We start from the raw sequence: 57,671 nt of genomic DNA, 5'->3' as shown, positions 1-57,671 counted from the left end.
GATCCTGATTTTGATCAACACCGATTTCAAGAGAATCACTTGGGTACTCGTGATGGCTGGAACCGTCATCTTGTGCGGACACTACGTTGATTTCTTCAACATGATTATGCCGGCAACGGTAGGTGACCAGTGGTTCATCGGAATCCCTGAGATTGCTTCGGTATGTTTCTTCCTCGGATTGTTCATTTTTGTAGTGTTCACCGCATTGACCAAAGTGCCGCTGATGCCTAAGCGCAATCCGTTCATCGAAGAAAGTAAACATTTTCATTATTAATATTTAAAAGCAGAAAACAGATGACAAGTTTGTTGGTAATTATAGTTTTAGTTTTATTGGCTGTTGCCTTGTGGCAGTTGACTAAAATATTTGATTTGACACAAGTTGGCGCCAATTCAAATAACTCGCAGGTAGCCAATGACAAGGATAATAATATCCAAGGATATTTGATGTTTGCCATGCTGGGTTTCATCTACGTCCTCACTATATACAGTTTGCTCAAATGGGGCCATTTGGTACTCCATACGCCAGCTTCTGCCCACGGTGGATTGGTAGACAACCTGATGAATATTACTTGGGTTTTGATTTTCATCGTTCAGACGATTACCCAAGCTTTGTTGCACTACTTTGCTTTCAAATACAGAGGAAAACAAGACCAAAAGGCATTGTATTTTGCCGATAACGACAAACTCGAATTCATCTGGTCGGTAATCCCGGCAGTTGTTCTCGCAGGACTCATCCTCTACGGATTGTACGCTTGGACCAACATCATGTTCGTCAACGAAAAAGAAGAAAAGGTGATGGTCGTAGAATTGTACGCCCAACAGTTCAAATGGACGGCGCGTTACTCAGGCGAAGACGACGTTTTGGGTAAAGCCAACGTTCGTTACATCGAAGGCGTAAACACTTTGGGTGTGGACCTTGCCGATCCAAACGCACAGGACGACAAAGTGGTTTCTGAATTGCACCTCCCGAAAGGCGTGAAAGTTTTGTTCAAGATGCGTTCGCAGGACGTATTGCACTCGGCTTATTTCCCGCACTTCCGCGCACAGATGAACTGTGTACCGGGGATGGTAACCCAATTCGCTTTCGAACCGATCTACACGACCGAAGAAATGCGCAACATGGATTTCATGCAGGAAAAAGTAGCCCACATCAACGAAATCCGCGCCAAGAAAAGCCAGGATTTGATTGCCAAAGGCGAATCTCCATTGGATCCTTACACTTTTGATTATTTATTGCTTTGTAATAAAATCTGTGGTTCTTCGCACTACAACATGCAAATGAAAGTGGTGGTCGATACCCCAGAAGATTTCAAGAAATGGCTGGCCGAGAAACCAACCCTCATCGAAGAAGTAAAAGCGGCCAACGCGGCTCCGGCTCCGGCTGAAGGTGCACCTGCCGCCGCCGATACGACTGCCAAAGCAAAAGATACCACTGCAGTTGCCAAAACGGCAGTTGCAGCCAAATAATTAATTCAAGAAATTTAAAGTAAACATATATGTCAGCAGTAGCTCACGACCACGGACACGATCACGATCATTCACATGACCATGCACACGATCACGGCCACGAACACCACCATAAGGATACTTTTATAACGAAATACATCTTCAGTATCGATCACAAGATGATCGCCAAGCAATACTTGATTACAGGTATTATCATGGGGGTTATCGGTGTGGGTATGTCAATGCTTTTCAGAATGCAGTTGGCTTGGCCCGAAGAATCTTTCAAAGTATTCAGCTTCTTCCTGGGCGACCACGCACCAAACGGCGTGATGACCAACGACATGTACCTCGCACTCGTTACCATCCACGGAACCATCATGGTTTTCTTCGTATTGACGGCCGGTTTGAGCGGTACTTTTAGTAACTTATTGATTCCGCTGCAGATTGGTGCCCGAGACATGGCATCCGGATTCCTGAACATGATTTCGTACTGGTTGTTCTTTACATCATCGGTCATCATGGTTTGCTCCTTGTTCGTTGAATCAGGGCCGGCATCGGCAGGTTGGACGATTTATCCACCGCTTTCTGCCTTGCCTCAAGCCATTGGCGGTTCAGGTGCAGGGATGACATTGTGGTTGGTCTCTATGGCGGTTTTCATCGCTTCGTCTTTGATGGGATCGTTGAACTATGTCGTAACGGTTTTGAACTTGCGTACCAAAGGCATGTCCATGACACGTTTGCCACTGACGGTTTGGGCGTTCTTCATCACAGCCATCATCGGTATCATCTCGTTCCCGGTTCTTTTGTCGGCAGCTTTGTTGCTGATCATGGACAGAAGTTTCGGAACCTCATTCTTCCTTTCTGACATCTACATCGCCGGAGAAGTTTTGCACTACCAAGGCGGTTCACCGGTATTGTTCGAGCACCTGTTCTGGTTCCTCGGTCACCCGGAAGTATACATCGTTATCTTGCCTGCGATGGGTCTCGTTTCTGAGATCATGGCCACCAACTCGCGCAAACCGATTTTCGGTTACCGTGCGATGATCATGTCAATCCTCGCGATTGCGTTCTTGTCGACCATCGTTTGGGGCCACCACATGTTTATGTCGGGTATGAACCCGTTCCTCGGATCGGTGTTTACGTTTACCACTTTGCTCATTGCGATTCCGTCTGCGGTAAAAGCCTTCAACTGGATCACGACTTTGTGGAAAGGAAACTTGCAGATGAACCCTGCGATGTTGTACTCAATGGGATTCGTTTCAACGTTCATCACTGGTGGTTTGACGGGTATCATCCTCGGGGATTCAACTTTGGACATCAACGTTCACGATACGTATTTCGTTGTCGCGCACTTCCACCTCGTAATGGGTATTTCTGCCCTCTACGGAATGTTCGCGGGTATCTACCACTGGTATCCAAAAATGTTCGGAAGAATGCTCAACAAAAACCTCGGATATGTTCACTTCTGGGTAACGACTGTTTGTGCCTATGGCGTATTCTTCCCGATGCACTTCATTGGTTTGGCAGGTCTTCCAAGACGTTATTACACCAATACCAACTTCCCATTGTTCGACGATTTGCAGAACGTCAACGTATTGATTACGACTTTCGCTTTGGTCGGAGGCGCATTCCAATTGGTGTTCCTGTACAACTTCTTCAGCAGCATTTTCTACGGAAAGAGAACAGTTCAAAACCCATGGCGTTCGACTACATTGGAGTGGACGGCACCAATCGAACACATCCACGGCAACTGGCCTGGAGACATTCCAGAAGTACACCGTTGGCCATACGATTACAGCAAACCGGGTCATGATGAGGATTTCGTTCCGCAGCACATCCCGATGAAAGAAGGAGAAGAGGAATTGCACCACTAATCCTTTCCTGCAAATACAAAAGCCTTTCACGCGAAAGGCTTTTTTTATGGTTTGAATTTCGTATTTTTATAGGAAATAAATCAAACGCCATGACCAAAGAATATTCGAACGGAGAAGTAACGATTGTATGGAAGCCCGATTTGTGCATCCATTCTGCCATCTGCGCCAAGGGATTGCCCAAGGTTTTCCAACCCAGGGAAAAGCCATGGATCAAAGAACAGGCGGCGACTTCAAAAGAAATCATGGATCAGGTCAGCAAATGCCCCTCGGGTGCCTTAAGTTTTTACATCAACGCTCAAAAATCAAACAATGGATAACCAATTATTCCGCAACGAAGAAAAGAAGCGCTTCGAACTCGAAGTCGACGGCCATACCGCCTTTATCGAATACCTCATTGACAAGGACCATGTCATGTACCTGACCCATACCGAAGTGCCAGCCGCGCTTGGCGGAAAAGGCGTCGGCAAAAATATCGTAGAGCAAACCTTGAATTACCTCAAAGACAACAACTTTAAGTTGGCACCATTGTGTCCGTTTGTCGCGGCATATCTTAAGCGCAATCCCGGATGGGAATTCCTTCTGGCCAACGGTTATCATATCGGGTAATGCATCAATTGAGACATAACAAAACCGAACATCAGTTTGAATTCCAAATCGATGACCAGGTAGCTTTTGTCGAATATTTCACCGAAGGCCAAAAGATTTACCTGACGCACACAGAAGTGCCCCAATCGTTGCGCGGCAACGGCATCGCCTCCGAATTGATCCGACAAACATTGGGCTACATCAAAAAGCAACACTGGATACTGGTCCCGCAATGTTCGTTTGTTGTGGCCTATGTCAACGACCATCCCGAATGGCATTCCATTTTGTCCGAAGGCTACCAAATGTAAAACCGATTTGGCTATCTTTGCCCCATGAATGAAAATCTAGATCCAACCAGCAACCGTTACAATTCCGACGAACTCGACCTCGAAAAGAGGTTGCGGCCGTTGTCGTTCGATGATTTCTCTGGACAGGATCAAGTGCTCGACAATTTGCGCGTGTTTGTAGAGGCCGCGAATTTGCGTGCCGATGCGCTCGACCATACGTTGTTCCACGGTCCACCCGGACTCGGCAAGACGACCTTGGCGAACATTCTCGCGAATGAACTCGGTGTTGGCATCAAGATTACTTCAGGGCCGGTTTTGGACAAACCGGGCGATTTGGCCGGTTTGCTCACGAACCTCGATGAACGCGATGTTTTGTTCATCGACGAAATCCACCGGCTCAGCCCGATTGTAGAGGAATACCTGTACTCGGCCATGGAAGATTTCAAGATCGACATCATGATCGAATCGGGTCCGAATGCACGTACGGTACAAATCAACCTCAATCCCTTCACACTCGTCGGTGCGACCACACGTTCGGGACTTTTGACCGCCCCGATGCGTGCGCGTTTCGGGATCCAAAGCCGACTCCAATATTACACCACCGAACTCCTGACGACCATTGTCCAAAGAAGTTCGTCCATCCTCAAAATGCCCATCACCATGGAGGCCGCGATTGAAATTGCCGGCCGCAGCCGTGGTACGCCGCGTATCGCCAATGCCTTGTTGCGCCGTGTACGCGATTTTGCCCAAATCAAGGGCAATGGCAAGATCGATATCGAAATCGCCAAATACGCGCTCAAGGCACTCAACGTAGACGCACACGGACTCGACGAAATGGACAACAGAATACTCCATACCATCATCGACAAGTTCAAGGGCGGCCCGGTCGGTTTGTCTACTTTGGCGACCGCCGTTTCCGAGAGCGGTGAAACCATCGAGGAAGTCTACGAACCGTTCCTGATCCAGGAAGGTTTTATTATTCGCACGCCTCGTGGCCGTGAAGTGACTGAGAAGGCGTACCGTCACTTGGGTAAAATCAACACCAACATTCAAGGCGGATTGTTTTAGGGCGTTCGTCGGCTCACCAAAAGCTAACGCATTTGGCTACGCCGCCACCGGGCTATCGGCTGCACACGGTGCTTGCCTCTATCCCTAACGCAAACCCGCATCCAAACGAAGTCTTGGCGAACCATCACGCTTCTTCGTTATCTTTGCGTTTGAAATGATCGACAACAAATCCAAATACACGCAGTTCATCAAGTCCGAAGCCCAACGTTTGGGGTTTTTGTCGTGTGGGATTTCCAAGGCGGGTTTTCTCGAACAGGAAGCGCCGCGATTAGAAGCTTGGCTCAACAACCACATGCACGGCCAGATGGCCTACATGGAGAACCATTTCGACAAACGCCTCGACCCAACCAAACTCGTTGATGATTCCAAAAGCGTGATTTCATTATTGCTCAACTATTATCCGTCCGAAAGTCAAAACACCGAATCCTATAAAATCTCCAAATACGCCTACGGACAGGATTACCATTTCGTCATCAAAGAGAAATTAAAGGAATTGTTGTTTTCGATCCAAAATGAAATCGGGGAAGTTTCGGGTCGCGCCTTTGTCGATTCGGCCCCTGTACTTGATAAAGCCTGGGCAGCCAAAAGTGGGCTCGGTTGGATCGGCAAGAATTCGAACCTCATTACCAAATCGACGGGCTCGTTTTACTTCATCGCCGAACTCATCATCGATCTCGAACTCGATTACGACCACGCCACGACCGACCATTGCGGTTCGTGCACCGCCTGTCTCGATGCCTGCCCGACCCAAGCCATTGTCGCGCCTTATGTGGTAGACGGCAGCAAATGCATTTCCTATTTCACGATTGAACTCAAGGAGAACATCCCGATGGACATGAAAGGAAAGTTTGACGATTGGGCTTTCGGTTGCGATGTATGCCAGGATGTGTGTCCGTGGAACCGCTTTTCCAAGCCACATGCCGAACCGCTTTTCAACCCCAATCCCGAACTGCTTTCGATGTCCAAAAAAGATTGGGAAGAAATCACCGAGGAGACTTTTCGTGCCGTTTTCAAAAACTCGGCGGTCAAGCGAACCAAACTCGATGGGCTCCGGCGCAACATCGATTTTCTTAAGCAATAGTTGCGAAAACTTGGTGATTGGCCGCGAATTCACGAATTATAATTTTCTGCTATCAATCCAATTGCAGGGATTTTTTAGTAAATAGGGAAATTACCATAACTACCTTCCAGGTACATTTTTTTAATTTCATTTATAAGATTTAAGATCAAGACGCGAATTTCGATTTTCGCAACGTTAACTTCAAATGGATAACTGCAGAGGAAATAAACGAAGGTTTAATAAATGGCAAAAAAGAAATTCGTGAATTCGTGGCCAACAAAAACAACAATTAACCCATAAAAGTTTCCTTTTTACACCGAGACGGTTACCTTTGTAAGTCGGAATAAATCCAGCGCTATGAACAGAAACAGCAAAAGAAGAGAAGCTTTACTATACCACGCCAAACCGCAACCGGGAAAAATCAAGGTTGTCCCAACCAAGAAATACGCCACGCAAAGGGATTTGTCACTCGCTTATTCGCCGGGTGTGGCCGAGCCCTGTCTCGAAATTGCCAAAGACGTCAACAACGTCTACAAATACACCGCAAAAGGAAACCTTGTCGCGGTAATCACCAACGGAACCGCAGTGCTTGGTCTGGGCGACATCGGTCCCGAAGCCTCCAAGCCGGTCATGGAAGGAAAAGGGTTGCTGTTTAAGATTTTCGCCGACATCGACGTGTTCGACATCGAAATCGACGCGAAGAACATCGACCAATTCGTCGAAACCGTCAAGAACATCGCCCCGACATTCGGCGGCATCAACCTCGAGGACATCAAGGCGCCCGAGTCTTTTGAAATCGAAAGACGACTCGTCGAAGAACTCAATATTCCGGTCATGCACGATGACCAGCACGGCACGGCAATCATTTCCTCGGCGGCGCTCATCAACGCGCTTGAACTTGCCGGAAAGAAAGTCGAAGATGTCAAAATTGTCGTCTCCGGTGCGGGTTCGGCGGCCTTGGCTTGTGCCAACTTGTACATTCTGCTCGGCGTTAAGGTCGAAAACATCATCATGTTCGACAAAGACGGCGTGCTTACCAACGACCGTAGCGATTTGTCGTCGCTCCAAAAAAGATATGCCAAAAACATCAAGGACAATTATACACTGGCCGAAGCGATGGTCGGCGCTGATATTTTCCTCGGGCTTTCTGCCGGAAACATCCTGACCCCAGAAATGTTGCTTACCATGGCCGACAACCCGATCGTATTCGCGATGGCGAACCCGGTTCCCGAAATCGATTACGATTTGGCCGTAGCGACCAGAAAAGACATCATCATGGCCACGGGCCGTTCGGACCATCCGAACCAGGTCAACAACGTACTAGGTTTCCCATACATTTTCCGCGGAGCACTCGATGTGCGCGCGACCAAGATCAACGAAGAAATGAAAATGGCGGCCGTCAAATCGTTGGCGGCGTTGGCCAAGGAATCGGTGCCCGAGCAGGTCAACATCGCTTATGGCGAGACCAAGCTTATTTTCGGGCGCGAATACATCATCCCCAAACCGTTCGATCCGCGTTTGATCACGATGGTCGCCCCGGCGGTGGCCAAGGCGGCGATGGATTCGGGGGTGGCTCTGCATCCGATTACCGATTGGGAAAAATACGAAGAAGAATTGCTCGAACGGTTGGGCTCCGACAACAAGATGGTGCGTTTGCTGACCAACCGTGCGCGCACCGAACCCAAACGTGTAGTGTTCGCCGAAGCGGACCACCTCGATGTGCTCAAGGCTGCACAAATCGTACTCGAAGAAGGCATCGGTTACCCGATTTTGCTTGGGAACCGCGAAGTGATTCTCGAACTCAAGGAAGAACTCGGTTTCGATGCCGAAGTGCCCATCTATGATCCGAAAACCAAAGAAGAAGACCAGCGTCGACTGCGCTATGCCGAGATTTTCTGGAAAGCCAGGCAACGCCGTGGCATTTCGTTGCTCGATGCACAGAAATGGATGCGCGAACGCAATTATTTCGCCGCGATGATGGTCAATGAAGGTGAGGCCGATGCGCTGGTGACGGGTTATTCGCGCAGTTATCCGTCGGTCGTTAAACCGATGATGCAACTCATTGGCAAGGCGCCGGGGATTTCGATCATCGCGACGACCAATATGATGATGACCAACCGCGGGCCGATGTTCCTGTCGGATACGGCCATCAATCCTGATCCAAGCTCGGACGATTTGGCGAAGATTGCGCTCATGACGGCCAAGACCGTCCGCATGTTCGGGATGGAACCGGTCATTGCGATGGTGTCGTTTTCGAATTTTGGTTCGTCGGCCGATCCGAATGCGTCGAAAGTGCGCGAATCGGTCGCTTACCTGCACAAATACTATCCGGATTTGATCGTCGACGGGGAAATCCAAGCCGATTTCGCACTCAACGCCGATATGCTCAAGGCCAAATTCCCGTTTTCAAAACTCGCAGGCAAGAAAGTCAATACGCTCATTTTTCCGAATTTGGAAGCGGCCAACATCACCTACAAAATGCTCAAGGAATTGTACAAGGTAGACTCGGTAGGCCCGATTATGCTGGGCATGGAGAAGCCGGTGCACATTTTCCAGCTCGGTGCAAGTGTCGAGGAAATGGTCAATATGGCAGCCGTCGCCGTGGTCGATGCGCAGGAAAAACACAAACGCATCCGCAACCTTCAGGTAAAAATTTAGCAGATCTAACCGAAAATTACCCCAATTAAAGATTTTTGCTATATTTGGGATTACTTTAACAGAGCGATGATAGCACATTTACAAGGGAAATTAGTTGAAAAAACGCCGACCGAAGTCGTGATTGATTGTGGTGGCGTTGGCTACCACGTTAACATTTCACTTCATACGTATTCCTTACTTCCCAAGACCGAAAACATCAAGCTTTTTACGTATTTACAGATCAAGGAAGACGCGCATACGTTGTTCGGATTCGTCGAAAAATCGGAGCGCGAAATCTTCAAGATGTTGCTGTCGGTTTCCGGTATTGGTGCGGGAATCGCGCGAACGATGTTGTCTTCGCTCGAGCCCAAACAGATCATCCAGGCATTGGCCGTGGGCGATATCGGAACCATCCAATCGATCAAGGGAATCGGGAACAAGACCGCACAGCGCGCCATCCTCGACCTCAAGGACAAAGTGTTAAAAGTCTATGATTTGGACGAAGTTTCGATGACGGCAAACAATACAAACAAGGATGAGGCGTTATCTGCTTTGGAGGTTTTGGGCTTTAACAAAAAATTGGCAGAGAAAGTCGTAGACCGCATCGCAAAAGACAGTCCGGAGGCCACTGTCGAAATGATTATCAAACAGGCATTAAAAAATTTATAATTCTTGAAAACATTCTACATAAACAAAATCGAATCGCTATTGAAAATCACTGGTTTTGCCCTGGTTTTTCTATGCAGTTTTGGTTTGCACGCACAGGTTGACGAAGAAACGGACGAAGAAGTCCAGGATTCCGTAAAGACAGGTTACACGGTTGGTGCGCTGCAAATGCAGAATCCACCAAGTATTATTGAAGCTTATACCTATGACCCGGTCACGAACCGTTATATTTATACCCATTCGGTCGATGGATTCAACATCAATTATCCGATTATCTTAACACCGGCCGAATACGACGAACTCGTGTTGCGCGAGTCAATGCGCAAGTATTTCCAGAAAAAATCGGATGCGATCGATGGCAAAAAAGAAGGGACGGCCGATGCCAAGAAAGATTTGTTGCCCAGGTACTACATCAACTCTGGTTTCTTCGAGACGATTTTTGGTAGCAATACGATAGATGTCAAACCGACAGGTTCGGTAGAAATTGACTTAGGCGTTCGTTACACCAAACAGGACAATCCGGCTTTTTCACCGCGAAACCGTTCGACGACCACCTTCGATTTTGACCAAAGGATCAGCATGAGTTTGATGGGGAAAGTCGGGACCCGATTGGGCGTGACGGCGAACTACGACACTGAATCGACTTTTGCGTTCCAAAACCTGATCAAGCTCGAATACACGCCTACCGAGGACGACATCATCCAGAAAATCGAGGTCGGTAACGTGAGTTTGCCGCTCAACAGTTCATTGATCCGTGGCGCGCAGAGCTTGTTTGGGGTCAAGGCGCAATTGCAGTTCGGAAGGACGACCATTACCGGGGTGTTTTCGGAACAGAAATCGCAAACCAAAACCGTGACGGCCCAAGGCGGATCGACGGTACAGGACTTTGATTTCTTTGCCTTGGAATACGACAATGACCGACATTTCTTCCTCTCGCAATATTTCAGAAACAAATACGACCAGTCGCTCAAGAACTATCCGTTCATCGACAGCCGTGTGCAGATCACGCGTATCGAGGTTTGGATCACCAACAAGCAGAACCGGATCAATACGACCAACAACAACCTGAGGAACATCATCGCGCTCCAGGATTTGGGGGAATCGCGACTTACCGATCCGACATCGAATACCTTGATTCCGGACAACCAACTCGTGATCGTGAATTCGCCGGCCGCACCGCCATCGAACTTCTTCGTGGCAGCACCTGATTCGCCGGTCGACAACAAGAACAACAAATACAACCCGGGATTGATTACCAGCGGTAATGGTATCCTGAATCCGGCCATCCGTGAAATCGCGACGGCTGATGCTGGTTTTACCGGTGTGGTTCCGGTGCAGGGACAGGATTATTCGAAGCTCGAAAATGCGCGAAAGTTGACCGCGAACGAGTATACGTTCCATCCGCAGCTCGGTTACATCTCGTTGCAGCAGCGTTTGAACAACGACGAAATTTTGGCCGTGGCCTACCAGTACACCATCGGTTCAACCGTGTACCAAGTCGGTGAATTCGGGAACGATGGCGTCGATGCCACACAAGTCGGACCGACCAATCCCGATACCGGACAGCCCGAAACCGTGACTTCGCAAACGCTGGTCCTCAAATTGCTCAAGAGCAGCTTGACCAATGTCGAGGCGCCGATCTGGAACTTGATGATGAAAAACATCTACCAGATTCCTGGGGCTTACCAATTGGAACAGGAAGATTTCCGATTCAACATTTTGTACGCCGATCCGTCGCCACTCAATTACATCAGCCCGGTGCTCGGGACACCGTTCCCGTCGAATCCGTTGCCCGAAGACCGTGTGGCCGAAACACCGTTGCTCAAGGTATTCGACGTCGATAAACTCAACTACAACAACGACCCACAGGCCGGCGGTGACGGTTTCTTCGATTTCCTTCCGGGCTTGACCGTCGACCAACAAAATGGCCGATTAATCTTTACGACAGTCGAACCATTCGGTAAGACCATTTTCGAAAAACTCCGATTGAACAATACGGAAAGTTATAACGGCGACCAGGCTTCCCTGATCGACTACAACGACAACCAAAGAAAATACGTTTTCAAAAGCCTGTACCGCAAAACCCAATCGCAGGCATTGCAGGACAGCGACAAGAACAAGTACCAATTGCGCGGTAAATTCAAGTCATCGGGCGGCGACGGCATCCCGATCGGGGCGTTCAACGTGCCGCGTGGATCGGTGGTCGTAACTGCCGGCGGACGTGTGCTCGTGGAAGGTGTGGATTACAGCGTGAATTACCAAGCCGGTCGTGTCCAGATTTTGGATCCGGCTTTGCAGGCTTCGAATACGCCGATCCAGGTTTCGGTCGAAAACAATTCAACTTTTGGTCAGCAGACCAGAAGGTTCTGGGGATTCAATGTCGAGCACAAATTCTCAGAGAATTTCATCATCGGCGGTACGTTCCTCAAGATGACCGAAAAACCGTTTACACAGAAATCGAGCTATGGCCAGGAATCGGTCAACAACACGATTTACGGATTCAATGCGAACTATTCGACAGAAGTTCCGTTCCTGACGCGAATGGTCAACAAATTGCCGAACATCGATACCGATGTGCCGTCGAACTTCTCGTTCCGTGGGGAAATCGCTTTCCTGAAACCCGATACCCCGAAAGCCGACCAATTCAATGGCGAGTCTACTTTATATGTGGATGACTTTGAGGGTTCGCAAACCACGATCGATTTGCGCACGCCTTCTTCCTGGTACTTGTCGGCGACCCCGATCAAACGCATCGGCGACCCGAATCTGTATCCTGATTTCGGCGGTAATGCAAACGATTTGAGTTATGGTTACAAGCGTGCGCGTTTGAACTGGTATACCATTGACCCGATTTTCTATGCACAAAGACCGGGCGGCATCAGCGTAGACGACATTTCATGGAACAATACGAGACAGATTTTGAGTACGGAATTGTATCCGAATACCGATATCGCGGTCGGCCAATTGGTCACCGTACCGACACTCGATTTGACCTATTATCCGCAAGAAAGGGGAATGTACAACAACAGTCCGACTTTTGGGGCCGATGCGCCGCAAGACAACTTCGGTGGAGTCACGCGCGCGCTGAGCTCGACCAACTTTGAACAGGGCAACGTGGAATACATCCAGTTTTGGATGCTCGACCCTTATGTGGGTTACAACGGGATTGGCAATGACAACGATCCGACCAATACGGGCCGTATTTTCTTCAACCTCGGTTCGATTTCGGAAGACATCCTCAAGGACCGCAGGAAACAATTCGAAAACGGTTTGCCTGAAGCCGGCGGTGCACAACAAACCATCGCAACGATTTGGGGTAAATTGCCCTATTCGCAGTCGCTCGTGTATGCGTTCGACACCAATGAAGGCAACCGCAGCGTACAGGATGTCGGGCTTGACGGCTTGAACGATTTCGAAGAAGCCGCCATCTACACCAACGGCCCGGCCAATGACCCTGCGGGGGACAACTACCAGTATTTCCTGGCAGCGACCGGAAACGTACTCGAGCGCTACAAAAACTACAACGGATTGCAAGGCAACTCACCGGTCAATGTATCGGATTCGAACCGCGGAAACACGACGGTTCCGGATGTAGAAGACATCAACCGTGACAATACCATGGACGAAATCGACGCCTATTACGAATACCACGTCGATATTTTCCCGAACATGCAAGTGGGCGCCTTATCGCCTTACATCACCAACGTCCAGCCAATCGTCGCACCGATTCCGGGTTCGGAAGCGCCAAGCGAGACCACGCCGGGACGATGGATCCAGTTCAAGATTCCGATTGCGCAGTTTGAAAACAAGGTCGGACCGATTTCCGATTTCACTTCGATCCGCTTCATGAGGATGTTCATGACCGGTTTCCAAAGACCGATCACGATCCGTTTCGGGGCACTCGATTTGGTCCGTGGCGAATGGAGAAGGTATACCTCGTCACTCGAGCCAGGTGACATCAATCCGGATGACGACGGTACCGATTTCGACGTAGAATCGGTCAACATCCAGGAGAATTCCGAAAGAGAGCCGATCCGTTATGTGTCGCCTCCGGGGGTTCAACGCGAACAGTTGTACAACAACAATACACTGATCAACCAGAACGAACAAGCCTTGGCTTTGCGTGTCAACGGCGACGGTTTGCAGCCGGGCGATTCAAGGGCGGTGTTCAAGAACGTCAGCGTAGACATGCGCCAGTTCAAGAAACTCAAGATGTTCCTGCACGCCGAAGCCATCACCGATGATCCGTCGCCTTTGGACAATGGTCAAATGGTCGGCTTCATCCGTTTCGGTAACGATTTTACCGAAAACTTTTACCAGATTGAGATTCCGCTCGATGTGACGCTTCCGGGCGCCTCGATTGCAGAATTGGTTTGGCCGGTCTCGAACGAAATCGACATGCCTTTGTCTTTGCTCACGCAACTCAAGATTTTATCAAGAAGTGCCGGGCCATTGGCACCGGGGCAAATCTTCTATATGACCGAAAACCAACTCGATAATTCAAGACAAGGCAAACTCAAGATTGGGGTGCGCGGGAATCCGAATTTCGGTTTGGTGCGTACGCTCATGGTCGGGGTCAAGAACGGATTGCCTGTCGGTCCGGACAGTCCCAACATCCGAGGCGAGGTTTGGTTCAACGAATTGCGTCTGGCCGAAATGGACAACAACGGCGGTATGGCCGCAGTGGTCAACATCGATGGTAATATTGCCGATTTCGCGACAGTTTCGGCGACAGGTAAAATCAGTACGGTTGGCTTTGGTACGCTCGAGCAAGGCCCGAATGAGCGCAGCCGTGAAGACTTGCAACAATACAACATCGTGACCAACTTGAACCTCGGCAAATTGCTTCCGAAGAAATGGGGCATCAACCTGCCGTTCAATTACGGGGTGGGCGAGGAGAAAATCACGCCGGAATACGATCCGTTCAACCAGGACATCAAACTCGATCAGGTGCTTGATGTAACGGCCGATAAGAATGAAAAAGACATCATCGAGAACCGTGCGATCGATTACACCAAACGCCAAAGCATCAACTTCATTGGGGTGCGAAAGGAACGCGGTGCCGAACAGAAACCACACATCTACGACCCGGAAAACCTTACGCTTTCGTACTCGTACAATGAAGTGAACCGCCACAATTTCGAGATCGAGAATTTCCGCGACCAGCAGGTCACCACCACGGTGGATTATGCGTTCAGTTTCCAGCCGAAAACGATCGAACCGTTCAAGAAAAGCAAGTTCTTCAAGAAAAGCGATTATTGGAAAATGCTCAGCGATTTCAATTTCAATTATTTGCCGTCGAATATCACGTTCAGTACGAACATCACGCGCCAATACAACAAGCAGCAGTTCCGCCAGATCGATGTGCAGGGCATCCCGCTCGATCCGTTGTACAGAAGGAATTTCTTGTTCAATTACCAATACGGTTTCAATTACAATTTGACCAAGGCGCTCAAAGTCAATTATACGGCGACTTCGAGCAACATCGTCCGCAACTACATGAAGGAAAACAACGAACCGGACAATACGGTGACAATTTGGGACGATTACTGGAATGTGGGTGACCCGAACCAGCACTCGCAACAGATTGTCGTCAATTATGACCTGCCGATCAATAAGATTCCGGCCTTGTCGTTCCTGAAGTCGACCTATTCCTATACCGGTGATTACAGTTGGCAAAGGGCGTCGGTGGCCTTGTCCGAAGTGGAAGTCGACGGGGTCAAGTACAACCTCGGTAACACGATCCAGAATGCCGCCTCGCACAAGCTCAACACGACCTTGAACATGGATGCATTCTATAAATACATCGGCCTGACCAAGAAACCGAAAACACCGGCCCGAAATGCACAGCCGGCCAAGGCACCAAAGCCAGGCGAAAAAGTGACCAATACGGCACAGCCTGCGGCCAACCAAGGCAATATTTTCCTCGACGGATTGATTGGCATCGCGACTTCGGTCAAGAACATTCAAGTCAATTATACTGAAAACCGCGGAACGGTCCTGCCGGGCTATTTGCCGGGATTGGGCTTCTTTGGTTCGTCCAAGCCGACGCTCGGATTCGTATTCGGTTCGCAGGACGACGTGCGTTACGAAGCGGCCAAGGCGGGTTATTTGACCAATTACCAGGATTTCAACCAGAACTATACGGCCATCAGCAGCAAGACGCTCAACATGACGGCCAATGTGGATTTGTTCCCGGATTTCAAGATTGACCTCAATGCCGATCGCACCTATGTGGAAAATTATTCGGAGCAGTTTGACGTTTCCGAAGATGGACAGTACAATTCACGTGCGCCGTATTCATTCGGTAACTTCTCGATTTCGACCGTGATGCTTTCGACCGCGTTCAAGACCAGCGACGAAATCAAATCTTCGGCGTTTGAGGATTTCAAGAACAACCGACTCATCATCGCGAACCGTTTGGCCGAACAATTCTATGGGACATCCAATGTGCCGAGATATGGTGAAGGCCAGTACCAGCTTCCGACCGACCCAGCCGATCCGAACTACAACATTTACCAGAACAACCTCGGTTATCCGGTAGGTTTCGGAAAAAACAACCAGGCGGTCTTGATCCCATCGTTCTTGTCGGCCTATACCGGTTTGATCAGCGGGGCGGCAGGTGAGGACACCAAGAAAATATCACTCGATGCCTTCCGCGACATCCCGATCCCGAACTGGACGATCAAGTACAGCGGGCTCATGCGTTACAAATTCTTCAAGGATCGTTTCAAACGTTTCTCTGTCCAGAACAGCTACAAGGCTTCGTATACGATCAATGCGTTCCGTTCGAACTTCGAATATGACAAAGCGCCAAGCGGCAGAAAAGCCGATGGCAGCTTGAATGTGGATGCCGGCGGAAACCTGTACAACAAGACCATTATCCAGAACATCAACCTTGTCGAGCAGTTCAGCCCACTGATGCGTATCGATATGGAATTCAAGAACTCGTTCAAGGTGTTGGCCGAAATGAAGAAAGACCGTGCGCTGTCGATGAGTTTCGACAACAACTTGCTCACCGAAGTCAAAGGCGTGGAATATGTGGTTGGTTTTGGCTACCGCATCAAGGACGTGATCATTTCGACACGTCTGGCCGATAACCCGAATGGCATCATCAAGAGCGACATCAACATCAAATTGGATGGATCTTATAGAAACAGCGAGACGATCGTGCGTTACCTCGATTACGACAACAACCAGTTGTCGGGCGGGCAAAACATGTGGTCGGCCAAGTTGACCGCCGATTATTCGTTCAGCAAAAACCTGACGGCGATTTTCTATTACGACCATTCGTTCTCTAAAGCGGTAATTTCCACTTCGTTCCCGATCACGAACATCAGGGCCGGATTTACGTTGCGTTACAACTTTGGAAATTAACCCTCAAAAATTTTAAAATGAGCTAGGCAAGCGTTACATTTGCCTTGAACAAAATAACTCACTAAAATGAACATACCAGCTAATTTAAAGTACACCAAAGACCACGAATGGGTGGCCCTCGACGGAGACATCGCTACAGTGGGAATCACCGATTTCGCACAAAAAGAACTCGGCGATATCGTTTATGTCGAAGTGGAAACGCTCGACCAAACCCTCGACAAAGATGTTGTTTTCGGCACCGTAGAAGCGGTAAAAACCGTATCCGATTTGTTCCTGCCTTTGGCTGGGGAAATCATCGAATTCAATGAAGAACTCGAAACTGCTCCTGAAACCGTCAACACCGATCCTTACGGAAAAGGTTGGATGATCAAAGTGAAGGTAAGCAACGCGGCAGATTTTGATGCTTTACTTTCAGCCGATGCCTACAAAGAACTTATTGGCGCATAAACATTTTTGGCTCACACTGGCCATTGTTTGGACACTGGTCATTGCGGTGCTGTGCCTGGTCAGTTTCAAGAAATTGCCCACGGTCAAACTCACCGGAGCCGATAAATATGTGCACGCCGTGTTTCATTTGGTGTTTACCGGATTGTGGTTTTTGTACTTGCGGTTCCAAAATGGCAGGGCGTTGGCCAAGGCTTTTTTCGCATCGGTGGCCTATGGCATCCTGATCGAAATCATGCAGGGGCTTTTCACCCAAACCCGCAAGGCCGACCTCAAAGATGTCCTCGCCAACATTACTGGCGCTTTACTCGCGGTGATGGTCATTTTGGCTTACGAAAAACTGCGCAAAAGAAAAGCGTACAATTAAAACAGAAATATGTCCCACTTCGGTGGGATTTTTTTATTTTTATCGCATGAAGATCAAACAGTATCTCGATTCGACTTATCTCAAGACCGCAGGCCAGGCTGGCCTCAGCGAAACGGAGAATGCAGCAGTCGCCCAAAAATTCATCCAGGAGGCGATCGATGAGCAGTTCAAGCTCATCATGATCCGTCCGGAACGGGTAGCGATGGCCAAAGAAATGATTGCCGCGGCCAAATCCAAGGTGACCATCGGGACGGTCATTGATTTTCCCGAAGGCCGTTCGCCGATCGAGCAAAAGTTAGCCGAAGCCAAGCAAGCGATTGCCGATGGGGCCGATGACCTCGATTTTGTTTGCAATTACGAAGCGTTTAAGAAAGGCGAAATCGGTTTGGTCAAGGAGGAAATCCTCAAAGGCACACAGATCGGACTCGAAAACCACAAGATTGTCAAATGGATCATCGAAGTAGCGGCGCTCAATCCGCAACAGATTGTCCAACTTTCCACGTTGATCAAAAACGTAGTCGTCGGCAATTTTAAGGAAGATTGCTACGACCAGGTTTTCGTCAAATCGTCGACCGGTTTTTACCAGACCGCAGACAATCAGCCCAACGGGGCTACCGTAGAAACCATCATCATGATGCTCGAAAATGCCTCGCCGCTTCCGGTCAAGGCGGCTGGTGGTGTGCGCACTTACGAGGAGGCGGTCCAGATGATCCAGCTCGGGGTCAAACGCATCGGGACATCTTCGGCCAAAGCCATTGCCAACGGACAGGTTTCCGACAGCATTTATTAATGTTACAGAAAAAAATATGAGACAACTTATTTCGGTTTTGCTTTTAACTGCAGGGATTTTTTCCGCCAAGGCGCAGCTCGTGGGCCAAGCCAGCGAACAATTTCCTGTTTTCCCGAATTGCCAAGGCCAAAAAGGCAAGGCGCTCGAAACCTGTTTTTACGCTCAAGTGCAGGATTTCGTGTACCACAATTTCAAAGTGCCGGCTGATTTGGAGAAAGATTTCAAAGGGTCGGTGATTGTGCTTTTTGAAGTCGACGCCGAAGGAAATTTCAAGCCGATTTATGTCGATGCGCCCAATGAAAAGCTATCGCAGGAAGGACGTCGCGTCTTTACCCAATTTCCAAAGGTTGGCCCGGCGACGTACAACGGCAACCCGGCTTATGTGAAATACACGATCAAGATTGCCATCCCGCTCCAAACATCTGCGCAGATTGCCGAAGAAAACGCCAAGAAAATCGAGGAAGAAAAGCAATTCGCCGCCACCAATTACACGAGAAACCGACACAATGAATTGTCGGAATACGACAGCATCAAATACCACAAGTTCAACGAACCCAAGTTTGAAAGCAACCTCAATATCCCGTTTTCGCACAGTTATTATGCGCAGTTCGACGATGCGATGAACCAGGTCGGAGCCAACAACCATACGGCTTCGAAACCGTATACGTACAAGGAGGTGGCGCGTTATTACAACCTGCGCGAGGCCAACGAAAAACTCATGAAAAGCAAAACCAGTTGGTTCGGGCGCAAACTGTGGAATGAAAACACGGTGCAGATCCAAGGCGAAGGTTATTGGTTTACGGTCAATCCTGTGTTCGATTTACAGATCGGACGGGCCAAAGGACGCGAATCGCGCAGCACGTACCTCAATACACGTGCCTTGCAAATCCAAGGTGGATTGGGCAAGGATGTCAACTTCACGACGACGATTTATGAAACCCAGGGCCGTTTCGCAGGCTATTACAACCGCTACGCCGAATCGATCCGTTCGCAATCGGGAAGCGATCCGGCCATTGTTCCGGGTGTCGGCGTGGCCAAGGATTTCGGGACCGATTCGTATGACATCCCGTCGGCGGAAGCCAACATTACTTATGCGCCGACCACTTGGTTCAACATCCAGATGGGCTATGGCCGCAATTTCATCGGGGACGGTTACCGTTCGCTCATTACGACCGACGGCGTGAGTCCGTATCCGTATTTCAAGCTCAATACGACGTTCTGGAAAATCAAGTACACCAATACTTATTTGTTTTTGAAAGATGTGCGTCCGGAAGTCACAGAAGACCGTACCTACAAAACCAAGTTCATGGCCAACCATTACCTGAGTTGGAATGCATCGAAAAGACTCAATATCGGGTTTTTCGAATCGGTGGTTTGGGCCAACACGAACGGACGTGGCTTTGATGCGAGTTTCCTGAATCCGATTATTTTTTACCGCTCGGTCGAATTTGCATCATCGGCACGAAGCGGAAATGCATTGTTGGGGCTCACCGGAAAGTACAAAATCAACAACCAGATCAATTTTTACACGCAGTTTTTGCTCGATGAATTCTCGCTCGGCGACATCAAAAGTGGCGACAAGAGTTGGAAGAACAAATTCGGTTATCAGGTCGGGGTCAAATATTTCAACGCCTTCAACATCGAAAATCTTTTGGTTCAAGCCGAATACAACCATGTGCGTCCGTATGTGTACGCGCACAGCGACCCGTTGACGAATTATGCGCACAGCAACCAAAGCCTCGGACACCAATGGGGCGGCAATTTCAGGGAAATCATCGCGATTGCTCGTTACCACAAAGGGCGTTATTTTGCCGATATGAAATTCACGATCGGGACACGCGGACTCGATTTCAATACGGCCACCGATACACTCAATTACGGCGGCAACATCTACCGCGATTATGACGAAGGCCGTGCACGCGACAAAGGCGTGACCATCGGGCAAGGAAACAAAACGAGTATTTTCATAGCCGATGTCCAGGCGGGTTATCTCGTGAATCCTGCGACCAATTTGAAAGTGTTTGCGAGTTACATCCACAGGAATTTTGATCCTTTGGTCAATACATTGGAAAATTTCAAGGAGACGACCAATTGGGTTTCTGTCGGAATCCGAAGCGATATCTTTAACTGGTATTACGACTATTAGGATGAAAGTTTATGTTGACGCAGCTTGCGACATCAAATATGCCTCTTTTTATGTGGAAGGCATTCGGCGATTCACGGGCGGCATGCCACAATTTACCTCGTCCTATTTCGGACAATTCGAGCTCAATAACCACTATTTTCCACTGGTTGTAGCGCATCAAAACGGTTTGTCGAAAATTATCATCGATTTTGCCGATGGCTGGTCGATCGACAGCAAGGCTTATGAATGGTGCGATTTGTATGCGAAAGTGAACATTGATTTCGCCGATGCGGACCGGTACGAAAAGTTGTTTTCCATCGGACCGAGTTTCGGGATCCGTACATTTTCGCCTGTGGGGACGGTCTTTTATTCCATCGTCAATTTTCTCAAGGCCAAGCACAGAATTCCCAACACCAAGACTTTCTTTGCCAACTACAATTCCCAGCGCCTGCGTTTTTCGATTGGGCACTACCGAAATGATAAGAAATCGAGCAACGATTATGTGTTTTTTGCTTCTTCGCTCTGGAAATCGGAGCCCGAAACCAATGCTTTCCGTGCGAATTTCATCCGCGCTTGCCAAAAAATCCTCGGTCCGAATTTCGAAGGTGGATTTGCACCCCGAACGCGAAACGATGTACCGGGTTATGAAGACTTGACCCTTTCGGGCCGCATCGGTGAGTCGGAGTATTTTGACAAATTGCGTGACTCGATGGCCGTTTTCAATACGCCCGCCGTTTTGCAATGCCACGGTTGGAAGCTTGGCGAATTCATGGCATTGAACAAGGCGATCATTTCGACACCGTTGGCGCGCAAACTTCCCAAGAACCTCGTTGACGGCGAAGATTTCCTTCTGACCGACGGAACGCAAAGCGATATGGAACACAAAATCCGGTTGCTGCTCGATAATCCCGAACTCAAAGTGAAGCTTGAACGCGCGTCGATTGCCTATTATAACGATTTTGTCGCGCCTGAAAAAGTGATTTCGTTGATTTTCGGCCAATTGGGAATCAAATAAATCGGTTGCCTTTTCCTGAAATTTGCTTGTCCAATCGCTTTCTATAAATTACCTTTGCGCCACTAATGAAACCGTTTTGAGCGCAACCGGAAATTCCTTCTCTGTAAAATCCATTTTCACCGATTTTAAAGAAATCACCAAGGCAGGATTGGCGATCAGCGTATTGTTCTCGTCGATTGCGGGGTATTTGCTCGGTTTTGATGCCGCGCATCCGTTCAGTTGGTTGACTTTGCTCATGCTCATGGTGGGCGGTTATTGTATGGTGGGCGCTTCGAATGCGTTCAACCAGGTCATCGAGAAAGACCTCGACGCGATGATGGACCGCACCAAGAACCGTCCGGTCCCTTCGGGCAGGATGACACCCAATGTCGCTTTGTTTATTGCGAGTCTGCTCACGATCATCGGTTTGGTTTTGCTGTACATGATCAATCCCAAAACGGCCATGTTCGGCGCGATTTCGATTTTTCTTTACACGAGCGTGTATACGCCTTTGAAAACGATGACGCCTTTGTCGGTTTTTGTGGGTGCGTTTCCGGGAGCGATCCCGTTTATGCTGGGCTGGGTGGCCGCTACCGATGATTTCGGGATCGAGGCCGGAACCTTGTTTTTGGTCCAGTTCTTTTGGCAGTTCCCGCATTTTTGGTCCATCGGTTGGTTTTTGTATGAAGATTACGAAAAAGCCGGATTTTTCATGTTGCCTTCGGGCAAGAAAGACCGTTCGACGGCACTCCAAACGATTTTGTATACGGTTTGGCTGATCATTGCTTCGCTGTTGCCGATGCTGGGCTATACCGGAAAATTATTCATTACGCCAATTTCTGCGGTGGTGGTTTTGCTGCTCGGCTTGTGGATGTTGTTTTTCGCCGTCCGATTATACAAGCAACGCACTGCAAAGGCGGCCAAGACGCTCATGCTCGTGAGCGTTTCCTACATTACCTTGTTACAAATCGTTTATATTTTAGATAAATTTTTCAGATGAGAGCACAATCTACCATGACCGTTGAGGAGCACAAGTCGCGTTCAGACCGTTCTTATAAATTGCTGTTGCTGTTTGCGATGGTGAGCATGACGATGATGTTTGCCGGATTGACGAGTGCTTTTGTGATCAGCAAGAGCCGCGCCGACTGGTTGCAGAATTTCCAGATGCCGGTCGCATTTTTTATCAGTACGGCCGTGATCATTGGTTGCAGCGTGACGTTTCATTTGGCCAAACTCGCGGTGAAGAAAGACAACCGCGGTGGGGTGACGTTGTGGTTGCTGGCCACTTTGGTGCTTGGGACGGCATTTGTATTCCTGCAATTTGCGGGTTTTGATGCCATCATCCAACAAGGTTATTATTTCACTGGAAGCGAAAGCAATATCACGACGACGTTTCTCTATGTGGTCACGATTGCCCATTTGGCGCACCTTGCGGGCGGGATGATTTCGCTTTTGATCATAATTTATAATCATTTTAAACAAAAATACAACTCCCGTCAAACCCTTGGAATAGAGCTTGGTGCAATGTATTGGCACTTCCTTGATTTGTTGTGGGTATATTTGTTTTTATTTTTATATTTCTTTAAATAAAAAAAAACGTAAATTTGGGAACTTTTTAACGAATAACTTTTATGGAAGCGACAGCTCATACAGACAGTCAACACAAAACCTGGGGTGGCGGAAACGAACCATTAGGCGCCAATTATGGCAAGTTAATGATGTGGTTTTTCATCGTTTCGGATGCCTTAACCTTCTCCGGATTCCTTGCCGCTTACGGTTTCTCAAGATTTAAGTTTATTGAAACATGGCCATTGCCGGACGAGGTGTTCACGCACTTCCCGTTCATGCACGGCGTTTCGGCACCAATGTACTATGTGGCATTGATGACCTTTATCTTGATCTTCTCGTCCGTAACGATGGTACTTGCCGTAGACGCAGGACACCACATGGACAAGAAGAAAGTGACTTTCTATATGTTCCTGACCATCATCGGTGGTTTGATCTTCGTGGGCTCACAGGCTTGGGAGTGGAAAAACTTCATCAAGGGCGAATATGGCGCGGTCGAAACCAAAGGCGGTAGCTTGCTCCAATTCGTTGACGACCACGGAAAGCGTTTGGCCTTGGCCGATTTCGCGGTCGAATTGCCAGAAGAAAGGGCGCAGTTGACGCGTAGCCGTGGTACCTGGTTCCAATCCGAAGGCAGTCTCACAACCTATTCACTCGCTGAAGTACAGGCTGGTTTCAAGGCGCATCCGAATGTTCGCGTAAGAACCGAAGTATTGTACAAAGACGATGCGGCGGCCAAAGCCAACAAAGACATCGACCACAGCTTGAGCCACCACAAACACAAAACGGTTTTGACGCGTGAAGCTTCAGAAAAGTTCCTGGCCAACGGTCACTTGGTGGTGGAAGGCGCAAACCTGACCCGCAACGAATACGGCAGTAAATTGTTCGCTGATTTCTTTTTCTTCATCACAGGATTCCACGGTTTCCACGTATTTTCTGGGGTCATCATCAACTTCATCATTTTCTTGAACGTTCTTTTGGGAACTTACGAAAAGAGAAGGAACTATGAAATGGTAGAGAAAGTCGGGCTCTATTGGCACTTTGTCGACTTGGTTTGGGTATTCGTATTTACCTTCTTCTACTTGGTTTAATCTACAAAAGCATTTACAGTTATGTCACACGAACACGCATCAAATACAAAAAGAATCTGGTTTGTCTTCGGTTTGTTATCCGTAGTCACCACAGTAGAAGTTATCCTGGGTATTGTAAAGCCGGACGCTTTGCACATGACCAACTTCTTGAGCATGAATTTGCTCAACTGGATCTTCATCATCCTGACCATTTTTAAGGCTTATTACATCATCTGGGCGTTCATGCACATGGAAGGCGAAACTACCGGTCTTAAATGGGCGGTTGTCTCTCCGGTTATTTTCTTGGTTTTATATCTACTCTTCATCCTTTTGGTGGAGGCTGATTATATATTCGAGGTGTTTAAAGATTCAACCATCAAGTGGAATTTTTAACAACATATTAATTCAGAAAAAAGACGGTTTTACGACCGTCTTTTTTTATTTTTGTACCGCACTAAACGCAGCGTGCCATGAAAAAAACCTTAGTCCTTTTTACGCTTTTTATCGTTCCCATCGTTGCGTATCTTTTTTTTGCCTCGGGCGTCAACGGATTTACCCATTTGCCTACGATTACGCCCCAAGTAGCCGACCTCGGTAATTGGCATTCACTGAGCGGTGACAAAGTCTCGCTCGATCAAAAAATTACGATTTTAGGCTTCGGCGGTACCGATGTATTGCAAAACCGCGGCAACCTGTTCAACCTGCAACAGAAAGTGTATTTGCGTTACCACGAATTCACCGACCTGCAATTCGTTTATGTCTGTCCGATAGGAACCGAAGCGGCCGCCCAAAGTATCTGGACAGCCATGCAAGCCACGACCGACATGTCACGCTGGCAATTCGTTTTCGCCACACCCGAGGAAATCCAAGCCTACCACAAACAACTGAAGCTGCAAGGCCAACTCGGAGCTAATTTCGGAACGCCCGATATTTACATCATCGACAAGGAAAGAAACCTGCGTGGCCGTACCGGCGAGGAATACAAGGAAGGCTACAACACGTTCCACCCAGCCGAACTCAGCAACGAAATGCTCGACGATTTCAAGGTCGTCCTTTATGAATACCGCGCCGCGCTCAAGAAAAACAACAACGCGACCAAAAGAGAGATTTAAAATGAAGAACAAATCATACATCGGGATTTCACTCGTGATCCTGGTCTTCGGGATTATTTTCGTTCCGAAAATCGTCAACCGCATCAAAGGCGACGCCATCGTTAAGGGCGACCGGCTCGATCAGGTTTCCAACCATGGAAAGGAAACCGAGCAATTGTTTACGATGGGCTCGGTTCCCACGTTCAAGCTGACCGATCAGAACGGCAAAACGATTTCGGATACCGATCTCCGCGGAAAAGTATACGTGCTCGAGTTTTTCTTTACGACTTGCCCGACGATTTGCCCGAAGATGAACATGAACCTGGTAGACATCCAAAACAAGTTTTTTGGCAATCCGAATGTGGCGTTCGTTTCGATTACGATCGACCCCGAACACGACACGCAAAAAGTACTGAAAGACCACGCCGAAATCATCGGGGCCAAATCATCGAACTGGCATTTCCTGACCGGCGACAAGAAATACATTTACGACATCTCGAACAAAGGGTTTAACCTTTATGCGGGTGAAAACAGCAAAGCCAATGGCGGTTTTGAGCATTCGGGCATGTTTGCCTTGATCGACAAGAAAGGAAACATCCGTTGCCGCATCGACGAATACAACAACCCGATTCCGTATTACGACGGGATTGAAAAAGAAGGCGTCAAGGCCATCCAACAGGACATCGCCAAATTACTCGAAGAATAACATGGAACAAACTACCCCTGACCACGGTCTCGAAAAAAAATTCAACAAGTTCATCATTGCCGTTTCGATCATTATTCCGGTCGTGGTGGCGATTCTTTTTGGCGTCAAGCTCAAGGATTTTGGCTACGACGTCGAGCCGTTATCCTTCCTGCCGCCCATTTATGCGACCATCAATGGGATGACCGCGGTGGTATTGGTTGTAGCCGTTCGCGCGATTAAGAATGGCAACCAGAAAGCACATGAAAAATTGATGACGTTTGCGATTTGTCTTTCGGTGGCGTTTTTGGTGATGTATGTCGCGTACCACATGACTGCCGATTCGGCGGTTTATGGCGATACGAACCACGATGGGATTTTAAGCGATTCAGAAAAGTCTACCGTCGGCATGACACGCGGTTTGTATTTGTTTATTTTGTTTACGCACATTTTGCTGTCGATCGCCATCATTCCGTTGGTGCTGATTACCTATGTGCGCGCACTGGCCCAAACGTTTGACCGACACCGCAAGTTGGCCAAAATTACCTTTCCGATTTGGTTGTATGTCGCCGTTACGGGCGTAGTGGTTTATTTGATGATTTCCCCTTATTATGCACATTAATCCAGAAAATAGAGCCAAGAGCCAAGAGCCAAGACAGTCTTTTGGAAAAAAAAGACATTCACTTAGGACAGTCGTCTTGGTTCTTGGTTCCTGGCTCTACACAGTCTCCTCCTACGGCCAGTGTGCCATGTGCCGCGCGGCCATCGAAAGCGAAGGCAATACGACCAAAGCCGAGGCGGTCAACGACGGTATCGTTTACCTGATGGTGATTCCGTATCTGTTGGTCGGTGTGATTGGCTTTGCGATTTACCGCATGCGCAAGAAAGCGAAAGAGGCTTAATTATTTGAGTCCGTCAACGGTCACGCTCACATCGCCGGTAATCTTGACAAACGCGATGATGGCCTTATTGGTCAACTGGATTTTCTGGAATTGGATGTCGCCCACATTGCCATTGATGAAAACACCCGGCATCGGCGAATAATTTTTCATGTATTTGAGCAGGTTTGCTTTGCCTTCTTCGAGGTTCGGTTGGATCGAATAGCGACACATTTCCTGCATTTTTCTCAAAACATAACCTTGCAGGAGCCAATTCGCCGTACGCGTGAGTCGGCCTTTGGTATCGAGTACATAATCGAGTTTGTCGAAATAAATTTCTTTCGTCTGTTCGTTGTATTGTGGAATGCCCGACAAATACACTTTTCCGTTCAAACTGCCGAGCATGTCCAAAGCAATGATCATCTTGCCTTCTTTCTGCCAGATCTCGACGCTTTGCACTTTCACCTTTTTGCTGCCCGAACCGAATTCCTGTCCCGCAAAATTCTTGGTCATGATTTTTGACGCATCGGCATAGGTCGATACCGCCACGACATTGGCCGAAATATGGTCGGGCATTTTGGCCACGGGCTTGAGTACGATATCGGAGCGCAGGAAATTTTTGGCCGCCTTTTGTCCGACGAGCGTTTCGATCGTGCATTTGAGGCCCATGTCGAACATGATTTTATCCTGTTGCAGCTTGGCTTCGGTGGTGTACAATTCGGTCGGGGAAATGCGCAGCCAGGTGTCGTAGGTTTCGCTCATCTGGAACGGCGTGCAGATTTTGTCGAGCGCATCGAGCACGTTCGATTTGAAATCCATCGATTTGGCGATGGCCTCGTCGATGCTTTTTTCGATATCCGATTTGAACAATTGGATGGCCGGATTGATGGCATAAGTGATCGGCACGGCCTTGCCCATGACATTGACCGACGGGCTTTCGTTCCAGTTGATCGACTTGAATTCGGTGTTGGTCTTGAGCTTCCAGTTGGTCAGTCCCACATCGCTGAGCAAAACGACGTTGCCGTTGAAATTGAATTCCTTGACGTTGTACAAATCGATGCCGAGCTTGTTCGTCCCGATGCGGTATTTCACGAACGCCTTGAGCGGCAAAACGGTCTTGATTTTTCCTTTTTCATTGGTCAAGGTAATCGGTGCCTGTTTCCAGATATTGATTTCGATGTCGTCGTCGGCGATGTTCTTGTCTTCGTAGATGAGCCCGTTCAAAACCTTGTTGGTCTGGTTCTCGATGTCCTTGAGCTTGGCCACGACCGGAATGCTGATGAATGAAACGGCGTTGTCGTACAACAACGGTTCGGCGTCGTCGGGTTCGGGTTTGAGCGCTTCGATTTTTTGGGTGGAAGCACAGCTTGAAATCAATATCGAAATAGACAACAGGCAAAGGATTTTTTTCATCGGATTTAAAATTGATGGAACAAAATTAATCAAACGTTCGGGAATTCAAGACGGGCTGTAACAATTTCACCAGCATACGGTCTTATAACGCAGAACAGGGTAGACTATTAACTTTTTCTTATTAAAATTTCTTTTAAGAATAGTTAATATTGTTTAGCCAAAACATCAATCATGATCGAAATCACCGACTTGCACAAGTCCTACAAGATGGGAAATTCATCACTTCACGTCTTGAAAGGCATCAATTTCAATATTAAGGAAGGCGAACTCGTCGCCATTATGGGGTCTTCGGGTTCCGGAAAATCGACGCTGCTCAATATTCTCGGTATTCTCGACGAAGCCGATTCGGGCAGTTACCTGCTCGACAATGTCCCGATCAAAAACCTTAACGAAACCATCGCTTCGCGTTACCGCAATAAATTCCTCGGTTTCGTATTCCAGTCGTTCAACCTGATCAATTACAAAAGTGCCCTCGACAATGTCGCGATGCCGCTCTATTATCAAGGCATCCGCCGAAAGGAACGCAACGAGATTGCGATGCATTACCTCGAGAAAGTCGGATTGGCGACCCATTCACACCATTTGCCCAACGAACTGTCGGGCGGGCAGAAACAACGTGTAGCGATTGCGCGCGCCTTGGCCTCGAACCCAAAAGTATTGCTCGCCGATGAACCCACCGGAGCATTGGATACCAAAACTTCGTATGAGGTCATGGAACTGATCCAGGGCATCAATGACGAAGGCAAAACGATACTCATCGTTACCCACGAACCCGATATCGCGGCCATGTGCAAACGCAACGTTTTGCTCAAGGACGGCCTCATCATCGACGATAAAATGGTAGAACAAGTAAGGGCGACGGCTTATGTTTAACATCGAACGCTGGCAGGAAATCTTCGAGGCGATTGCCAAGAACAAGCTGCGGACTTTCCTGACCGGGATTTCCGTCGCTTCGGGCATTTTCATCCTCGTGATTTTACTCGGTGTGGGCCGGGGTTTGCAGAATGGTATCGAAAAACAATTCGAACGCGATGCAGCCGGAATCATCGAGGTCTGGAGCGGAACGACGACCAAAGAATACAAAGGGCTCAATCCGGGACGCCAGATCCAATTCCGCAACAGCGATTACGAAGCTTCGCTACAGAAATACGACGACAAACTCAAATACAAAGGCTCGAGCTACAACCAGTGGAGCGGTGTGGTGACCTACGGAAAGGAAACCGGCAATTATACCTATCGCGGCGTCTATCCGGATTACCAGTTCATCGAAAATGCGACCATGGCCGAAGGCCGTTGGATCAACCACAACGACATGATCCACAACGAGAAAGTCTGTACGATCGGGATGAAACTCAAGCAGGATTTGTTCAAGGGCGAATCACCATTGGGCAAAGAAATCCAAGTCAACGGCATCAGTTTTCGAGTGGTTGGCGTATTTACCGATCCGGCTGGCGAACGCGAAGAAACACGTGTTTACATGCCGCTGACTACGGTACAGAAAGCCTATGGCGCGGGCGACAAGATCAGTTCGCTGTTCTATGTCATGAAGAAAAAGGACAACTACGACGACATGCTCGCCGAAGCCAATAACTTTGAAGCCGGGCTGACCCAATTGCTCAAAAGCAAAAACATGATCGCACCCGATGACGAAGGCGGACTTGGTATCCACAATTCGGTCAAAGATGCGAAGCAATTTTACGATTTGAATTTATACATCCGGTTGTTTTTCTGGTGGGTCGGAATTTGTACCATCATCGCGGGTGTCGTAGGCGTGAGTAACATCATGCTCATTATCGTCAAGGAAAGGACCAAGGAAATTGGCATCCGGAAAGCGTTGGGCGCGTCTCCGATTTCCATCATCGGGATGATCCTGCACGAATCGATTTTCATCACGACGATTGCCGGATTTGTCGGCTTGTTGATGAGTTTGGCATTGCTCGAACTCGTCGGCCCGAACGTGGACAGCGAATTTTTCCTCAATCCATCGGTCGATTTCAACGTGGCGCTGACGACCTTGTTCCTGCTCATTTTTGCCGGAGCCTTGGCGGGATTTTTTCCGGCCTACCGCGCCGCCAAAATCAAACCCATTGTAGCACTTAGAGACGAATAATATGTTTGACCGCGACAAATGGAATGAAATCCTCGAGGCGCTCAGCGCCAACGTATTTCGTACGGTGCTCACCGCATTCGGCGTGTTTTGGGGTATCTTCATTTTGGTGATTTTACTCGCCGCCGGAAACGGTCTCGAAAACGGCGTCAAGAAAGGCTTCGATGGCATGGCGACCAACACCATGTTCATGTGGACACAAACGACTTCCAAAGCGTATAAAGGTTTGCCGCAGGTGCGCAATTACAATTTCAAGAATGCCGATGTGCCAGCGCTCAAGGCCAATTTTCCCGATTTGCTGTATGTGTCGCCGAGAAACCAATTGGGTGGCTATCAAGGCACGAACAACGTGATCCGCAACGATAAAACGGGTGCTTATACGGTTTATGGCGACTATCCCGAACTGATCAAACAGGAATCGATGTCGATTACCAAAGGCCGATTCGTCAACCAGCAGGACATCCTGAACAAAAGAAAAGTAGCCGTCATCGGCGAAGGCGTCATCAGCGAACTGTATGAAAAAGGCGAGGAACCGATCGGAACCTATATTAAAATCAACGGCGTCAATTTTATGATTGTCGGCGTCTACCATTCGCGCAACAATAACAATGGTGGCGCAGAGGCGGCGCAGAAAAACATTTTCATGCCGTTTACGACGTTTCAACAGGCGTTCAATTATGGCGATACGGTCGGTTGGATGGCGCTCACGGCCAAAGACGGCGCCTCGATCACCGAACTCAAGAAAGGCATCATGGATTTCATGCGGTCACGGCATTCGATCCATCCCGACGACGACCGCGCCATCGGTAATTTCGATTTGTATGAGGAATTCAGCAAAATCCAGGGCTTGTTCATGATCCTGCGTTTTATCGCTTATTTTGTCGGAACTTTGGTGTTGCTTTCGGGCATCATCGGGATTTCGAACATCATGCTCATTGTCGTCAAGGAACGTACCAAGGAAATCGGCATCCGACGCGCACTCGGTGCCACGCCATCGGCCATCCGCGGGCAAATCCTGACCGAGTCGATTTTCCTGACCATCATTGCCGGCATGCTCGGCATCGCAGCGGCCACCGGAATTTTGGCCATTGCCAACATGATCCTCGATTCGATGCCGAGCGAAGGGATGATGTTTGCGAGCCCGAGCGTCGACATGACCGTCGTTTTCATCGCTTTGTTGATCCTGATCGTTTCGGGATTGCTTGCGGGATTCATTCCGGCGCAGACCGCCATCAACGTCAAACCCGTCGATGCCCTAAGAACAGAATAATCATCAACCAATAGTACCATGAAAAAAGGAGTAACCCTAACCATTTTAGTTTTTATCGCCATTGTTTTTGCGGGCGCGCTCTACTACCTGTACGCCAAAAACCAGGAAGCGCCGGTGGTTTATGAAGCCGAGAAGCCCGAGACCAAAACGATTGTCAAGAACACGATCGCAACGGGTAACATTGTCCCGGATGAGGAGGTACTCATCAAACCCAACATTTCGGGCATCATCGAGGCTGTTTACATCAAGGCCGGCGAATCGATCAAGGCCGGTGACATGATCGCCAAGATCAAGGTCGTGGCCAATGTGTCGAATTTGAGCAGTTCGCAAAACCAAGTGCAAACCGCCAAGATCGAACTCGACAACCAACAGAAATTGTACAACCGCCAAAAATCGTTGTTCGACAAAGGCGTGATTTCAGCCAACGAATTCCAAGCCGCCGAGGTTGCCTACAGCCAAGCCAAACAGAATTACAACGCCGCCAGACAAGGACTCGATATTATCAAGACGGGAACCGCTTCCGGCCTCGGCAATTACGCCAATACGATTATCCGCTCGACGGTCAACGGCATGGTGCTCGACGTTCCGGTCAAGGTCGGGAACCAGGTCATCGAGAGCAACAATTTCAACGAAGGAACGACCATTGCCAGTGTAGCCGATGTGGGCCGCATGATTTTCGTCGGCAAAGTCGATGAATCGGAAGTCGGGAAAATCAAGGTCAACCTGCCGATAGAAATTACCGTCGGTGCCATCGAAAACAAAAAATTCGACGCCATCCTGACCGACATCGCCCCGAAAGGCAAGACCGAAAACGGCGCGATCCAATTCGAGATCAAGGCCAAGTTGACCAACCGCGACGATACGTTCATCCGCGCCGGACTCAGCGCCAATGCGTCGATCATCCTGGACAAGGCAGAAAACGTACTGGCCATCAAGGAAGCGCTCGTGCAATTCGACTCCAAGACGCAAAAACCATTTGTGGAAATCCAGACCGGCGACCAGAAGTTTGAACGAAAAGACATCGAATTGGGCGTCAGCGACGGTATTTATGTGCAGGTCAAAAATGGCGTGAAGGCTTCGGACAAGATCAAAGTCTGGAACCAAGGCAGCCAAAAACCCGACGAAGCGCAAAAGCCATAATATTCCCGTTTAGTTTTTAGAAAATCGTTAAATTTGCGCAGTCAACCTGCGTTTTCAATCAATCATCATGAACAGAATTAATCAATGTTTGTTTTTTCTTTTGCTTTTTTTAGGAAGTTGGGCGCAGGCACAAACCAAAAAATGGACCATCGAAGAATGCGTGGCCTATGCACTCGAGAATAACATTTCGATCAAACTGACCGACCTCGACAGCCAATTGGCCGAAATCGACAAAAAGTCGGCACGCGGCAGTTTCCTTCCATCGATTAACGGAACGGCTTCGCATTCGTGGAATATCGGTTTGAACACCAACATCACGACGGGTTTGCTCGAGAATGAAACGACGCAGTTTACCTCGGCCGGACTCAGCGCAGGGGTCAATATCTACAATGGTTTGCAATTGCAGAACCGTTTCCGCAGGGCCAATCTCGCAATCATTTCGGCCCAATACCAATTGACCAAAATGAAGGACGATATTTCACTCAATGTCGCCAATGCGTTCCTGCAAATTTTGTTCAACAAGGAAAACATCAAGGTGCAGAAAGAATTGCTGGCCAACAACGAAAAACAATTCGAACGCACGAATGAACTCGTCAATGCCGGTTCGGTACCGCGCGGCGATTTGCTCGACATCAAGGCGACGGTAGCCGACAGCAAGCAAAAAGTCATCGCCGCCGAAAACGCGTTCCTGATTTCGAAGTTGAGTTTGGCGCAGTTGCTCCAGCTCGACGATTTCCAGAATTTCGACGTAGCCGACGAAAAATACGATGCCAAGCAAAGCGAAGTGATGTTCCAGACCCCCGACGCGATTTACAAAAAAGCACTTGAGGAAAGGGTAGAAGTCAAGCTCGCCAAAACCAATGTAGAAATTGCAGAGAAAGATGTGAAGATTGCACGCGGCGCTTTCCAACCGACTTTGCGCGGGTTTTACAGTTTCAGCACGCGCGCGGGTTATTCTGACCAAGTGGTGGGTTCGGTGCTCGATCCGCTCAACCCGACCCAGCAAATCGGATCGGTCGTGGTGGACGGCAATACATTGGCCGTGACGACAGAGAATTACCGTCCGATCCTGGGTAAGGCCGATCCGGTTTTTACCCAATTCAGTGACAACAAGGGACACAATTTCGGTTTCCAACTCGACGTTCCGATTTTGAACGGATTCAGCGCACGCAACAATGTTCAACGGTCTAAAGTGGCGCTTGAGAAAAGCAAAGTCGCGCTTTCGCAGAGCCAGCTCGATCTCGAAAGAAACGTATACACGGCCTTTACCGACGCCAGCGGTGCCTATAAATCCTACGAATCGGCTGTTGTGGCGCTCGAGGCGCGTGAAAATGCATTCAACTATGCCAAGGAAAGATACGATGTGGGCATGATGAACGCCTTTGATTTCAACCAGGCACAAACGCTGTATTCGAATGCGCAATCGGAAGTGTTGCGTACGAAATACGATTATATTTTCCGAACCAAAATCGTCGAATTCTATTTCGGCATCCCGATTACCAAAAAACCATAATATGTCAAAAAAGTCGACTTATGTACTGCTTGGATGCGCCGTCATTTTAATCGTGGCGCTGATCACCTTGAACAAAACCGGTGTCATCGGGAACAAGGACAAAGGTGTGGAAGTGGAAATTGCCCAAGTCGACGAAATAACGATTGTGGAAACCGTATCGGCAACGGGTAAAATCCAGCCGGAAATCGAAGTCAAGATTTCTTCGGAAGTATCGGGTGAAATCATTTCGCTTCCCGTCAAAGAAGGGCAAGTGGTCAAGAAAGGCGATCTGCTGGTCAAGATCAATCCCGATTTGTATACTTCGGGTTACAACCGCACCTTGGCCGGATTGTCTGGAACCAAAGCCGGTTTGAGCCAGGCCGACGCGAGTTTCAAGGAAGCCAAAGCCAATTACGACCGCAACAAGACGCTGTTTGAGAAAGGCATCATTTCGCGTTCGGAATGGGACAAGGCCGTTTCGGTGTTCGAAAGCGCACAGGCGTCCAAACAATCGGCTTATTACAATGTACAAAGCGCTTCGGCCACGGTCAATGAGGCCAAGGATAACCTGGGAAGAACCACGATTTATGCCCCGGCCGACGGAACCATTTCGATGCTCAACGTCGAACTCGGCGAGCGCGTACTCGGAACACAGCAAATGACCGGAACCGAAATTTTACGGGTGGCCAACCTGAACAATATGGAAGTCGAGGTCGACGTCAATGAAAACGACATCGTCAAGATCAACGTGGGCGATTCGGCCAATGTAGAAGTCGATGCCTATCTGAAGAAGAAATTCAAGGGCATCGTGACGAGCATTTCCAACTCGGCCAGCGCGACCTTGACCGCCGACCAGGTGACCAATTTCAAGGTAAAAGTCAGGATACTCAAAGAATCCTACAAAGAATTGACCGATGGGAAACCCGAAAGCTATTCGCCGTTTCGCCCCGGAATGACTGCCACGGTCGACATCATCACCAAGCGAAAGGAAAAAGTGCTGGGCATCCCGATCAGTTCGGTGGTTGTCAAAAACGACACGACGCCGGTCAAGAAATTCGAGGTCGATGATCCGAATTCAGAGGAAAATAAAGTCAAGCCCAAAAGCGACAAAAAATTGGAATGCGTGTTTGTAAAAGCGGGGGGCAAGGCCAAGATCCGCATCATCAAAACCGGCATCCAAGACGATACCAATATCGAAGTCACCGACGGACTCCGCAAAGGCGATGTCGTGATTACCGGCCCTTACACTACAGTTACCAAAGACCTCAATTCAGGTGACAAAGTCAACGTTGCCTCAGAAAAAGAGAAAGAATCCAAGAAATAATGTCCTACATCCTCAATATTGAAACGGCTACCAAGAATTGTTCGGTGGCCATTGCCCAAGACGGGCAGGTGCTTTTGTGTCGTGAACTGGCCGAAGAAGGCTATTCCCATGCCGAAAAGCTCCATGTTTTTATAGAAGAAACACTGGCCGGGTTGCAGCTTCAGTACAAAGATTTATCTGCCATAGCCGTCAGCCAAGGACCGGGATCTTACACCGGTTTGCGCATTGGCGTATCGGCGGCCAAAGGGTTGTGTTTTGCACTCAATATTCCGCTCATTGCGGTCGATACAATGAAAGTCCTGGCTTCACAGGCGAAAGTCAATGACGGGATCATCATTCCGATGCTCGATGCCAGGCGCATGGAAGTGTACAGCGCGGTTTTCAGTGCCGATTTGGAGCAAATCCGTGAGATCAAGGCCGAAATCGTAGACGAAGATTCTTTTGGGGAATGGAATGAAAAAGTGTATTTCGTGGGTGATTGCCAGCAGAAATGCAAAACCGTGCTTACAAAACCCAACTTCGTTTTCTTGGATCACATTGTTTACCCTTCGGCGGCGGCGATGGTACAATTTAGCGATGCCGCGTACCAAAAAAGCGACACTGTTGATGTCGCTTACTTTGAGCCTTACTACCTCAAGGATTTTATGATTACCACCAAAAAGTAATTATTGGCCCAGAAAATCAACGACCTTGATCAAATCGGCCTCGAGATCGAAATCGATTGGGTTGGTTTTTAGGAAAGTTTCTATCGCTTCTTTTTTATCCGGAAACAATTTGATGAGTGCTTTTTTGCTGTCGGGAAACGCTACGATTCCGGCCTCCTTGTTTTTGAGGAAATACTTGTCGGATTGTTTGTTGTATTTGGCCGGCATGCTGGTTTCCATCGTGCTTTTTGCGACTTTGGCATCGATAAAAATAACGCTCTCTTTCTTGAAAAGTCCGTAATTGTTTTTGGAATGGCCTTCCAGCAGATAGCCGTATTGGAGTCGGCCTTTGTTGTCGACGTATTGTGAAAGTTGGTATTTCTTGTTCAAACCTGGAAAAGAAATGGTGCCGAAATCTTCCAGTCGATCCAAAATCAACGTGTCGTTTTTGGGCGTAATGAATTCAAATTCATCCGCAAATGCATTGTAGCGCATGTAAGCCTTGACCTTAATTTTGACGACTTCGGCCTGTGCAAACATTTTGGTCGTGTAAGGCGAACCTTCTATTTTTTCTTGGGCCGCTTTGGGATTGCGGAACAATCTGCCGGCAATATCAGGATGTTGCACTTCCTTTTGCAGCGATTGTGCGCAGGCGATTGAGGTCACCAGAATCAAGATTTTGGTAAAGAGTAGCTTTTTCATTTTGCGAATGTTTGTTGTCGCAATAATACAAATTAAAATCAGGATTTTGAGAATTCCTTCATAAATGGCTGTATCGAAATGCCCGCCTCATCAAAAGCGGTTTTGCTTTGTTCGAGGATGTCCGAAGTCACATCGGCGAAATGCTCATTTTTGGTCCAGGCGCGGATGGCAATCTTGATGCCCGAATCGGTCAGTTCCTTGACGACAACCGAAGCCTTCGGATGCTCAAGCACGTGCGGATTTTTGTCGAGAATGCCGGTAATGATGTCCTTGACCTGCTTGATGTTGCTGTCATACGAAATCCCGATGGTCAAATCGGTCCTGCGGTTTTCCTGTTGCGAGAAATTGATGATCGTACCGTTGGACAAGGCGCCATTTGGGATAAAAATGACCTGGTTGTTGACCGTCAGCAATTGCGTGACAAAAATCTGGATGTCGATGACCGTGCCCGAAACGCCTTGCGCTTCAATTGCATCGCCCAATTTGAACGGTTTGAACAAAATGATCAGCATGCCGCCCGCAAAATTCGAGAGCGAACCCTGCAACGACAAACCGATCGCCAATCCGGCCGCTCCGAGAATCGCGACGAAAGAGGACGATTCGATCCCGAGTTTTGAGATGACCGCGATGAACAACATGATGCGCAACCCCCAAAAAATAATATCCGAAAGAAATTCGATCAATGTGGGTTCGATTCCGCGCTTGACCATGATTTTGCGCGACACATTGTTGATGAGGCGAATCGCCCAGATCCCGATAATCAACAGCAACAAAGCCGCCACCAGCCTTGGGGAATAATCGATCAGGACGGTGATGAATTTTTGGGTGTATTGTTCGAGGTACGTGATGTCGTTGAGCAGTAATTTCATAAGCATGCATAAAAAACCTCCCGATTTGGGAGGCTGTAAAAATACTATTTTTTTAAAAATTAATCGGCATCTTCTTCGATTCTGTTGCCTGTTTCTGTTGCCTTTTCTTCGGCATCGGCGTTGGCATCGTCTACGAAATTATGGACGGCTGATTTAGCTTCGCTCAGTTCGGCTTCGCCTCGGGTAGCTTCTTCGGCCTTGTCCTCGGCCTTGTCCATAAACTCCGATGCTTTTTCCTTTACGGTGTCGATGGCATCGCCAATCTTGTCGCCGGCTTCTTCCGAAAAACTGCTGATTTTTTCCTTGGCCGTTTCGGCAAGGTCTTCGGCCTTTTCGATGTAAGGCGCCGCGGCTTCCTTGGCCTGTGCGTATTTTTCTTCTACGAAATCTTCGGCTTTGTCGGCATATTCGGCTGCTTTTTCCTTGACGTTGCCCACTACTTCTTCGGCCTTATCCTGCCAGGATGAAGCGGCTTGTTGGCTGTTTTGTGCGGCCGCATCGGTTGGGCTCGAAGCGCTATCGGCAGTTTCCTTGGCACCGCCGAATAAATTCTTGAAAAATGATCCTATTCCCATGGTTTAAAAAGTTGGTTAGAAACCAAACTTACAAATAATATCGCAAAGGCTTTATTGTTAAGGCTTTAAATCTTTGTTAATTGCTGCGAAATCGCGCGAGGGAAGCGCACAGGTTTTGTTCTGGCACACATAGAAAAGCAATTCGTTTTCAGAAAAGCGGTTTTTGAGCAGTGGCAACGATGAAGGGCTTTGGCAACCCGCCAATAATATGTTGGGCAAATACTGTTCGTTGATTTTGGCCGCGTATGTTTTAGCGTCCGTTCCACAGATGACGAGCTGCCTGCTGTTTGCCGATTCATTGAAAAACAACAGCAGCCAATTCGAAAAGGCCGACGGATAATCGATGTCGGGGACGATGTGCTGCAACATTTTTCGCGCGACCGATTCGTAATAACTGTTGTCGAAATAGACCGAAAGCTGGTATAAATTCGTCGCCATGACCGAATTCGAGGCCGGAATCACATTGTCCTCGGTTTCATAATGCGGCGCAATCAAAGCGGCATCAAGGCGTGAGGTAAAATGGAAGAAACCGCTTTGCCCATCGAAGAAATGTTCGAAGCAATAATCGGTGACCTGTTTGGAACGGTGCAGCCAGTTTTCGTCAAAAGTTGCTTCATACAAGGAGACAAAAGCCGAAATTACCCAGGCATAATCCTCGAGATAACCATTGATCGTGCTTTGGCCATTTTTGTAACTGTGCCACAGATGCCCATCGGGATGCCATTGTTTGTTGCAGATGAATTGCGCGTTGCGAATCGCCGTTTCGAGATATTCCGATTTTCCAAAAGCCTTGGACGCATCGACATAGCCTTTGCACATGATGGCGTTCCACGAAGTCAGGCATTTGTCGTCAAGTCGCGGTTTGCTTCTTTTTTCGCGTTCGACGAACAGGATTTGTTCCCATTTTTTCTTTTTGGCCTTGAGTTCGGAAAGTGACATTTGGTTCCGATTGGCGATGTTTTCCAAAGATTCGTTTTGGATCAGCACATAATTCCCGTTTTCCCACAACCCGAAATCGTTCGTGTTGAACACTTGCGCAAACAATCCGAGATCGGCGCCAATCAACCGCTCCAATTCGGGTTGTGTCCAAACGTAAAAAGCGCCTTCCTCGAGATGGTTTTCGGCGTTGAGGCTGTCTGCATCGAGCGCGGCATAAAAAGCGCCTTCAGGAGTGGTCCATTCGCGTGCGATGAAACCGAGTGTTTTTTCTACGATTTCTTGGTACAATGGATTTTGTGTGCGTTTGTAGGCGTTGGCGTAGAGCGAAACGAGCTGGCCGTTGTCGTACAGCATTTTCTCAAAGTGCGGCACATGCCATTTCATGTCGACCGAATAGCGTGAAAACCCGCCGCCGACGGTATCGAACAATCCACCGTAAGCCATTTTGGTCAAGGTCAAATCGACAAAATCGAGCAGTTCCGGATCTTTGTTTTCGAACCCATAGCGCAGGAGGAATTCATAGTTGTTGGGCATCATGAATTTGGGCGCACGCGCCATGCCACCGAATTCCGGATCGAAGCTTTTTTTCCATTTTTCAACCAATGGGATGAGCAAATCCTGCGAAAGCGCCGCTTCGTTATTTTTGGGCTGGATGATGGAAATGCTTTCGATCCCGGCCTGCAGTTTCTGGGCGTATTCGACCATCTTTTGCGGATTGGTTTGGTAGAGTTCGGCCAATTGTTCGAGGATGTTGATCCATTCGTTTTTGCGGAAATAGGTGCCGCCCCAAACAGGGCGTCCATCGGGCAAACACACCACGTTGAGTGGCCAGCCGCCGTGTCCGGTCATGATTTGGATCGCTTTCATGTAGACGGCGTCGATGTCGGGACGTTCCTCGCGGTCTATTTTGATTGGGACGAAATGCGTGTTCATCGTTTGTGCGGCTTCGTCGTCTTCGAAGGTTTTGTGCTCCATCACGTGGCACCAATGGCAGGCCGAATAGCCAATCGAAACGATAATCAATTTGTTTTCGGATTGGGCTTTGGCGAGCGCGGATTCGTTCCAGGCTTTCCAATGCACGGGATTTTGGGCGTGTTGGAGCAGGTAAGGGCTGGTTTCTTGGGAGAGTTCGTTCATGGTTGCAATTCGGAGTTCGACATTCGTTAATCTACATTCGACATTCAAGATTGGCAATCGAACGCTGAACACCGATTAACGAATGACGAATATCGAAGTGTATGGGCCTAGCCCCGATTATCTCACAAAGTTAATATTATTTTGTGTTCGATCCGTTCGCTACGCTCGGGTGTAGCGGCATCCTTTTGCCGGCGCAAGCAAGGCAAAAGATACAGTGGAAAGCGGGAAAAAGCTCCTGATAAAAAAGCGCCCTTTCGGACGCTTAAAGTTACTGATTTTTTACGCGTTGAGCGCCTCGACCTTGATGTCGTTGTCGCGCAGCATGTCCTTGAGCATGTTCTCGATACCGCTTTTCAAAGTGAATGTCGATGATGGGCAACCGTTGCAGGCGCCCTGCAAAATGACCTTGACGCGTTTTTCGTTTTCGTCGTACGAATCGAACAAAATATTGCCGCCATCGGCTGCTACGGCTGGCTTGACGTATTCTTCGAGTATGTTGATGATTTGTTGTGAAGTCGTGTCGAGGTGGTCGAAATTGGCGATTTTTTGCTTTTCGGCCTTTGGCGCTTCGATCAGACTTTCGTCGAGGATTGGGCCGCCGTTTTCGATGTAGCTCTTGAGGAACATGCGCAGTTCGAGCGTGATTTCGTCCCAGTTGTACGACTCGTATTTGCTGACCGAAATGTAATTCTCGTCGATGTAAATTTCCTTGACGTAAGGAAAGTTGAACAGCTCCTTGGCCAACGGTGAGGCTTTGGTCTGGTCGATGTTCTTGAACTCGACTGCGGTCTTGGTGATGAGTTTGTTGACGACGAATTTAAGGGTAGCAGGGTTGGGCGTGGTTTCGCCGTAGACCGTTACCGGTTGTTTTTTGGGCTGGGTCTCGTCGATTTCGAGGATTTTGCCACCGCCGTTTACGAAATTTTCGATCTGCTCGGCCACATCGTCCTGCACATCTTCCCATTCGACGATGCTGTAGCGTTCTACCGCGATGAAATTGCCCGAGATGTAGACCGTTTTAACAAATGGTAAATAAAACAGTTGTTTGGCGAGTGGGGAATTTTTCGCTTCGTCGATATTCTTAAATTCGAAATTCTCAGTTTTTGTGATGAAATCGGGAAATTCAAACTTAATAATGGTGGGGTTTTGCGTATTTTTTATATTGATTTTCATGAAATTTGATATTTTTCTGCAAATTTAACAAACTTATTTTTGCTGAATCATTATATTTGGAGATTAAAGATTATTTAACGTTTAACTACAACCAACCACCAACAACCCACCAAAAAATGAAAAACATTACTTTCTGTATGCTAATGTTTTACGGTATCGTGGCACACGCACAACTCATCGTCACCAATACCGTTGAAACACCGGCGCAACTCGTTCAGAATGTACTTGTCGATGCGAGTGTCAACCCGACGAACATTACATTCAACGGAACGGCTGCCAGTGCCAATGCCATCCGCGACCAGGCGGCGCATTTTACCACCAACTTTAACCCAACCAACCTCGGACTCAATGAAGGGCTTTTGCTCACCACCGGTAAGGCGCAAGTAGCCTTGGGGCCTAATAATTCCGGGAACCTTTCGATTGTGACGGCTTTTCCGGTGCCTGGCGATCCCGATTTGGCGATTCTCGCTGCGGGGAATGCAGTCCGGAATGCCGCGGTGCTCGAGTTTGATTTCGTGGCCACGGGATTGGAATTGAATTTCGATTACGTGTTTGCTTCCGAAGAATATCCCGAATATTCGAATTCGGCGTTCAACGATGCATTTGGATTTTTCTTGCGCGGCCCTGGAATTACGGGGCCTTTTACCGGAGGAGCCAAAAATATTGCCTTGATTCCCTCCACCACGATCCCGATTACTATCAACAATGTCAACAACGGAACAACCAATGCAGGGCCATGCGACAACTGTGCTTTTTATGTAAACAATGGTACAGGCACTACGCCGGCGTTGAATCCACACATCCAGTATGATGGATTTACAACCGTTTTGCGCGCGACTTCGGCCTTGATTTGCGGAGAAACCTACCACATCAAACTGGCAGTTGCCAACGTGAGTGATAATGCTTGGGATTCGGCTGTGTTCCTCAAAAACTTTAGGATCAAGCCGCTCGAGCTCGTGGACAATTTGAACTTGTCTGAAAACCTCGATGTGTGTTTCGGGCAGACCGTTACCATCGCGTCAGGGATTGACGATACCGATGCCGTACCGGAAGTTTTTGTCTGGTCGGTCAATACCTCGCAACCGTATGACCCGACTGCTTTTACAGTGATTTCTACCGAGACAGGTCCGTCCCTTACCACAACAACTGGGGGCGTTTACCAATTGGAAGTCTATACCGATTATGGCTGTTTGCTGGCCAAGGACCAAATCGAGATCCGATACAGGCCGGAGATTCCAATCCAACAGCCGCAACCAATCAACATCTGTACCTTGAATCCGGTCTATCCGTTCAACCAGAACATCAACCAGACCGCTTATATCATGACGCCTTTGAATCCGGCGGATTACATCGTTACCTATTATTCGTCCAGTTATGACGATGCGTTCAACGGGGTGCTTACGGGCATCATACCAAACGGAAACCTCGCCAATTATCCAATCACCGGCCCAACGACTACGATTTGGATCCGGATTGAAGAACAATTTGGTTCGGGTTGTGTGTTGGTCAAACCATTTACAATCAATGTATCGCCGGAACCTTCGGGAACGTTTTCTTATGCGGGACCATTCTGCGCGAATGCATCGGCTTTGCCTGTGGCGCCAACGACAACGGTAACACCGGGCGGAACCTACAATACCAGTTCAGCCGGACTGGTCATCAATCCAGTGACAGGCGAGATCGATTTGGCCTTGAGTTCTCCTGGAAATTACACGGTCAATTATCATTTGCCCGCTTCGGGAAGTTGTCCTGATTTTGACGTGACCAATGTGCCTGTAACGATTACCGCTGCTCCGGCAGCCCCAACGGCAACTTCGCCAGTGGTGTATTGCCAAGGGCAAACTGCATCGGCCTTGACTGCAACGGGAACCGGATTGTTGTGGTATGCTGCAGCAACCGGTGGGACAGGAAGTGCCACGGCCCCGACGCCTGATACTTCATTGCCGGGTAATGTGACTTATTATGTAAGCCAAACCAATGGTTGCGAAGGCCCAAGAAAAGCGATTGTGGTGACCGTCAACGCGACCCCGCCATTGCCGACTTTCAGTGCGGTAGCGCCTTATTGCCAAAATGCGACGGCATCTGCCTTGACGGCAACCGGAACAGGTCTGCTTTGGTATACTGCTGCAACAGGCGGTATAGGAAGTGCTACGGCTCCGACCCCTTCTACTGCTACTGCAGGAATTGTCAATTATTATGTTTCTCAAACCGTCAGCGGTTGCGAAAGTGGTCGCGCTGCGATTCCTGTTGAAACCATTGCATTGCCATCGGCACCAGGCGTCACCAGTCCAATCGGCTATTGTCAAAATGACGTGCCTGCGGCCTTGACCGCGACAGGATCCAACTTATTGTGGTATGCCGCCGCCGTGGGTGGGGTAGGAAATGCGAGCGCTCCTGCGGTGAGTACCGTTTCGGTAACCAGTACCACTTATTATGTCAGCCAAACCGTAAATGGATGTGAAGGACCGAGGGCGGCCATTACTGTCAACGTAACGGCAGTGCCGAGTGCGCCGGCTGTAGTGTCGCCATTGACGTATTGCCAAAATGAAGTAGCGCCTGCATTGACGGCGGTCGGAAGTGGCTTGTTGTGGTATGCTGCTGCAACGGGAGGAACAGGAAGTGCTACGGCGCCGGTTCCTGCTACCGGTACTTCAGGATCGGTTACTTATTATGTGAGCCAATCTACAGGCTGCGAAGGCCCAAGGGCGGCCATTACGGTCAATGTAACAGCAACGCCTCCGGCACCAGTGGTGTCTCCAGTTGTGTATTGCCAGAATGCGCCTTCTTCTGCGTTGACGGCCGCTGGAACTGCTTTGTTGTGGTATACTGCTGCAACCGGCGGTGTGGGAAGTGCTTCGGCACCTATCCCAGGAACGGCTGCTTCGGGAACGACGACTTATTATGTATCACAAACGGTCAGCAGTTGCGAAAGTCCGCGTGCTGCTTTGGTGGTTTCTGTGACTGCCTTGCCGACAGCGCCAACGGTAAACAACCTGCTTGGGTATTGCCAAGGGACAGTTGCTCCGGCATTGACCGCGACCGGATCTGGATTGCTTTGGTACGCCGCCGCTGTAGGTGGAACAGGAAATGCTTCTGCACCCGTGCCTGCGACCGCTTCAATTGGCAACACCACTTATTATGTCAGCCAAACCGTAAATGGATGTGAAGGGCCAAGGGCCATGATTACCGTGGAGGTCTATACCATACCAAATGCGCCGACGGTAGCGGTGGTGCAGCCGACTTGTTCGGTGAATACCGGAACGATTTCAGTCAGTGCGCCTTTGGGTGTTAATTTGGAATACAGCATCAACAACGGGATTAATTTCCAATCGGGCACTTCTTTTGCGGGAGTGGCCGCGGGAGCCAACTACAATGTGGTCGTCAGAAATGCACTGACCGGTTGTACTTCTACGGCAACCGTTGCGGCAGTGAATCCGGCTTTGGTTATCCCGGCAGCGCCTACCGCTGCGGTGACCTTCCAACCGAACTGCATTACGCCAACCGCAACGATAGAAATTTCGGCACCGCTTGGCGCCAACCTCGAATACAGTATCGATGGCGGCATCAATTACCAGGCAGGCACTACATTCAGCGGTCTTACACCGAATGCGGCTTATAGCTTTATTGTTAGGGATGTCGTCAATACTTGTACGTCTACAGCCACTGTGGTCAATGTAAACCCAATACCTGCGAACCCCGCAGCACCTACCTTGAATATTGTACAACCTATTTGTACAACACCGACAGCGACCATTAGAATCACCGCGCCACTTGGGGCCAACCTCGAATACAGTATCGATGGCGGCATCAATTACCAACCGGCTCCTGAATTTGCCGGTTTGGCACCCAATGCCAATTACAACCTAATGGTTAGGGATGCAGTCACCGGCTGCGTTTCTGCAACCAGTGTGGGCGTAGTGGATCCTATCCCTGCCAATCCGGCTGTGCCAACGGTTACTGCGGTACAACCGACCTGTGCGGTGAATACGGGAGGTTTTACCATCACGGCACCGACTGGGGCCAATTTGGTGTATAGTATCGATGGGGGCATCAACTACCAACCGGGGGCTACCTTTACAGGTCTTGCGGCGGGCGTTACTTACAATCCGATTGTCAAGAATACGTTGACGGGATGTGTTTCGGCTCCAGGAAATGTAGTCATCAACCCAGCGTTGAACGTACCTGTTGCGCCTACCATGAGCGTGACTTTCCAACCGATTTGTTCGACGCCAACTGGAACCATAGTGGTGACCGCGCCACTCGGAGCAAATCTTGTCTATAGCATCAACAACGGAACCAATTTCCAGGCCGGTACTACGTTTGCCGGTTTGGCACCGAATACCACTTACAATGTGATTGTAAAAGACAATGTTTCGGGTTGTGTTTCTACCGCTTCATCGGCAACGGTGAATCCGCTTCCGGCCAATCCGTCGGCACCGACGGCTTCAACGACCGTTCAGCCGAACTGTATCGTCACAACCGGAACGATCGTCATTACCGCGCCGCTCGGGGCCAATTTGGTGTACAGCATCAACAACGGGACGAATTACCAACTGGGAACCACTTTTGCGGGATTGGCACCGGGGACGACTTATAACCTGATTGTCAGAAATACGGTAACCGGATGTGTTTCGGCACCAACTGCGGTCATCGTCAATCCGATTCCGGCCAATCCGTCGGCACCAACCGCTGTGATTACACAACCGACGTGTAATGTTCCCGTCGGGGCCATCAATATCAGCGCGCCGCTCGGAGCCGATTTGCAATACAGCATCAACAATGGAACGAACTACCAAACGGGAACCAGTTTTGCAGGTTTGGCTCCAAATGCAACCTACAATATTATTGTTAGGAATACAGTAACCGGTTGCGTTTCTACGCCATCGGCTTTTGTGATCATTCCGGCACCGACATTCCCGGCGACACCTGTGGCCAGCGGAAGCAATGTTTGTGCAGGCGATGCCATCGCACTCAGTACACCAACGGTGGCCGGGGCAAGTTACAGTTGGACAGGGCCAAACGGATTTACATCTTCCGCCCAAAATCCAACGCTCAACAATGCGACCGCGTCGATGTCAGGAACTTACAGTGTCGTGATTTCGACTACTGCCGATTGTCCGAGTGCACCAGGTTCGGTAAATATTGTTGTGAATCCGCTGCCTCAGCCGACCTTGATTGATGGTTATGTGTGTTTCAATGTAGAAACCAATACGGTATTGAATCCTTATACTTTGAATGCTGGATTGAGCGATGCCCAATACGACTTCGAATGGTTTGAGGTCAATGCGGCAAGTTTTGATCCGATTGCGGGTGAAGTGAACAGTTCGTACACGGCCATGGCACCAGGTGTTTATGGCGTAAGGGCGACCAATGTGACGACCGGATGTGTGTCGGCGATTGTACAGGCCAATGTGGCGATGTCGTCTCCGCCGCTGGCTGTTGTTGTTTCTACCTCGGATTATTTTGCGGACAACCAAATGATTACGGTAAATGTTGCGCCGGTGGGCGTTTATGAATACCAATTGGACAATGGTGCGTTCCAAAGCAGCAATGTATTCCAAAACCTGCCTTCAGGGCACCATACGGTTACGGTTCGGAATGAATGCGGGCAGATGTCCGCCGAGGCATTCCTGATTGACTATCCTAGATTCTTTACGCCTAATGGTGACGGTTACAACGATACTTGGAATATTTTTGCGCTCAGTGGTCAAGCTAATGCAAAAATTTATATCTTTGACCGTTACGGAAAATTACTCAAGCAAATCAGCCCAAGCGGCAGTGGTTGGGACGGGACTTTCACGTTGCAAGGTCTGCCATCTACAGATTACTGGTTTACCGTTGAGTATGAGGAAAATAACGTACGCAAAGAATTTAAGTCCCATTTCGCATTAAAACGATAACTCAAATGAATTTTAAAAAATTATTGTTATTTTTTGTGTTGGTCACGACACAAGCATCATTTTCCCAAGAAGGAGTTGCAGTTTACTCCGATTATTTATCAGACAATTATTATTTATTACATCCTTCAATGGCTGGAGCCGCCAACTGTGCGAAACTTCGTCTGACCGCGCGTCAGCAGTGGTTCGGACAGGAAGATGCCCCGGCGTTGCAGACGCTTAGTTTTAATGGAAGAGTGGGCGAACAATCGGGAATCGGGGCCATCGCCTACAACGATAAGAACGGTTACCACTCGCAAAAAGGATTCAAGTTGACCTATGCGCACCATATCATGTTCTCGCGTGACCAGATCGATTTGAACCAATTGTCCTTTGGTTTGAGCGTCGGTTTGGTGCAGAGTTCACTCGATGAGACGGATTTCCTTAAATCGGATGATTTTGACCCAATCGTTTATGGCGGTTTTGTACAAAGGGATTCCTATTTCAACATCGATTTCGGGATGTCGTGGAATTACCTTGATTTCTATATCCACGGTACCTTGAAAAATGCAATCGAGACGAGAAGGGAAATCTACACCATTATGGAAAATGACAACATCAGGAAGGTCATCCTCAACGCGGGATACATTTTTGGTGATGAAGAAAACCTGATGTGGGAGCCTTCGGTGATGTTCCAATTGGTAGACCAGACCAAGGAGAAATCGTTCGATGTGAACCTTAAGGTCTACAAAACACTTGACTTTGGAAAACTCTGGGGCGGTTTGTCTTACAGAAGAAGTTTGGATGGCGCCGAATACGTCGAAAACAACAAAGTCGAGGAGCAGAAATTACAATTCATTACGCCAATCCTTGGTGTGAACTACAAGAACTTCATGTTTGCCTACACTTACTCTCATGTAACCGGGGCCATCAAATTTGACAACGGCGGTTACCACCAAATCACCTTGGGGATGAACCTCTGGTGCCAAAGAGAGCGGTACCACTGTAAATGTCCGGCAATCAATTAATACCTTATAAATGTCCCGATTCGTCGGGACTATTTTTTTAGTTATGTTAGTAAAATCTGTAAACGGGAAATCCCCGTCAATCCCGGCGGATTGCTATGTGGCCGAGAACGCGACAATCGTAGGCGAAGTTACTTTCGGTCATTCGTGCAGTGTATGGTTCAATGCCGTGGTCAGGGGCGATGTCAACAGCATCACCATCGGCAACAAGGTCAACATCCAAGACGGCGCGGTCATTCATTGTACATACCAGAAACACGCGACAGTCATCGGCAACAACGTATCGATCGGACACAACGCCATCGTCCACGGCTGCACGCTCAAGGACAATGTACTGATCGGCATGGGTGCCATCGTGATGGACAACTGCGTGGTGGAAAGCAATGCAATTGTGGCTGCCGGAGCGGTCGTAACCCAGAATACGGTTGTCGAATCGGGGAGCATCTACGCAGGCGTTCCCGCCAGGAAAGTCAAAGACATCAATGCTTCTGAATTTGCAGGCGAAATCGAGCGCATTTCGAACAATTATGTGATGTATTCGGGTTGGTTCAAGGACGAAGCCCCATAATCAGAAATCCTTTTGTAGAATTTCGTAACGGTGCTGCAAGATGTCCGAAAGTACTTTTGGATCGGCATTCGTATAGAAGATCGCCTGGCTTCCGGGTTCACTTTTCAAGCCTGCTTTCTCCCGCAATACATTTTGGGTTTGCCGCGCCACTGCCTCTCCCGAATCGATGATTTTAATGTGTTTGGGGAGGATTTTTTCAATCTGCGGCAACAGGTAAGGGTAATGGCTGCAACCGAGCACGAGATAGTCGATATTGGCCTCCACCATCGGTTCCAGATAGGTGTGGAGCAGCTTGTCCATTTCGGGTGAATGGATCTGCCCGTCTTCGATGAGCTGGACCAGCCCTTCGCCGACCTGTTCGATGATGTGGGTCTCTTGGTAGATTTCAACGGCTTTGTTGAAGAGTTCGCTGCTCAGCGTTCCTTTGGTAGCCAAAATGCCAATCGTCTGCGTACGCGAATGTGTGGCTGCCGGTTTGATCGCGGGCTCGATACCAATAAAAGGCACGTCGTATTTGGCGCGCAATTCCTTTATCGCATTGGTCGTAGCGGTATTGCAGGCCACGACCACAATCTTTGCGTTTTGGTTCAGCAAAAACTCGGTATTCTTGATGCTGAGTTCGATGATTTCCTCTTTCGATTTTTGGCCGTAAGGCGCATTTTTGCTGTCGGCTAGATAAATGGTGTCTTCGTTGGGCAGCAGCGCGTGTATGGCAGACCAGATCGAGGTCCCGCCGATACCCGAATCAAAAAGCCCGATGGGTTGGTTGTTGTTCATAAAACAAAGCTAAAAAAAAAACTGCTCAAATCCCGAACGGTAAATGAGCAGCTTTATTATGGTTTTTCGGATTTTAGAAACCCAAATCTTTTTTCACGTCGGCAGTGATGTTCGGACCGTCGGCCAACAAAAGACCTTCTGAGTTCAAAACATACTGGTAGCCTTTCGCTTTTCCTACTTTCTGGATCGACGCCTTGACACGCTCCATGATTGGTTTTACGATATCGGCTTCTTTCTGTTGCAATTCTTTTTGTGCATTGTCTCTGTAATCCACAATTCTTTTTTGCATGTCCTGTACTTCTTTCGAACGCGTTTCGTTTACGGCATCCGTCACGGTAGAAGCTTCTTGTTCGTATTTTTTGAGTTTGTTCTGGTATTCTTCTACCATCCCTTTATATTCGGTATCGTAAGTGCCGCTTAATTTCTCCAATTGTTTTTGAGCATCCAGCATTGCAGGCATTTTCGACATCAATTCGTTTACATCTACGTGGGCAGTTTTGGCCTGTGCATTCATGGCCTGGCTACCGCCGATGATCAACATTGCTGCAATTACTAAAGTTTTGAATTGTTTCATCATTTTAAATATTAATTAATTATTGTTTTAGTCTTGTTTTCCTTCTGTGGTTTTGGCTTGCTTTTCTTGTTTGGCCTTTTCTCGGTCTTCAAGGGTTTTCTTTCTTTTTTCGTCGGCGGCTTTTTTGCGGTCGGCGATGATTTTGGCCCTTTCCTCAGCCGATTTTTTGCGTTTGTCTACCGCGGTGCTGTCGGTGGTTTTGGCCTGCGGTACTTCCGATTTCGGAACAGCGGTTTTGGCTGCAGTAGAATCGGCCGGTTTTTCGACTTCGCCTTCGGTTTTTGGTGCTACCGGTTTGCCTGATTTTTTGGCGTCGCGTGCGGCCTGCATTTCGGCTCTTTTGGCATCCTGTGCGGCTTTGCGATCGGCTACGAGTTTTTCCCTGGCGGCTTTGCGTTCGTCCAATTTCTTTTGTCTTTCGGCCATGGCTGGATTGTCGTCGACCATTTCCTGTTTGGCGTCTTCGGCTTCTTCTTCCTTGAGCTCTTTCTTGCTCTTTTGTACCCTTTTGGAAGTACGGGTAATGACGCGAACCACCTGGTCGCTGATGTCATAACGTTTCGCGGCGAAAAGCATCGTCATGTCGGAGGTTTTGTCGAAGATAAAATCGTATTTCTTGGCCTCGGCAATGTCTTGGACGGCATTGAAAACCTGGTCCTGTACCGGTTGGGTCAACACGGCTTTTTGCGTTACGAGGTCGCCATTCGGGCCAAATCTTTTCTGTTGGTAATCGAGCAATTCAGTTTCCTGGAACGCGATTTCCTCTTCTCTTTCTTCAATTAATTCCTTGGTGAGTAAAACCCTTTCGGTCTTGAGGGCATCCTTGAGTTTGGTGATTTCGTTTTTCTTGACTTCAATCTCCTGTTTCCATTTTTGTGCTTTCTGCTCCAATTGGTTTTTGGCTTCGGTGTAATCGGGAACATTCTGAAGAATGTATTCCATGTCGATATAGCCCACTTTTACACCGCGGGTTTGCGCCTTCGCTGTCAAAGAAACAGCGGTGATGATGAGCAGAAATATAAAATGTTTCTTCATAGCGTGAGATTTTTTTATAAAATACTGTGCCAAATATATTTATTTTATTTTAAAATTGCTGTCCAATGATAAAATGCGTTTCCATTCCATTGGCCTTTGTTCCTCCGGTCAATGGGTCGAATCCGTAACCGAAATCGATTCCAAGCAATCCGAACGCCGGCATGAAAATCCTCAAGCCCGCACCCGCCGAACGTTTCAATACAAACGGATTATATTGCTTGAAATTGTCATAAGAGGCACCACCTTCCACAAATCCGAGTACAAAAATAGAGGCAGCGGCCTTCATAGTGATCGGATAACGCAATTCCATAGAGAATTTGTTGTAAATCGAACCACCGTCGTTAGAAGACAAGGAGTTGTTCGGATAACCCCTGAGTTGGATTACTTCGCGGCCGTCCTGCGAATAATTCGCCAATCCGTCGCCCCCGAGGTAAAAACGCTCGAAAGGAACCAGTCCGCGGTCTTTGTTGTAATAGCCCAAATAACCAAATTCTCCCAAGGAACGAAGGACTAATTTACCATAAATTTTTGTAAACCAATCAGCTTTGAATTTAATTTTATAATATTCGAGCCAGTTGAATCTTTTCTGGTCGTATTTGGCCTGATCCAAAGCAGCATCGTACCAACCTTGCGCCCGGTTGCCCTGGTCGTTGATGTATTCGCCCGGCATGATGTCGCCTTGTCCATTTTGTTGGGCAATCGGTTGCCCGCTGTTGTTGCGGAGCCTGTATTCCGGATCGTTTTTAAGCCCAGCATAATCAATTCCGTTGAACAACGAATACGGCAGGGTGAATTTACCGGTGACGCTGAATTCTGAACCATAGGTCGGGAAAATCGGGTTCAAACCTTTGTTGTTCCTGCTCAGGCCAATAGTGTAGGCGAGGTTTCGCGCCGAGCCATTACCAAATGTAAACAAACTGGTGTTGTAATTGTGCAGGTCATAGTATTGGAAACTCGCCGCCTGTGAAAGCACGAAATAGTCGTCCGGAACCTGAAGGCGCTTGGCAATACCGACCGAAGCCGAAATGATGTTGAAACTTCTGGATTTGTCCACGCCGCTTCCGTTGTAATAGTAGTTTTTACTGTACGCGATTGAGCTGCTGAACTGGATCGGTTTTTTACCGCCAAACCAAGGCTCCGAAAATGAAACGCTGTAGGTCTGGAAATATTGGCTTCCCTGCAAACGCAACGATACTTTTTGGCCGTCGCCCATCGGGAGCGGTTTGTAGGCTTCTTTCTTGAAGATGTTGCGCATCGAGAAATTGTTGAACGACAAACCGAGCGTTCCGATGAAACCGCCGCCGCCGTAACCGCCTTGCAATTCAATCTGGCTCGATCCTTTCTCGACGAGGTTGTATTCGATGTCAACCGTTCCGGCGCCTGCGTCTACGTTTTTGAATTTGGGCTCGATGGCTTCCGGATCGAAAAATCCGAGCTGGCCGATTTCACGCACCGTACGCACCAATTCTTCCTTGCTGTATTTCTGCCCCGGCTTGGTTCGCAGTTCACGGTAAATGACCTTGTCGTTGGTTTTGTCGTTGCCGACTACCGAGATTTTGTTGAAATAGGCAATCGGGCCTTCAATCACACGGATTTCAAAATCGATTGTGTCGTTGTAGGTCCGGACTTCCACCGCATTGATGTTCGAGAACAAATACCCGTTGTTTTGGTACAGGTTGGTAATGTCTTCCCCGTCGGGCTTGGTTTTGTCGGCGATGCGTTTTTCGAGCAATACACCATTGTAGACATCGCCTTTCTTGATGCCGAGCAGTCGGCTCAAAGCTTGGTCGGAATAGACCGTATTGCCCAAGAATTTGATGTTTCCAAAGTAATGCTTGCGGCCTTCCTCAAGGTTGATCTTGATGTTAAGGTTGCGTTTTTTCTTGTCGAATTCCACGGTGTCCGAAACCACACGCGCATCGCGGTAACCGTTTTCCTTGTAACGGTCTACGATGCTCACGAGATCTTCCTTGTATTTTTCCTTGATGTATTTCGAAGCCTTGAACAATCGGTAAGGGCGCTTGACCTTGGTGTTTTTCATCGTCCTCCTGAGCTTGCCTTCGCTGAACTGTTCATTGCCGCTGAATGCGATTTCGTTGACTTTTACTTTTCGGCCTTTGTCAACCACGACGAGCATTTTCACGCCATTGGCGCCATCTGTGGTGTCGATTTTGGTCGTGATGTTGACCTTGGTGTTGTAAAAACCGTCTTTTTTGTATTTGTTTTCGATGTAGTTTCGGGTTGTCGTGAGCAGGTTTTCATTGACGATTTTTCCTTTGGTAAGGCCATTGTCCTTAATCAGCGCTTCGGTTTTGTTCTTTTTGACGCCGACAAATTTGACTTCACTGAGTTTCGGCAATTCATTGATGCTGAGCTCAAGCCAAATGCTGTCTCCCGCAATCTTGTTGACATAAAAATCAATCTCGTTGAAAAGCCCCAGCTTTCCTAATTTCTTGATCGCATTGCTGATTTGTTCCCCCGGGACGGTAATTTCCTGGCCTTTTTCGAGTCCGGCGAAGGTGATAACGGTTTGTTCGTTATAGGAGATTTTTCCGGTTACGGCTACGTCTGCCAAGATGTATGTAGTTCCCTGATCAAATGGCACTCGGTCCTCCTCCTGGGCTTTGAGTTGGGAAAAACACCCCAAAATCAATACGGTAAGGACTAATTTTAAACTTTTTTGCAACACTAAGAAATTATTTAATTTGTTCACTTGTTTTTCCAAATCTACGTTCCCGTTTTTGATAGCTGACGATGGCCGCATACAGATCTTCTTCCTTAAAATCAGGCCACAGCACATCGGTAAAATACAGTTCCGCGTAGGCAATCTGCCACAACAAAAAGTTACTGATTCTGTGCTCTCCGCTGGTCCTGATCAACAAGTCAACGTCCGGTAAATTTTGCGTGTAAAGATGCTGATTAATAATTGATTCGTCAACCCCGTCAATTGAAATTATATTATTTTTAACTTTATCACAGATGTTTCTTACAGCGCTGACAATTTCCTCGCGTGAACCGTAGCTTAGCGCCAATGTAAGCGTCATTCTGCTGTTGTTTTTGGTTTTCTCCATGACCGCCAGCAACTCTTTTTTGGCCGAGGCGGGAAGCCGCTCGATGTTGCCGATCATGTTGAGTTTGATGTTGTTGTCCTGAAGTGTCTGGAGCTCTTTTTTGAGCGATGCGATGAGCAGTTTCATCAAGGTGTCAACCTCGAGTTTGGGACGGTTCCAGTTTTCGGTCGAAAAGGCATAAAGCGTCAGGTTTTCGATACCGAGTTTGGCACAGGTTTCTACCGTCATCCGCACCGATTTGGTCCCATTCTCATGACCGAAAGCACGCAGCATGCCTTTTTGTTTGGCCCAGCGTCCGTTGCCGTCCATGATGATGGCCAGGTGTTTCGGGAGGTTGTCTTTGTTGATGGTAGTTTTCAAGCTCATATTATTCTGCGCAAAAGCATGGTTTGTTTCCAAAAGTATAGGTCAGCGTAAAACCGGTAAAAACATACCAGTCCTTGCTGTTGGTGTTTCCAAAACGCTGCGACGCCAAATTGTCGTTGGTCGGGTTGCTTCCGTCGATGTCGTCGGCAAACGTAAAACGCGCCCCCGATTCCACCCCCAAAACCAAATGCGGCAAAATTCGTGTTTTGATGCCCACGGTCATTGGGATGGCCAAGGTACCGTGTTCCGAATCCGAACGCTGTTCGCCGGCTACATAAAACAGCCCTTTGTACAGCGCATAGCTCACACCTGAATACACATAAGGCGTGAATTGTGGCTTGGAATCGTGCAGGTCGAATTCAAAAAAATCAAATTCGAGCCCGACCGAAAACTCATTCACATAACTCTTGAACGCCAGATCGCGCTGTTTTCTCGACGGCATATCCGAATCGGCGTCCTTGGCGGAAAGCTCGGCATGCGTGAACGAAACCCTCCAGGAATGGCGCGGACTTTTGTTCCATTTGTATAAAATCCCAACCGCCGGTTCGTTCGGCGCGATGTATGTCGTCGAACCCACATCCCCTATGAAATTGCTGGCGCCCAAGAACAACCCGATTTCGTGAATCTGTGCCGTTGCCAAAGGAGTTCCAAAGAGCAAAAAAAGGATGAAGCCAAAAAATCTATGCATTGTTTTGAAAATAGCGTGCAAATATAATAATTATGCGTACCAATCACTTACGAAATTGGTATTTCTGTCAAATTAAATTCGCGTTAATAATTAATCGATTCTTTCAAAAAGAATAGTTACGAAACGACGGTTAGGGTAGTTGTAGTATAAGGACGGATCAGAAATCGGTGTTAATTTCTCTTGTCTTCGCCCCAGAGCAATTTATTGCGCAAGGTTTTGAGGAAGGTTTCGTGCGGAATCTCGACCATGTTGATTGGGAAAGGCGTCTTGCGGATGGTCAATGTCGATTCATTTTTGATCGAGGCGATGCGCGAATCGAGCGAGACCAAATATTGTTCTTCACGACCCGAAACCTTGAGCCTGATTTCGGTTTCGTCGGGAATGACCAAAGGTCTGGCGGTCAAATTGTGCGGTGCGATCGGCGTGATGACGAGGCTTTTGACATCGGGTGTCAAGATTGGCCCGCCACAGCTCATCGAATAACCCGTAGAACCGGTCGGCGTGGCGATGATCAAACCGTCGGCCCAATAGGAATTGAGGAATTCGCCGTTCAGCAACGTATCGATCGTGATCATCGAAGTGGTGTCCTTGCGGCTCACCGTGATTTCATTCATCGCAAAATTGATGTCACTGATGCTGTCGTTCGGCGGGTCGCATTCGAGGCTCAGCAAAGTCCGTTTCGAAACCGTATAGTTGCGGTCGATCACGAACTGCAAAAACTGCGCGATATTGTCTTTCTGCACCGAGGCCAAAAAACCGAGCCTGCCCGCATTGATGCCGAGCATCGGGATGCCCGAATCTCTTACCAGCGTGGCCGCGCGCAAAATCGTCCCGTCGCCGCCGATGCTGATCATCATGTCGAAACTCAAATCGAGTTCCTTGTACGAATCGAAGGTCTTGTATTCTTTTTTGACGAGCTGTTTTTCGTACAGCATTTTGAGAAAGTTCGCCTCGATGACCATTTCGACGCCATTGTTGTTGAAAAACACAAAAATGTCCCGGATGATCGGTTCGGTGCTGTTTTGGTAGTATTGTCCGTAGATGGCGACTTTCATGAAATGTTTAATCGTTTAACCGTTGATTTGTTTAACCGTTCCGATTAACCGATTAACCGATTAACCGATTACACATTTAAATTAAATATTGAGGTATTTGTCCAGGTAATCCGAACGCTCTTTCAAACTGTTGATGTAATTGTCTTCCTGGTGTTCCGAGACGATTTCGTAATTGTAGCGGCGGAAGGTCTGGATGATTTCATTCATCGCGCCGAGGGCAATCTTGATCGTGATTTCGACGTTCTCGGCATCGGCATCCGAAATGAACAAACCGAGGATCTTGCCGTTGTTGCTCTCGACGATCTGTGCAATCTGGCTCATCGAAAAATCGAGCACGCCTTTTCGGATGACAATAATGCCGCCTTGTTCTTTCAAAAATGGCGTTTCATTGAAAAATTTGATCACGTCCTGGATTTCGTAATAGCCCACGTAGTTGTTGCTTTCATCCAAAACGGGAACCAAATTCGTATTGTATTTGGCAAAAACCTCGAGCACATCGAGCCAGATCATGTTGGTTCGTGCAAAAAAACTTTCGAAAGTGTAACGGTATTCTGAAATCTGTTTGTTGGGTTCAAAAGTCTCGGCATCTTCCGAGGAAACGCTACCGATGTAAATGCTTTCCTCGACCACCGGAAAATGCGAATACGTCAGTTCGGCAAAAAAATCCTGCACATCTGCGATCGTTTCGCGGCTGTCTATCGGTCGGATGCCATTGTTGATGTAATCTTTGAGTTCGGTCATAAAATTTTTCTCTGTCTTTAGGGCAGAATGCTTATGCAAAATAATCAAAAAAAGGCGACAGCACCTATTTTAACTTCGTATTTTTGTACCAAGATTAACAGTA

At 48.3% G+C, this 57,671-nt stretch carries 47 protein-coding genes and 1 pseudogene (1 of these 48 cut by a window edge); 34 read left to right on the top strand and 14 right to left on the bottom strand.

The features are described from left to right. From QM717_RS02270 to QM717_RS02155, 24 genes and pseudogenes are all read left to right on the top strand, one after another. Nucleotides 1-274 (top strand): annotated as a pseudogene (locus QM717_RS02270) (quinol:cytochrome C oxidoreductase); it begins 1,326 nt to the left of the window's first position. Nucleotides 275-294: 20 nt separating this feature from the next. Further along, on the top strand, nt 295-1,467 hold the full coding sequence (locus tag QM717_RS02265; RefSeq protein WP_415034417.1) for a cytochrome c oxidase subunit II: 1,173 nt from the start codon (nt 295-297) through the stop codon (nt 1,465-1,467). A 29-nt stretch (nt 1,468-1,496) separates the two neighbouring features. Beyond that, complete coding sequence (locus QM717_RS02260; protein ID WP_415034415.1) at nt 1,497-3,320, top strand: cytochrome c oxidase subunit I; 1,824 nt, start codon at nt 1,497-1,499, stop codon at nt 3,318-3,320. A gap of 89 nt (nt 3,321-3,409) precedes the next feature. After that, nucleotides 3,410-3,637, top strand: coding sequence for a (4Fe-4S)-binding protein (locus QM717_RS02255; RefSeq protein ID WP_415034413.1), 228 nt, complete (start codon nt 3,410-3,412; stop codon nt 3,635-3,637). Then, a complete protein-coding gene (locus tag QM717_RS02250; RefSeq protein ID WP_415034411.1) occupies nt 3,630-3,926 on the top strand; it encodes a GNAT family N-acetyltransferase in 297 nt (98 codons plus the stop codon). Before QM717_RS02255 ends, QM717_RS02250 begins: the two co-directional genes overlap by 8 nt. Before the next feature lie 8 nt (nt 3,927-3,934). Continuing rightward, nucleotides 3,935-4,213 (top strand): GNAT family N-acetyltransferase, encoded by a 279-nt coding sequence (locus QM717_RS02245; protein WP_415034409.1) that lies wholly within the window; start codon nt 3,935-3,937, stop codon nt 4,211-4,213. 24 nt (nt 4,214-4,237) lie between these two features. Continuing rightward, entirely contained in the window at nt 4,238-5,260 is a 1,023-nt protein-coding gene (gene ruvB, locus QM717_RS02240) for a Holliday junction branch migration DNA helicase RuvB (RefSeq protein ID WP_415034407.1), read from the top strand. Between the two features lie 154 nt (nt 5,261-5,414). Continuing rightward, nucleotides 5,415-6,341 (top strand): tRNA epoxyqueuosine(34) reductase QueG, encoded by a 927-nt coding sequence (gene queG / locus QM717_RS02235; RefSeq protein WP_415034405.1) that lies wholly within the window; start codon nt 5,415-5,417, stop codon nt 6,339-6,341. 336 nt (nt 6,342-6,677) lie between these two features. Further along, entirely contained in the window at nt 6,678-8,978 is a 2,301-nt protein-coding gene (locus tag QM717_RS02230; RefSeq protein WP_415034403.1) for an NADP-dependent malic enzyme, read from the top strand. A gap of 66 nt (nt 8,979-9,044) precedes the next feature. Further along, a complete protein-coding gene (ruvA, locus tag QM717_RS02225; RefSeq protein WP_415034401.1) occupies nt 9,045-9,626 on the top strand; it encodes a Holliday junction branch migration protein RuvA in 582 nt (193 codons plus the stop codon). A gap of 3 nt (nt 9,627-9,629) precedes the next feature. Beyond that, nucleotides 9,630-17,000 carry a cell surface protein SprA gene (sprA, locus tag QM717_RS02220; protein WP_415034399.1) on the top strand — a complete coding sequence of 2,457 codons (7,371 nt, stop codon included), beginning with the start codon at nt 9,630-9,632 and terminating at the stop codon, nt 16,998-17,000. Between the two features lie 66 nt (nt 17,001-17,066). Further along, nucleotides 17,067-17,447, top strand: coding sequence for a glycine cleavage system protein GcvH (gene gcvH, locus QM717_RS02215; RefSeq protein ID WP_415034397.1), 381 nt, complete (start codon nt 17,067-17,069; stop codon nt 17,445-17,447). Continuing rightward, nucleotides 17,419-17,811: a VanZ family protein gene (locus QM717_RS02210; RefSeq protein ID WP_415034395.1), complete on the top strand. Its 393-nt coding sequence runs from the start codon at nt 17,419-17,421 to the stop codon at nt 17,809-17,811. Before gcvH ends, QM717_RS02210 begins: the two co-directional genes overlap by 29 nt. Before the next feature lie 46 nt (nt 17,812-17,857). Continuing rightward, nucleotides 17,858-18,601, top strand: a complete 744-nt coding sequence (gene deoC / locus QM717_RS02205) for a deoxyribose-phosphate aldolase (protein ID WP_415034393.1) — start codon at nt 17,858-17,860, stop codon at nt 18,599-18,601. Nucleotides 18,602-18,617: 16 nt separating this feature from the next. Then, complete coding sequence (locus tag QM717_RS02200) at nt 18,618-20,747, top strand: gliding motility protein RemB (protein WP_415034391.1); 2,130 nt, start codon at nt 18,618-18,620, stop codon at nt 20,745-20,747. 1 nt (nt 20,748) lies between these two features. After that, the gene (locus QM717_RS02195) at nt 20,749-21,741 is read left to right on the top strand and encodes a hypothetical protein (protein ID WP_415034389.1); all 993 of its coding nucleotides are present in this window, start codon (nt 20,749-20,751) and stop codon (nt 21,739-21,741) included. 76 nt (nt 21,742-21,817) lie between these two features. Continuing rightward, entirely contained in the window at nt 21,818-22,720 is a 903-nt protein-coding gene (cyoE, locus tag QM717_RS02190) for a heme o synthase (protein ID WP_415034387.1), read from the top strand. Next, entirely contained in the window at nt 22,717-23,310 is a 594-nt protein-coding gene (locus QM717_RS02185; protein WP_415034385.1) for a cytochrome c oxidase subunit 3, read from the top strand. The genes cyoE and QM717_RS02185 overlap by 4 nt, the downstream gene beginning before the upstream one ends. A gap of 41 nt (nt 23,311-23,351) precedes the next feature. After that, nucleotides 23,352-24,377, top strand: coding sequence for a cytochrome c oxidase subunit 3 (locus QM717_RS02180; protein WP_415034383.1), 1,026 nt, complete (start codon nt 23,352-23,354; stop codon nt 24,375-24,377). 21 nt (nt 24,378-24,398) lie between these two features. Then, the gene (locus QM717_RS02175) at nt 24,399-24,749 is read left to right on the top strand and encodes a cytochrome C oxidase subunit IV family protein (protein WP_415034381.1); all 351 of its coding nucleotides are present in this window, start codon (nt 24,399-24,401) and stop codon (nt 24,747-24,749) included. 77 nt (nt 24,750-24,826) lie between these two features. Next, nucleotides 24,827-25,468, top strand: a complete 642-nt coding sequence (locus tag QM717_RS02170) for a hypothetical protein (protein ID WP_415034379.1) — start codon at nt 24,827-24,829, stop codon at nt 25,466-25,468. Nucleotide 25,469: 1 nt separating this feature from the next. Continuing rightward, the gene (locus QM717_RS02165) at nt 25,470-26,153 is read left to right on the top strand and encodes an SCO family protein (protein ID WP_415034377.1); all 684 of its coding nucleotides are present in this window, start codon (nt 25,470-25,472) and stop codon (nt 26,151-26,153) included. 1 nt (nt 26,154) lies between these two features. Beyond that, nucleotides 26,155-26,751 (top strand): DUF420 domain-containing protein, encoded by a 597-nt coding sequence (locus QM717_RS02160; protein ID WP_415034375.1) that lies wholly within the window; start codon nt 26,155-26,157, stop codon nt 26,749-26,751. Nucleotides 26,752-26,827: 76 nt separating this feature from the next. Further along, nucleotides 26,828-27,031 carry a hypothetical protein gene (locus QM717_RS02155; RefSeq protein WP_415034373.1) on the top strand — a complete coding sequence of 68 codons (204 nt, stop codon included), beginning with the start codon at nt 26,828-26,830 and terminating at the stop codon, nt 27,029-27,031. On the opposite strand, the gene QM717_RS02150 is transcribed toward QM717_RS02155, so the two are convergent. Next, complete coding sequence (locus QM717_RS02150; RefSeq protein ID WP_415034371.1) at nt 27,032-28,420, bottom strand: DUF4403 family protein; 1,389 nt, start codon at nt 28,418-28,420, stop codon at nt 27,032-27,034. Nucleotides 28,421-28,591: 171 nt separating this feature from the next. On the opposite strand from QM717_RS02150, the gene QM717_RS02145 reads away from it, so the two are divergent. The 7 genes from QM717_RS02145 (at nt 28,592) to tsaB (ending at nt 36,418) form a co-directional block, all read left to right on the top strand. Beyond that, on the top strand, nt 28,592-29,293 hold the full coding sequence (locus tag QM717_RS02145; protein ID WP_415034369.1) for an ABC transporter ATP-binding protein: 702 nt from the start codon (nt 28,592-28,594) through the stop codon (nt 29,291-29,293). Then, on the top strand, nt 29,286-30,530 hold the full coding sequence (locus QM717_RS02140; RefSeq protein ID WP_415034367.1) for an ABC transporter permease: 1,245 nt from the start codon (nt 29,286-29,288) through the stop codon (nt 30,528-30,530). Before QM717_RS02145 ends, QM717_RS02140 begins: the two co-directional genes overlap by 8 nt. 1 nt (nt 30,531) lies before the next feature. Further along, entirely contained in the window at nt 30,532-31,797 is a 1,266-nt protein-coding gene (locus QM717_RS02135; protein WP_415034365.1) for an ABC transporter permease, read from the top strand. Nucleotides 31,798-31,815: 18 nt separating this feature from the next. Next, a complete protein-coding gene (locus QM717_RS02130) occupies nt 31,816-32,937 on the top strand; it encodes an efflux RND transporter periplasmic adaptor subunit (protein WP_415034363.1) in 1,122 nt (373 codons plus the stop codon). A 67-nt stretch (nt 32,938-33,004) separates the two neighbouring features. Further along, nucleotides 33,005-34,450: a TolC family protein gene (locus QM717_RS02125; RefSeq protein WP_415034361.1), complete on the top strand. Its 1,446-nt coding sequence runs from the start codon at nt 33,005-33,007 to the stop codon at nt 34,448-34,450. Between the two features lies 1 nt (nt 34,451). Continuing rightward, the gene (locus tag QM717_RS02120) at nt 34,452-35,753 is read left to right on the top strand and encodes an efflux RND transporter periplasmic adaptor subunit (protein WP_415034359.1); all 1,302 of its coding nucleotides are present in this window, start codon (nt 34,452-34,454) and stop codon (nt 35,751-35,753) included. Continuing rightward, nucleotides 35,753-36,418: a tRNA (adenosine(37)-N6)-threonylcarbamoyltransferase complex dimerization subunit type 1 TsaB gene (tsaB, locus tag QM717_RS02115; RefSeq protein WP_415034357.1), complete on the top strand. Its 666-nt coding sequence runs from the start codon at nt 35,753-35,755 to the stop codon at nt 36,416-36,418. The genes QM717_RS02120 and tsaB overlap by 1 nt, the downstream gene beginning before the upstream one ends. Here tsaB and QM717_RS02110 read toward each other — a convergent pair whose 3' ends face one another. From QM717_RS02110 to QM717_RS02090, 5 genes are all read right to left on the bottom strand, one after another. Continuing rightward, nucleotides 36,419-37,099, bottom strand: coding sequence for a hypothetical protein (locus QM717_RS02110; RefSeq protein WP_415034355.1), 681 nt, complete (start codon nt 37,097-37,099; stop codon nt 36,419-36,421). It lies immediately after the preceding gene. 38 nt (nt 37,100-37,137) lie between these two features. Continuing rightward, nucleotides 37,138-37,968: a mechanosensitive ion channel family protein gene (locus QM717_RS02105; RefSeq protein ID WP_415034353.1), complete on the bottom strand. Its 831-nt coding sequence runs from the start codon at nt 37,966-37,968 to the stop codon at nt 37,138-37,140. 59 nt (nt 37,969-38,027) lie between these two features. Then, entirely contained in the window at nt 38,028-38,543 is a 516-nt protein-coding gene (locus QM717_RS02100) for a YtxH domain-containing protein (protein WP_415034352.1), read from the bottom strand. A gap of 57 nt (nt 38,544-38,600) precedes the next feature. Next, complete coding sequence (locus tag QM717_RS02095; RefSeq protein ID WP_415034350.1) at nt 38,601-40,619, bottom strand: thioredoxin domain-containing protein; 2,019 nt, start codon at nt 40,617-40,619, stop codon at nt 38,601-38,603. A 279-nt stretch (nt 40,620-40,898) separates the two neighbouring features. Next, nucleotides 40,899-41,792, bottom strand: a complete 894-nt coding sequence (locus tag QM717_RS02090; protein ID WP_415034348.1) for a NifU family protein — start codon at nt 41,790-41,792, stop codon at nt 40,899-40,901. Between the two features lie 116 nt (nt 41,793-41,908). Here QM717_RS02090 and QM717_RS02085 point away from each other — a divergent pair, with 116 nt between their 5' ends. From QM717_RS02085 to QM717_RS02075, 3 genes are read left to right on the top strand one after another with little or no spacing between them, the layout of a single operon-like run. After that, nucleotides 41,909-47,692 (top strand): choice-of-anchor L domain-containing protein, encoded by a 5,784-nt coding sequence (locus QM717_RS02085; RefSeq protein WP_415034346.1) that lies wholly within the window; start codon nt 41,909-41,911, stop codon nt 47,690-47,692. Nucleotides 47,693-47,697: 5 nt separating this feature from the next. After that, nucleotides 47,698-48,696, top strand: a complete 999-nt coding sequence (locus QM717_RS02080; RefSeq protein WP_415034344.1) for a type IX secretion system membrane protein PorP/SprF — start codon at nt 47,698-47,700, stop codon at nt 48,694-48,696. A gap of 43 nt (nt 48,697-48,739) precedes the next feature. After that, complete coding sequence (locus QM717_RS02075; RefSeq protein ID WP_415034342.1) at nt 48,740-49,261, top strand: gamma carbonic anhydrase family protein; 522 nt, start codon at nt 48,740-48,742, stop codon at nt 49,259-49,261. On the opposite strand, the gene murI is transcribed toward QM717_RS02075, so the two are convergent. The 8 genes from murI to QM717_RS02035 form a co-directional block, all read right to left on the bottom strand. After that, nucleotides 49,262-50,038 (bottom strand): glutamate racemase, encoded by a 777-nt coding sequence (gene murI / locus QM717_RS02070; protein WP_415034340.1) that lies wholly within the window; start codon nt 50,036-50,038, stop codon nt 49,262-49,264. A gap of 73 nt (nt 50,039-50,111) precedes the next feature. Continuing rightward, nucleotides 50,112-50,612 carry an OmpH family outer membrane protein gene (locus tag QM717_RS02065; protein WP_415034338.1) on the bottom strand — a complete coding sequence of 167 codons (501 nt, stop codon included), beginning with the start codon at nt 50,610-50,612 and terminating at the stop codon, nt 50,112-50,114. Nucleotides 50,613-50,639: 27 nt separating this feature from the next. Beyond that, a complete protein-coding gene (locus QM717_RS02060; protein ID WP_415034336.1) occupies nt 50,640-51,647 on the bottom strand; it encodes an OmpH family outer membrane protein in 1,008 nt (335 codons plus the stop codon). A gap of 49 nt (nt 51,648-51,696) precedes the next feature. Next, nucleotides 51,697-54,411 (bottom strand): outer membrane protein assembly factor, encoded by a 2,715-nt coding sequence (locus QM717_RS02055; protein WP_415034334.1) that lies wholly within the window; start codon nt 54,409-54,411, stop codon nt 51,697-51,699. Next, nucleotides 54,344-55,084 carry an isoprenyl transferase gene (locus QM717_RS02050; protein ID WP_415034332.1) on the bottom strand — a complete coding sequence of 247 codons (741 nt, stop codon included), beginning with the start codon at nt 55,082-55,084 and terminating at the stop codon, nt 54,344-54,346. The genes QM717_RS02055 and QM717_RS02050 overlap by 68 nt, the downstream gene beginning before the upstream one ends. A gap of 1 nt (nt 55,085) precedes the next feature. Then, nucleotides 55,086-55,772, bottom strand: coding sequence for a DUF6089 family protein (locus QM717_RS02045; protein ID WP_415034330.1), 687 nt, complete (start codon nt 55,770-55,772; stop codon nt 55,086-55,088). Nucleotides 55,773-55,942: 170 nt separating this feature from the next. Next, nucleotides 55,943-56,827, bottom strand: coding sequence for an NAD kinase (locus QM717_RS02040; RefSeq protein ID WP_415034328.1), 885 nt, complete (start codon nt 56,825-56,827; stop codon nt 55,943-55,945). An 81-nt stretch (nt 56,828-56,908) separates the two neighbouring features. Beyond that, on the bottom strand, nt 56,909-57,568 hold the full coding sequence (locus tag QM717_RS02035) for a CBS domain-containing protein (protein WP_415034326.1): 660 nt from the start codon (nt 57,566-57,568) through the stop codon (nt 56,909-56,911). Nucleotides 57,569-57,671: the final 103 nt, after the last annotated feature.

The sequence above is a fragment of the Flavobacterium sp. genome (genome assembly GCF_047602195.1).
Taxonomy (GTDB): domain Bacteria; phylum Bacteroidota; class Bacteroidia; order Flavobacteriales; family Flavobacteriaceae; genus Flavobacterium.
Note: the sequence above shows the minus strand (reverse complement) of the source record. Positions and strands in the feature narration are given on the sequence as shown.

Excerpts from the sequence above, each read along its gene's own strand:
- QM717_RS02140 (WP_415034367.1), top strand. The coding sequence starts at position 29,286 with ATGTTTAACATCGAACGCTGGCAGGAAATCTTCGAGGCGATTGCCAAG.
- QM717_RS02160 (WP_415034375.1), top strand. The coding sequence starts at position 26,155 with ATGGAACAAACTACCCCTGACCACGGTCTCGAAAAAAAATTCAACAAG.
- QM717_RS02120 (WP_415034359.1), top strand. The coding sequence starts at position 34,452 with ATGTCAAAAAAGTCGACTTATGTACTGCTTGGATGCGCCGTCATTTTA.
- murI (WP_415034340.1), bottom strand. The coding sequence starts at position 50,038 with ATGAACAACAACCAACCCATCGGGCTTTTTGATTCGGGTATCGGCGGG.
- QM717_RS02195 (WP_415034389.1), top strand. The coding sequence starts at position 20,749 with ATGAAAGTTTATGTTGACGCAGCTTGCGACATCAAATATGCCTCTTTT.
- QM717_RS02125 (WP_415034361.1), top strand. The coding sequence starts at position 33,005 with ATGAACAGAATTAATCAATGTTTGTTTTTTCTTTTGCTTTTTTTAGGA.
- QM717_RS02105 (WP_415034353.1), bottom strand. The coding sequence starts at position 37,968 with ATGAAATTACTGCTCAACGACATCACGTACCTCGAACAATACACCCAA.
- QM717_RS02200 (WP_415034391.1), top strand. The coding sequence starts at position 18,618 with ATGAGACAACTTATTTCGGTTTTGCTTTTAACTGCAGGGATTTTTTCC.
- QM717_RS02210 (WP_415034395.1), top strand. The coding sequence starts at position 17,419 with ATGCCTACAAAGAACTTATTGGCGCATAAACATTTTTGGCTCACACTG.
- QM717_RS02130 (WP_415034363.1), top strand. The coding sequence starts at position 31,816 with ATGAAAAAAGGAGTAACCCTAACCATTTTAGTTTTTATCGCCATTGTT.
- QM717_RS02085 (WP_415034346.1), top strand. The coding sequence starts at position 41,909 with ATGAAAAACATTACTTTCTGTATGCTAATGTTTTACGGTATCGTGGCA.
- QM717_RS02185 (WP_415034385.1), top strand. The coding sequence starts at position 22,717 with ATGAGAGCACAATCTACCATGACCGTTGAGGAGCACAAGTCGCGTTCA.
- QM717_RS02035 (WP_415034326.1), bottom strand. The coding sequence starts at position 57,568 with ATGACCGAACTCAAAGATTACATCAACAATGGCATCCGACCGATAGAC.
- ruvB (WP_415034407.1), top strand. The coding sequence starts at position 4,238 with ATGAATGAAAATCTAGATCCAACCAGCAACCGTTACAATTCCGACGAA.
- QM717_RS02265 (WP_415034417.1), top strand. The coding sequence starts at position 295 with ATGACAAGTTTGTTGGTAATTATAGTTTTAGTTTTATTGGCTGTTGCC.
- QM717_RS02180 (WP_415034383.1), top strand. The coding sequence starts at position 23,352 with ATGGAAGCGACAGCTCATACAGACAGTCAACACAAAACCTGGGGTGGC.
- QM717_RS02100 (WP_415034352.1), bottom strand. The coding sequence starts at position 38,543 with ATGGGAATAGGATCATTTTTCAAGAATTTATTCGGCGGTGCCAAGGAA.
- QM717_RS02065 (WP_415034338.1), bottom strand. The coding sequence starts at position 50,612 with ATGAAACAATTCAAAACTTTAGTAATTGCAGCAATGTTGATCATCGGC.
- QM717_RS02090 (WP_415034348.1), bottom strand. The coding sequence starts at position 41,792 with ATGAAAATCAATATAAAAAATACGCAAAACCCCACCATTATTAAGTTT.
- QM717_RS02055 (WP_415034334.1), bottom strand. The coding sequence starts at position 54,411 with ATGCGGCCATCGTCAGCTATCAAAAACGGGAACGTAGATTTGGAAAAA.
- QM717_RS02045 (WP_415034330.1), bottom strand. The coding sequence starts at position 55,772 with ATGCATAGATTTTTTGGCTTCATCCTTTTTTTGCTCTTTGGAACTCCT.
- QM717_RS02040 (WP_415034328.1), bottom strand. The coding sequence starts at position 56,827 with ATGAAAGTCGCCATCTACGGACAATACTACCAAAACAGCACCGAACCG.
- QM717_RS02075 (WP_415034342.1), top strand. The coding sequence starts at position 48,740 with ATGTTAGTAAAATCTGTAAACGGGAAATCCCCGTCAATCCCGGCGGAT.
- QM717_RS02260 (WP_415034415.1), top strand. The coding sequence starts at position 1,497 with ATGTCAGCAGTAGCTCACGACCACGGACACGATCACGATCATTCACAT.
- QM717_RS02250 (WP_415034411.1), top strand. The coding sequence starts at position 3,630 with ATGGATAACCAATTATTCCGCAACGAAGAAAAGAAGCGCTTCGAACTC.
- queG (WP_415034405.1), top strand. The coding sequence starts at position 5,415 with ATGATCGACAACAAATCCAAATACACGCAGTTCATCAAGTCCGAAGCC.
- QM717_RS02150 (WP_415034371.1), bottom strand. The coding sequence starts at position 28,420 with ATGAAAAAAATCCTTTGCCTGTTGTCTATTTCGATATTGATTTCAAGC.
- QM717_RS02095 (WP_415034350.1), bottom strand. The coding sequence starts at position 40,619 with ATGAACGAACTCTCCCAAGAAACCAGCCCTTACCTGCTCCAACACGCC.
- QM717_RS02110 (WP_415034355.1), bottom strand. The coding sequence starts at position 37,099 with ATGAAAAAGCTACTCTTTACCAAAATCTTGATTCTGGTGACCTCAATC.
- QM717_RS02080 (WP_415034344.1), top strand. The coding sequence starts at position 47,698 with ATGAATTTTAAAAAATTATTGTTATTTTTTGTGTTGGTCACGACACAA.
- QM717_RS02255 (WP_415034413.1), top strand. The coding sequence starts at position 3,410 with ATGACCAAAGAATATTCGAACGGAGAAGTAACGATTGTATGGAAGCCC.
- QM717_RS02050 (WP_415034332.1), bottom strand. The coding sequence starts at position 55,084 with ATGAGCTTGAAAACTACCATCAACAAAGACAACCTCCCGAAACACCTG.
- tsaB (WP_415034357.1), top strand. The coding sequence starts at position 35,753 with ATGTCCTACATCCTCAATATTGAAACGGCTACCAAGAATTGTTCGGTG.
- QM717_RS02230 (WP_415034403.1), top strand. The coding sequence starts at position 6,678 with ATGAACAGAAACAGCAAAAGAAGAGAAGCTTTACTATACCACGCCAAA.
- QM717_RS02170 (WP_415034379.1), top strand. The coding sequence starts at position 24,827 with ATGAAAAAAACCTTAGTCCTTTTTACGCTTTTTATCGTTCCCATCGTT.
- QM717_RS02135 (WP_415034365.1), top strand. The coding sequence starts at position 30,532 with ATGTTTGACCGCGACAAATGGAATGAAATCCTCGAGGCGCTCAGCGCC.
- ruvA (WP_415034401.1), top strand. The coding sequence starts at position 9,045 with ATGATAGCACATTTACAAGGGAAATTAGTTGAAAAAACGCCGACCGAA.
- QM717_RS02145 (WP_415034369.1), top strand. The coding sequence starts at position 28,592 with ATGATCGAAATCACCGACTTGCACAAGTCCTACAAGATGGGAAATTCA.
- QM717_RS02060 (WP_415034336.1), bottom strand. The coding sequence starts at position 51,647 with ATGAAGAAACATTTTATATTTCTGCTCATCATCACCGCTGTTTCTTTG.
- deoC (WP_415034393.1), top strand. The coding sequence starts at position 17,858 with ATGAAGATCAAACAGTATCTCGATTCGACTTATCTCAAGACCGCAGGC.
- QM717_RS02175 (WP_415034381.1), top strand. The coding sequence starts at position 24,399 with ATGTCACACGAACACGCATCAAATACAAAAAGAATCTGGTTTGTCTTC.
- gcvH (WP_415034397.1), top strand. The coding sequence starts at position 17,067 with ATGAACATACCAGCTAATTTAAAGTACACCAAAGACCACGAATGGGTG.
- QM717_RS02165 (WP_415034377.1), top strand. The coding sequence starts at position 25,470 with ATGAAGAACAAATCATACATCGGGATTTCACTCGTGATCCTGGTCTTC.